General features: G+C 72.3%; 53 protein-coding genes, 1 pseudogene and 1 riboswitch. Of the genes and pseudogenes, 24 read left to right on the plus strand and 30 right to left on the minus strand.

The features are described from left to right. The 3 genes from WDV06_RS06935 to WDV06_RS06945 all read right to left on the minus strand — a co-directional run. A partial coding sequence (locus WDV06_RS06935; RefSeq protein WP_395508760.1) for an SAV_2336 N-terminal domain-related protein occupies nucleotides 1-2249 on the minus strand: 2249 nt, incomplete at its 3' end. Nucleotides 2250-2255: 6 nt separating this feature from the next. After that, nucleotides 2256-3266 (minus strand): AAA family ATPase, encoded by a 1011-nt coding sequence (locus WDV06_RS06940; protein ID WP_395508761.1) that lies wholly within the window; start codon nucleotides 3264-3266, stop codon nucleotides 2256-2258. 46 nt (nucleotides 3267-3312) lie between these two features. Next, complete coding sequence (locus WDV06_RS06945; protein ID WP_395508762.1) at nucleotides 3313-5379, minus strand: VMAP-C domain-containing protein; 2067 nt, start codon at nucleotides 5377-5379, stop codon at nucleotides 3313-3315. Between the two features lie 150 nt (nucleotides 5380-5529). Here WDV06_RS06945 and WDV06_RS06950 point away from each other — a divergent pair, with 150 nt between their 5' ends. Then, the gene (locus tag WDV06_RS06950) at nucleotides 5530-5715 is read left to right on the plus strand and encodes a DUF6104 family protein (RefSeq protein ID WP_018102711.1); all 186 of its coding nucleotides are present in this window, start codon (nucleotides 5530-5532) and stop codon (nucleotides 5713-5715) included. A gap of 134 nt (nucleotides 5716-5849) precedes the next feature. Here the strand turns inward: WDV06_RS06950 and sodN are convergent, their stop codons facing one another. Then, on the minus strand, nucleotides 5850-6245 hold the full coding sequence (gene sodN / locus WDV06_RS06955) for a superoxide dismutase, Ni (RefSeq protein WP_007266490.1): 396 nt from the start codon (nucleotides 6243-6245) through the stop codon (nucleotides 5850-5852). A gap of 173 nt (nucleotides 6246-6418) precedes the next feature. On the opposite strand from sodN, the gene sodX reads away from it, so the two are divergent. Next, nucleotides 6419-6838 (plus strand): nickel-type superoxide dismutase maturation protease, encoded by a 420-nt coding sequence (gene sodX / locus WDV06_RS06960; protein ID WP_395508763.1) that lies wholly within the window; start codon nucleotides 6419-6421, stop codon nucleotides 6836-6838. Here sodX and WDV06_RS06965 read toward each other — a convergent pair. Continuing rightward, nucleotides 6742-7371, minus strand: a complete 630-nt coding sequence (locus tag WDV06_RS06965) for a CGNR zinc finger domain-containing protein (protein ID WP_395508764.1) — start codon at nucleotides 7369-7371, stop codon at nucleotides 6742-6744. The two genes, sodX and WDV06_RS06965, sit on opposite strands and share 97 nt — an antisense overlap. A gap of 92 nt (nucleotides 7372-7463) precedes the next feature. Here WDV06_RS06965 and WDV06_RS06970 point away from each other — a divergent pair, with 92 nt between their 5' ends. Further along, nucleotides 7464-8237: a class I SAM-dependent methyltransferase gene (locus WDV06_RS06970; protein WP_395508765.1), complete on the plus strand. Its 774-nt coding sequence runs from the start codon at nucleotides 7464-7466 to the stop codon at nucleotides 8235-8237. Nucleotides 8238-8315: 78 nt separating this feature from the next. Here the strand turns inward: WDV06_RS06970 and WDV06_RS06975 are convergent, their stop codons facing one another. From WDV06_RS06975 to WDV06_RS06985, 3 genes are read right to left on the minus strand one after another with little or no spacing between them, the layout of a single operon-like run. Then, entirely contained in the window at nucleotides 8316-9068 is a 753-nt protein-coding gene (locus WDV06_RS06975; protein ID WP_045946348.1) for an amino acid ABC transporter ATP-binding protein, read from the minus strand. A 20-nt stretch (nucleotides 9069-9088) separates the two neighbouring features. Beyond that, nucleotides 9089-10045 carry an amino acid ABC transporter permease gene (locus WDV06_RS06980; protein ID WP_045946340.1) on the minus strand — a complete coding sequence of 319 codons (957 nt, stop codon included), beginning with the start codon at nucleotides 10043-10045 and terminating at the stop codon, nucleotides 9089-9091. 31 nt (nucleotides 10046-10076) lie between these two features. Further along, nucleotides 10077-11024, minus strand: coding sequence for an ABC transporter substrate-binding protein (locus tag WDV06_RS06985; protein ID WP_045946339.1), 948 nt, complete (start codon nucleotides 11022-11024; stop codon nucleotides 10077-10079). A gap of 526 nt (nucleotides 11025-11550) precedes the next feature. On the opposite strand from WDV06_RS06985, the gene WDV06_RS06990 reads away from it, so the two are divergent. From WDV06_RS06990 to WDV06_RS07005, 4 genes are all read left to right on the plus strand, one after another. Beyond that, nucleotides 11551-12753 carry an NAD(P)-dependent malic enzyme gene (locus tag WDV06_RS06990; protein ID WP_395508766.1) on the plus strand — a complete coding sequence of 401 codons (1203 nt, stop codon included), beginning with the start codon at nucleotides 11551-11553 and terminating at the stop codon, nucleotides 12751-12753. Between the two features lie 465 nt (nucleotides 12754-13218). Continuing rightward, entirely contained in the window at nucleotides 13219-14181 is a 963-nt protein-coding gene (locus WDV06_RS06995) for a zinc-binding dehydrogenase (RefSeq protein WP_395508767.1), read from the plus strand. Nucleotides 14182-14237: 56 nt separating this feature from the next. Next, entirely contained in the window at nucleotides 14238-14447 is a 210-nt protein-coding gene (locus WDV06_RS07000) for a helix-turn-helix domain-containing protein (protein ID WP_042818984.1), read from the plus strand. Then, a complete protein-coding gene (locus tag WDV06_RS07005; protein ID WP_395508768.1) occupies nucleotides 14447-15007 on the plus strand; it encodes a Clp protease N-terminal domain-containing protein in 561 nt (186 codons plus the stop codon). The genes WDV06_RS07000 and WDV06_RS07005 overlap by 1 nt, the downstream gene beginning before the upstream one ends. Nucleotides 15008-15031: 24 nt before the next feature. Here the strand turns inward: WDV06_RS07005 and WDV06_RS07010 are convergent, their stop codons facing one another. The 3 genes from WDV06_RS07010 to WDV06_RS07020 form a co-directional block, all read right to left on the minus strand. Further along, nucleotides 15032-15919 (minus strand): PadR family transcriptional regulator, encoded by an 888-nt coding sequence (locus WDV06_RS07010; RefSeq protein ID WP_395508769.1) that lies wholly within the window; start codon nucleotides 15917-15919, stop codon nucleotides 15032-15034. A gap of 1 nt (nucleotide 15920) precedes the next feature. Next, the gene (locus WDV06_RS07015) at nucleotides 15921-16844 is read right to left on the minus strand and encodes a DUF4097 family beta strand repeat-containing protein (RefSeq protein WP_395508770.1); all 924 of its coding nucleotides are present in this window, start codon (nucleotides 16842-16844) and stop codon (nucleotides 15921-15923) included. Between the two features lie 292 nt (nucleotides 16845-17136). Then, nucleotides 17137-18069: a LysR family transcriptional regulator gene (locus WDV06_RS07020; protein ID WP_395508771.1), complete on the minus strand. Its 933-nt coding sequence runs from the start codon at nucleotides 18067-18069 to the stop codon at nucleotides 17137-17139. A gap of 224 nt (nucleotides 18070-18293) precedes the next feature. Between WDV06_RS07020 and snpA the strand changes: the two genes are divergently transcribed. Beyond that, nucleotides 18294-18959: a snapalysin gene (gene snpA, locus WDV06_RS07025; protein ID WP_395508772.1), complete on the plus strand. Its 666-nt coding sequence runs from the start codon at nucleotides 18294-18296 to the stop codon at nucleotides 18957-18959. Between the two features lie 271 nt (nucleotides 18960-19230). On the opposite strand, the gene WDV06_RS07030 is transcribed toward snpA, so the two are convergent. From WDV06_RS07030 to WDV06_RS07045, 4 genes are all read right to left on the minus strand, one after another. Continuing rightward, nucleotides 19231-19815, minus strand: a complete 585-nt coding sequence (locus WDV06_RS07030) for a dihydrofolate reductase family protein (RefSeq protein ID WP_395508773.1) — start codon at nucleotides 19813-19815, stop codon at nucleotides 19231-19233. 72 nt (nucleotides 19816-19887) lie between these two features. Beyond that, nucleotides 19888-20496 (minus strand): GNAT family N-acetyltransferase, encoded by a 609-nt coding sequence (locus WDV06_RS07035; RefSeq protein WP_395508774.1) that lies wholly within the window; start codon nucleotides 20494-20496, stop codon nucleotides 19888-19890. Nucleotides 20497-20616: 120 nt separating this feature from the next. Then, nucleotides 20617-21666, minus strand: coding sequence for a family 2 encapsulin nanocompartment cargo protein polyprenyl transferase (locus tag WDV06_RS07040; protein WP_395508775.1), 1050 nt, complete (start codon nucleotides 21664-21666; stop codon nucleotides 20617-20619). Beyond that, nucleotides 21666-23072 (minus strand): family 2B encapsulin nanocompartment shell protein, encoded by a 1407-nt coding sequence (locus WDV06_RS07045; protein ID WP_395508776.1) that lies wholly within the window; start codon nucleotides 23070-23072, stop codon nucleotides 21666-21668. Before WDV06_RS07045 ends, WDV06_RS07040 begins: the two co-directional genes overlap by 1 nt. Before the next feature lie 187 nt (nucleotides 23073-23259). On the opposite strand from WDV06_RS07045, the gene WDV06_RS07050 reads away from it, so the two are divergent. From WDV06_RS07050 to WDV06_RS07065, 4 genes are all read left to right on the plus strand, one after another. Beyond that, a complete protein-coding gene (locus WDV06_RS07050) occupies nucleotides 23260-23721 on the plus strand; it encodes an RrF2 family transcriptional regulator (RefSeq protein ID WP_395508777.1) in 462 nt (153 codons plus the stop codon). A gap of 99 nt (nucleotides 23722-23820) precedes the next feature. Then, the gene (locus WDV06_RS07055; RefSeq protein WP_395508778.1) at nucleotides 23821-25011 is read left to right on the plus strand and encodes a globin domain-containing protein; all 1191 of its coding nucleotides are present in this window, start codon (nucleotides 23821-23823) and stop codon (nucleotides 25009-25011) included. Between the two features lie 91 nt (nucleotides 25012-25102). Continuing rightward, nucleotides 25103-25693 (plus strand): N-acetylmuramoyl-L-alanine amidase, encoded by a 591-nt coding sequence (locus tag WDV06_RS07060; protein WP_395508779.1) that lies wholly within the window; start codon nucleotides 25103-25105, stop codon nucleotides 25691-25693. 27 nt (nucleotides 25694-25720) lie between these two features. Beyond that, complete coding sequence (locus tag WDV06_RS07065; protein ID WP_395508780.1) at nucleotides 25721-26614, plus strand: 1-aminocyclopropane-1-carboxylate deaminase/D-cysteine desulfhydrase; 894 nt, start codon at nucleotides 25721-25723, stop codon at nucleotides 26612-26614. A 47-nt stretch (nucleotides 26615-26661) separates the two neighbouring features. Here WDV06_RS07065 and WDV06_RS07070 read toward each other — a convergent pair whose 3' ends face one another. Further along, nucleotides 26662-28245: a Na+/H+ antiporter gene (locus WDV06_RS07070; protein WP_395508781.1), complete on the minus strand. Its 1584-nt coding sequence runs from the start codon at nucleotides 28243-28245 to the stop codon at nucleotides 26662-26664. A gap of 65 nt (nucleotides 28246-28310) precedes the next feature. Between WDV06_RS07070 and WDV06_RS07075 the strand changes: the two genes are divergently transcribed. The 3 genes from WDV06_RS07075 to WDV06_RS07085 all read left to right on the plus strand — a co-directional run bounded on the left by WDV06_RS07075 (nucleotide 28311) and on the right by WDV06_RS07085 (nucleotide 30207). Next, the gene (locus tag WDV06_RS07075) at nucleotides 28311-28571 is read left to right on the plus strand and encodes a UBP-type zinc finger domain-containing protein (RefSeq protein WP_395508782.1); all 261 of its coding nucleotides are present in this window, start codon (nucleotides 28311-28313) and stop codon (nucleotides 28569-28571) included. A gap of 224 nt (nucleotides 28572-28795) precedes the next feature. Then, complete coding sequence (locus tag WDV06_RS07080; protein ID WP_362064397.1) at nucleotides 28796-29209, plus strand: ATP-binding protein; 414 nt, start codon at nucleotides 28796-28798, stop codon at nucleotides 29207-29209. 11 nt (nucleotides 29210-29220) lie between these two features. After that, entirely contained in the window at nucleotides 29221-30207 is a 987-nt protein-coding gene (locus tag WDV06_RS07085; protein WP_395508831.1) for an RNA polymerase sigma factor SigF, read from the plus strand. A gap of 39 nt (nucleotides 30208-30246) precedes the next feature. Here WDV06_RS07085 and WDV06_RS07090 read toward each other — a convergent pair whose 3' ends face one another. Beyond that, nucleotides 30247-30729 carry a hypothetical protein gene (locus tag WDV06_RS07090; RefSeq protein WP_395508783.1) on the minus strand — a complete coding sequence of 161 codons (483 nt, stop codon included), beginning with the start codon at nucleotides 30727-30729 and terminating at the stop codon, nucleotides 30247-30249. Nucleotides 30730-30814: 85 nt separating this feature from the next. Here WDV06_RS07090 and WDV06_RS07095 point away from each other — a divergent pair. Together WDV06_RS07095 and WDV06_RS07100 are read left to right on the plus strand one after the other, a co-directional pair. Beyond that, a pseudogene (locus tag WDV06_RS07095) lies at nucleotides 30815-31108 on the plus strand (acylglycerol kinase family protein); the annotation flags it as partial. A gap of 992 nt (nucleotides 31109-32100) precedes the next feature. Beyond that, a complete protein-coding gene (locus tag WDV06_RS07100; RefSeq protein WP_003953983.1) occupies nucleotides 32101-32358 on the plus strand; it encodes a WhiB family transcriptional regulator in 258 nt (85 codons plus the stop codon). Nucleotides 32359-32506: 148 nt separating this feature from the next. Here the strand turns inward: WDV06_RS07100 and WDV06_RS07105 are convergent, their stop codons facing one another. Then, nucleotides 32507-33976: a sensor histidine kinase gene (locus WDV06_RS07105; RefSeq protein ID WP_395508784.1), complete on the minus strand. Its 1470-nt coding sequence runs from the start codon at nucleotides 33974-33976 to the stop codon at nucleotides 32507-32509. Between the two features lie 396 nt (nucleotides 33977-34372). Next, entirely contained in the window at nucleotides 34373-34966 is a 594-nt protein-coding gene (locus WDV06_RS07110; RefSeq protein WP_395508785.1) for a TetR/AcrR family transcriptional regulator, read from the minus strand. An 81-nt stretch (nucleotides 34967-35047) separates the two neighbouring features. Here WDV06_RS07110 and WDV06_RS07115 point away from each other — a divergent pair, with 81 nt between their 5' ends. Together WDV06_RS07115 and nagB are read left to right on the plus strand one after the other, a co-directional pair. Beyond that, nucleotides 35048-35809, plus strand: a complete 762-nt coding sequence (locus WDV06_RS07115; protein ID WP_395508786.1) for an SDR family oxidoreductase — start codon at nucleotides 35048-35050, stop codon at nucleotides 35807-35809. 165 nt (nucleotides 35810-35974) lie between these two features. Then, entirely contained in the window at nucleotides 35975-36760 is a 786-nt protein-coding gene (nagB, locus tag WDV06_RS07120) for a glucosamine-6-phosphate deaminase (protein ID WP_395508787.1), read from the plus strand. A 62-nt stretch (nucleotides 36761-36822) separates the two neighbouring features. On the opposite strand, the gene WDV06_RS07125 is transcribed toward nagB, so the two are convergent. The 4 genes from WDV06_RS07125 to WDV06_RS07140 form a co-directional block, all read right to left on the minus strand. After that, complete coding sequence (locus tag WDV06_RS07125) at nucleotides 36823-38325, minus strand: glycoside hydrolase family 3 protein (RefSeq protein WP_395508788.1); 1503 nt, start codon at nucleotides 38323-38325, stop codon at nucleotides 36823-36825. A gap of 5 nt (nucleotides 38326-38330) precedes the next feature. Beyond that, nucleotides 38331-39167 (minus strand): carbohydrate ABC transporter permease, encoded by an 837-nt coding sequence (locus tag WDV06_RS07130; protein ID WP_395508832.1) that lies wholly within the window; start codon nucleotides 39165-39167, stop codon nucleotides 38331-38333. Between the two features lie 35 nt (nucleotides 39168-39202). After that, nucleotides 39203-40222, minus strand: coding sequence for a carbohydrate ABC transporter permease (locus WDV06_RS07135; protein ID WP_395508789.1), 1020 nt, complete (start codon nucleotides 40220-40222; stop codon nucleotides 39203-39205). 129 nt (nucleotides 40223-40351) lie between these two features. After that, nucleotides 40352-41638: an extracellular solute-binding protein gene (locus WDV06_RS07140; RefSeq protein ID WP_395508790.1), complete on the minus strand. Its 1287-nt coding sequence runs from the start codon at nucleotides 41636-41638 to the stop codon at nucleotides 40352-40354. A gap of 297 nt (nucleotides 41639-41935) precedes the next feature. Here WDV06_RS07140 and WDV06_RS07145 point away from each other — a divergent pair, with 297 nt between their 5' ends. From WDV06_RS07145 to WDV06_RS07165, 5 genes are all read left to right on the plus strand, one after another. Further along, the gene (locus WDV06_RS07145) at nucleotides 41936-42700 is read left to right on the plus strand and encodes a GntR family transcriptional regulator (RefSeq protein ID WP_045945891.1); all 765 of its coding nucleotides are present in this window, start codon (nucleotides 41936-41938) and stop codon (nucleotides 42698-42700) included. Nucleotides 42701-42829: 129 nt separating this feature from the next. After that, nucleotides 42830-45031, plus strand: coding sequence for a carbon starvation CstA family protein (locus WDV06_RS07150; protein ID WP_395508833.1), 2202 nt, complete (start codon nucleotides 42830-42832; stop codon nucleotides 45029-45031). Beyond that, complete coding sequence (locus WDV06_RS07155) at nucleotides 45028-45228, plus strand: CstA-like transporter-associated (seleno)protein (RefSeq protein WP_395508791.1); 201 nt, start codon at nucleotides 45028-45030, stop codon at nucleotides 45226-45228. The genes WDV06_RS07150 and WDV06_RS07155 overlap by 4 nt, the downstream gene beginning before the upstream one ends. 216 nt (nucleotides 45229-45444) lie before the next feature. Beyond that, nucleotides 45445-45568: riboswitch (cobalamin riboswitch) on the plus strand. A 147-nt stretch (nucleotides 45569-45715) separates the two neighbouring features. Then, entirely contained in the window at nucleotides 45716-48106 is a 2391-nt protein-coding gene (locus WDV06_RS07160; RefSeq protein ID WP_395508792.1) for a ribonucleoside-diphosphate reductase subunit alpha, read from the plus strand. Continuing rightward, a complete protein-coding gene (locus tag WDV06_RS07165; RefSeq protein WP_395508793.1) occupies nucleotides 48106-49122 on the plus strand; it encodes a ribonucleotide-diphosphate reductase subunit beta in 1017 nt (338 codons plus the stop codon). Before WDV06_RS07160 ends, WDV06_RS07165 begins: the two co-directional genes overlap by 1 nt. A 231-nt stretch (nucleotides 49123-49353) precedes the next feature. On the opposite strand, the gene def is transcribed toward WDV06_RS07165, so the two are convergent. The 7 genes from def to WDV06_RS07200 form a co-directional block, all read right to left on the minus strand. Continuing rightward, nucleotides 49354-49989, minus strand: coding sequence for a peptide deformylase (gene def, locus WDV06_RS07170; protein ID WP_395508794.1), 636 nt, complete (start codon nucleotides 49987-49989; stop codon nucleotides 49354-49356). A 58-nt stretch (nucleotides 49990-50047) separates the two neighbouring features. Beyond that, nucleotides 50048-51043, minus strand: a complete 996-nt coding sequence (locus WDV06_RS07175; RefSeq protein ID WP_395508795.1) for a tetratricopeptide repeat protein — start codon at nucleotides 51041-51043, stop codon at nucleotides 50048-50050. Between the two features lie 105 nt (nucleotides 51044-51148). After that, complete coding sequence (locus WDV06_RS07180; RefSeq protein WP_395508796.1) at nucleotides 51149-52405, minus strand: HD-GYP domain-containing protein; 1257 nt, start codon at nucleotides 52403-52405, stop codon at nucleotides 51149-51151. Next, a complete protein-coding gene (locus WDV06_RS07185) occupies nucleotides 52402-53838 on the minus strand; it encodes an HD-GYP domain-containing protein (RefSeq protein ID WP_395508797.1) in 1437 nt (478 codons plus the stop codon). The genes WDV06_RS07180 and WDV06_RS07185 overlap by 4 nt, the downstream gene beginning before the upstream one ends. A 201-nt stretch (nucleotides 53839-54039) precedes the next feature. After that, nucleotides 54040-54342 (minus strand): mycothiol system anti-sigma-R factor, encoded by a 303-nt coding sequence (gene rsrA, locus WDV06_RS07190; RefSeq protein WP_395508798.1) that lies wholly within the window; start codon nucleotides 54340-54342, stop codon nucleotides 54040-54042. Beyond that, nucleotides 54339-54983, minus strand: coding sequence for a sigma-70 family RNA polymerase sigma factor (locus WDV06_RS07195; protein ID WP_007266438.1), 645 nt, complete (start codon nucleotides 54981-54983; stop codon nucleotides 54339-54341). The genes rsrA and WDV06_RS07195 overlap by 4 nt, the downstream gene beginning before the upstream one ends. A 345-nt stretch (nucleotides 54984-55328) precedes the next feature. Next, nucleotides 55329-55967: an alpha/beta hydrolase family protein gene (locus WDV06_RS07200; protein WP_395508799.1), complete on the minus strand. Its 639-nt coding sequence runs from the start codon at nucleotides 55965-55967 to the stop codon at nucleotides 55329-55331. Nucleotide 55968 lies beyond the last annotated feature (1 nt).

The raw sequence follows: 55968 nt of genomic DNA on the forward strand, positions 1-55968 counted from the left end.
TTTTCATGAGAGGCCGCCGACGTATAAGTACTCATGCGTATAGACGTCGGAAGCGTCAGTTGTGAATAAGAGAGAGGCTCGCCGACCACCCCCCGGGCGGCCGCGCGCGCGGCGAACTCCCGGGCGGCGGCGGCCAGCGGCGGCTCCGCGTCGCGGCCCGACGCCAGGGCCCGCTCGTACAGGACCCGGCCCAGCGCCGCCCACCCCCGGGCGGTGCGCAGCCCGGTGACGGCCCGCTCGGCCTCGTCGAGGAGGTCAGGGTCCCGTTGCTCGGCCCACAGCCGCAGCAGGACCCCGGCCAGTTCGGCCTCGGCCTCCTCCGGCGGGTCCTCGGGCCCGGGCGGGAGCGCCACCGCCCGCCGCAGGAGCGCGGCGGCGTCGTGCAGGTGGCGGGCGTCCGCGTCGGCGTCGCCGAGCAGGAGGCGTTCGCGGGCCGCCCGCACGGAGGCGGCGCGGCCGGCCGGCAGGGGCGCGGGCGCGGGCTCCGGTCCGTCCTCCGGGGGCCCCGGCAGGTAGCGGCGCACGACCTTCGCCGAGACCTGCGCGAAGGCCTGCGGCAGCGGCCCCGCAGGCACCGGCTCCTCCCGCTCCCCGGGCTCCCCGGCCGCCGGGATCCCGGTCAGCTGGGAGACGGCGAGCGCGGGGAAGTTGCGCACGCCCCGGCCGAAGTGCGCCAGGACGTACTCCGAGCAGTGTTTGAGCACCAGCGCGGCCTCGTCCCGCCCCAGCGGCCCCAGCAGCACGTCCTGCACCCCGGGTACGAACTCGTACCACGGTCCGGCCGAGCTGCCGCTGCGCCGCAGCAGCCCGCTGAGCAGCACCTCGGCCAGGTCGGACGGCTCCGAGTCGGGCAGCATCGTGCGCTGCACCAGCCGCATCACGGGCAGGGTCAGCGGCGCCGCCGACAGGTACACGGCGAGCTGTACGGCACCGGGCGCGGCGGAGGAGCGGAAGCGGCGCACCAGCTCACGCGGGGGCCGGGCGGTCCGGGGCAGCGGTACGGGGGCGGCCGGGTGGCGGGGCAGAACCCGGCCCACCTCGGCCGGGACGGGCCCCGAGCCGAGACCGGCGACGAGCCGGGCCCAGGCGCCGAGGGCGGTGGCGTTGGGGGGCAGGACGGGCACGGTGAGCCCACCGGTGGGCCTGCCGGGCCGGACCGGCCGGTCCGGGCGGAACCGCAGCCCGGGGCCGCCGCCGGTGCCGCTCGTGCCGGGCCCGCCGCCCGCGGCCCGTTCCAGCACCCCGCGCTCGGTCGGCAGCCAGCTGCGGCCCCACAGCCGTTGCGGCAGCGGCTGGACCACCACGCAGGGGGCGCACTCGGTCCAGCGGTGCAGCAGCCGCTGCGCCTCGCCCTCCCGCCAGACCGGCCCGGCGCAGTCGGAGACCACCATGGTCAGGGCCCGCCCGGTGGGGTCGCGCAGCTGGTCCCCGGAGCGGACCCCGGCGGCGGCCGACGGGCCGCGGCCGACGGCGGCGGAGCCGTCGGGAAGGCGGTGCAGGTAGTGGACCTGGACGTCGCGGAAGGCGCCCAGCCGTTCGCACACCGTCCGGAGTTCTTCGAACATGTCCTGCCACACGGCCATGGCGGGCGAGGCGTCCATGACCAGCCGTACGGTCGCCTCGCGCCGGCTCTCCGGCCGGAAGACGGGCAGGACCAGTCCGAGGGCGCGGGCGCTGGCCTCGGCGGTGGCGGGCTCGTCGAGGACGGTACGGGTGGGCGGGCCGGGCGGCCGGTGGCGCTGGAGGGCGCGCAGGGCCCGCTGGATCTCCAGGATCCGGGGCAGTGCGGCCGCGCCGGGCACCCGGACGGGGACCCCGGCCGCGACCGGGACCTCGGCGTCGGGCTCGGCGTCGGCCGCCAGCGCTCCGGCGGGGTAGAGCCGGACGGGGTCCTCGGCCCCGTCGTCCTCCCGCACCCGCTCGTGCGGCGGCTCCCCGGTGTCGCCCGGGGTGCTTCCGCCGGCGGGCCGCCGCGCGGGCGGGCCGGTCCTGGTGCGGGGCGGCGCGGCTTCGGGGCGGGCGGCGCCGTCGGGAGCGGCCGCGCGGGCCGCCTGCCGGGTGCGGGCGGCCAGCCAGAGGGCGTCGGCGAGCTCCTCGGGGGACGGGTCGAGCCCGGCGGCCCGGAGCAGCCCGGCCAGGGTGCGCAGCCCGGGGCCGGCGGGGTCCCGGCCCGCGCCGGGGGGACCTGCCTCGGGGGGACCCGCGCCGGGCGGTCCCGCGTCGTCGAACGGCGCGTGTTCTCGGGGCACCGGGCCTCACCTCGGGCGGTCGAGGCGCTGGATGAGCAGGTCCGCGAGGTCCTCGCGGCTGGGCGGGGAGGCGTAGTGGGTGAGGTAGATGGCGTTGAGCAGCTGGTCGGCGGCGACGAGTTCGGAGCGCGAGCGGCTGAGGAACTCCCGGATGAGGTCGGCCCCGAGCTGGGCGGCCTCCTCGCCGAGGTGGGCGCGGACCATGGTGGCCAGGCGTTTCTCGCCGGGCTGGCCCAGCTTGAGCTGGATGCAGCGGCGCAGCAGGGCGGCGGGGAAGTCCCGTTCGCCGTTGCTGGTGAGGATGATGAACGGGAAGGCCCGGCAGCGGATCCGGCCGTCGCGGACGGTGGCCTTGGTGCCGTCGTCGGTGAGGACCTCGACCTCGGGTTCGGAGTCGGCGACGCGTTCGAGCTCGGGCAGGGTGAACTCGCCCTCCTCCAGTACGTTCAGCAGGTCGTTGGGCAGGTCGATGTCGCTCTTGTCGAGTTCGTCGACGAGCAGGACGCGGGGCCGGGCGGTGGGCAGCAGGGCGGTGCCGAGCGGTCCGAGCCGGACGTACCTGCCGATGCCCGGGGCCGCGGCCGTCGCTCCCGTGCTCGCGGCGATCTGCACGTCCTGGAGCCGGGCGAGGGCGTCGTAGCGGTAGAGCCCTTCCTGGAGGACGGTCCGCGACACCACGGGCCAGCGCAGTACGCGGCCGAGTTTCAGCTCGTGGGCGACGGCGTGCGCGAGGGTGGACTTGCCGGTGCCGGGGTAGCCGGTGACCAGCAGCGGCCGGCGCAGGTAGAGCGCGGCGTTGATGGCCTCCAGTTCCTCGGGCTCGGGCCGGTGCAGTTCGGCGGCCTGCCGGTGGGCGCCGAGACGGCGCGCCACGTTCCCGTCGGCGGCCGCGGCGGCCGCGCCGGGTTCGGCGACGGGGCCTCCGTCGAAGTCCCGCCAGGGCGGCGGGTCGGGCAGGGCCTCGATCCCGTCGTGGGGTTCGCCGATCCCCCGGTAGATGAGCCATTCCTCGTTCACTGCCGCTCCCTCCCACACCACAGCCGTCCTCCCCCGGGTCGCCGCCTCACAGGTCCCCCTGGAGCGGCTCCTCCTCCGGCAGGGCCCGGGCCGGGTCCTCCCAGACGAGGGCCAGCCCGGCCGCCCAGTACGCGTCGGGGTCCGCCCCGTGGGCCCGGCGGCGCAGGGCCTGGAGGCGTTGCGGCAAGGCCGCGCCCCGCCCCGCCTCGGCGAGTTCCTCCCGCAGCCCCCGGTGGAAGGGCGCGCACGAAGCCCCCGGATCGGCCGGGGGGCGCCGGCACAGGGCCACCCCGTAGCCGGTGTCCCGTACGGAGTGCAGCGCGCCCAGGGCCGGTTCGGCGGCCGGGTCCCGGCAGAGCACGGGGACGGTGGTGTCGGGCAGCCCCTCCAGCCATTGCGGGGAGGGGCTGCGCGGCCGTCCGCGCGAGCAGTCGGCGCGCTGGTCCAGCAGGGGCCCCTCCTGCACCCGCGCCCACCGTGCGCCGGCGGCCGGGCCGCCACCGCCGCCGTCGGGGTGGCGCAGCACCACCGGCCGCTGCACCCCGACCGGGATCCCGCCGGAGACGGCCCACTCGTCCACGGCGAGCCCGAACAGCTCGGGGGCGACGGCCACTTCGAGCAGGGCGGCGGTCTCGTGCGTGTCGCAGCGGCGGAACCCCTCGGCGAGCGGTGCGCGCAGCACCTCGGGCAGGGCGGCGAGGGTGGCCCGTACCCCGGCGGCCACGGGGGTGACCCGGCCGGGGCGGGCGGGGCCGGCCAGGACCGACACCCGCCAGTCGTAGACGTCCTCCCAGCCGTGCGCCCACGCTTCCAGCAACACCGAGGGCCCGGTCGGCGGGCCCGCGGCCCACCGGGTGCGGCCGAGCGCCGCCTGTCCGGCGGCCAGGCGGCGGCGCCGGTCGCGCTCGGCCAGGCCCCGTTCGCGGCGTTCGGCGAGCTCGCGGCGCAGGGGCCGCCAGAGGCGTTCCGCGGTGGCCCGTACCCAGTCCCACAGCTCCTCGTCGGCGCCGGGCGCGGGCGGCTCGCGGTGGTCGGCGACGCTGACGCCGGTGGCGTAGCGGAGCATCGCGGCGGCCTCGCCGCCGGCGCCGGGCGGGTCGTGGAGCAGTCCGAGGCCGTCGCGCCAGGTGAGGGGGGCGGGGAGGGCGGTGTCGGGTTCCTCTCCCCTGGCCTGTTCGGCGAGCTCCCGGACGGCTTCGGAGGAGCCGGGCGGCGGGAGTTCGGCGAGCAGCCCGCACAGGGTGGTCCGCTCGCCGGGGGTGAGCCGGCCGCGCCCGCCGTAGGGGTCCGTCTCCCCGAGGAGCAGTGCGTCGTGGACGTCGGTCCAGGTGCGGCGGCTGTCGAGGTCGCTGAGGTGGCGGTCGTAGTGGTAGAGGTCGTGGGCCTGCATGACGCGGCGGTAGAGGCCGGTCTGTCCGCTCGCCGCCATGGGCAGGGTCCGCAGCTGCGACACGTTCACGGCGAGTCCGCCGCCGCCGGAGTGCCGCCGGGCCTTGACCACCCCGACGACCTCGCCGCGGGCCAGGTCGACGACGGGCCCGCCGGACATCCCGGCCTCGATCTCGTCGTCGTCGCCGAGGCGGATGGCGGCGCCGCCGCCGGCGGTGCCGCGCAGCCGGGTGGTGCGGCCGGTGATCTCGCGGATGCCGAGTTCCTCGGTGCAGCCGAAGTAGGCGGCCTCGTCGAGCCGGGGCCCGGCCCGGTCGGTGAGCCACACGCAGGCGTGGGTGACGGGGGACAGGACGCGGACCAGCGCGAGGTCGGGGAGGTCCCACAGGGCCCGCCGTCCGGGCCGGCGCTCTTCCAGCCGTTCGGGCAGGACGCATTCCACCCGTCCGGAGACGGTCCCGGTGGTGGTGGTGTCCCCTCCGGGGAAGAAGCTGATGCCGACCTCACGTCCCGCCAGACGCACCCCGGCACCCCCTTCACCGACGACGTGCGCACACGTGAGGACCCAGCCGGGGGCGATGAAGAAGCCGCTGCCCCAGGTGGGTCCGGTCCCAGCGCTGTCATACCCGCCGGGGGCGGCGTGGACGCGTACCGTGGCGGCCCGGACCAGGGGCTCCAGGAGCTCGTAGGCGCGCGCGGTCGCGGCCGTGCGCCCGTCCGGCATCCCGAGACCCCCCTCTCCCGTACGCCCCAGCGGCTCCGTCCACGCTAGCGCCGGGGGCGGGGAGGCGGGAGGTGTCACCGGGGACCCGGATTATCCTGGCGGGAAACACCCCTTCACACCACCGACCCCCTACATGGCACGGAGTCCGACTTGTACTTCACCGATCGCGGCATCGAGGAGCTGGAGAAGCGGCGCGGCGAGGAGGAGGTCACCTTCGAGTGGCTCGCCGAGCAGCTGCGCACCTTCGTGGACCTCAACCCCGACTTCGAGGTCCCGGTGGAACGCCTGGCCACGTGGCTGGCCCGGCTGGACGACGACGAGGACGAGGACGAGTAGGCCGCCCGGCGGCCGCGCTGACCGGCGCCTGCGCCGCGGGGCGCGTACGACCGAGGGGCCCGACCGCGTACGACCGAGGGGCCCGACCGCGTGCGGTCGGGCCCCTCGGTGGTTCTGCCGGGGGAAGGCCTGGATCAGGCGGCCTTCGTCTCCCAGAAGATGCGGTCGATCTCGGCGATGAGCTCCAGGGCCTTGGCGCCGGTCGCCGGGTCGTTCGACGCCTTGGCGGCCGAGAGGGCCTTCAGGGTGTCGTTGACCAGGGTGTGCAGCTGCGGGTACTTCTCGAAGTGCGGGGGCTTGAAGTAGTCGCTCCACAGCACCGACACGTGGTGCTTCGCGAGCTCGGCGCGCTGCTCCTTGATGGTGATGGCGCGCGCGCGGAAGTCCGCGTCCTCGTTGGCCTGGTACTTCTCCTGGACGGCCTTGACGGACTCGGCCTCGATGCGGGCCTGGGCCGGGTCGTACACGCCGCAGGGCAGGTCGCAGTGGGCGGAGACCTTCACCTTGGGGGCGAAGAAGCGGGAAAGCATGGAGTGGGTCCTCCTCGTGATCGTCTTCTCAAGGGTGGAGATTACTCGCTGAGAAGACGGAAATCGCGGGCGCCCCCATGGGCTTAGGACAAAAGTCCAGCCTCCGCCGAGGCCGGGTGAGCGAACCTACGGGGCCGTGCGGCAGCATGCGGGCAGGGACGAGGAGGCCGGGGATGGCGGAGAGCGGGCGGGCGCGGGTGCGCATCGGGATCACTGAGGTGTCGGGGCCGTCGATGGTGCCGACGCTGCTGCACGGGGACCGGATGGTGGTCCGGTACGGGGCGCTGGTCCGGCCGGGTGACGTGGTGGTGTTCCGCCATCCGCTCCAGCAGGACCTGCTGGTGGTCAAGCGTGCGGCCGAGCGCCGGCCGGGCGGCTGGTGGATGCTCGGGGACAACCCGTTCAACGAGACCGGGGACAGCACCGACTACGGCGCCGTCCCCGACGAGCTGGTCCTGGCGACGGCGGTGCTGCGGCTGCGGCCCCGTCGGCCGGATCAGAGTTCGCTGAGGGCCCGGCTGTCCTGGGCGGTGTCGGCGGTGCGGCCGCTGCGCGCGGACTCCTCGGCCTCCAGGCGCTTGCGGGCGCGGTAGGCGGCGACGTTGGCGCGGGTGGCGCAGCGGTCGGAGCAGTAGCGGCGGGAGCGGTTGGTGGAGGTGTCGAGGTAGGCGTTGCGGCAGGGCGGGGCCTGGCAGAGGCCGAGCCGGTCGGGGCCGTGCTCGGTGAGGTGGAAGGCCAGCCCGAAGGAGGCGATCGCGGCGTAGCCGGCGGAGGCGTTGGACGGGTGGTCGGCGAGGTGGATGTGCCAATCGGGGCGGCCGTCGGGGCCGACGAGGTCGTGGCCGGAGACCTGGGGGCTGACGGGGAACTCCATGAGCAGGGAGTTCAGCAGGTCGACGGCGAGGACGTGGTCGCCGCCGTCGGCGGCCTCGAAGACGGCGCGCAGCCTGCCCCGTACGTTGCGGAAGCGGGTGACGTCGGTGTCGGTGACCCGGCGTGCCATCTGGGTGCTGGTGCCGAAGAGGGCACGGACGTCGTCCGCCGAGGTCAGGGCGTCCTTGTTGCGGGCCGGCTCCTCGGTGTTGACCAGGCGCACGGCATAGTCCGAGTAATGGGCCAGTTCCACTTGTAGTCCTTACGGCTGCGGGTTAGGGTCGGTCACGGCCGCCAGTAACGGCTGCCCTCGGTTCGAGGGTATTACGTATGGAGGGGTTCGGGATGACGGATACGGTGACTGGCTCGTTCGGTACGGACTGGCAGGCCTGGCAGGACAGCTGGGACCGCCAGCAGGAGTGGTACATGCCCGACCGCGAGGAGCGGTTCCGGGTGATGCTGGACATGGTCGAGGCGCTGACCGGCCGCGCGCCCCGGGTCCTGGACCTCGCGTGCGGTACGGGAAGTATCACGGACCGTCTCCTCAAACGGTTCCCGGAAGCGGTCAGCACGGGGCTGGACCTCGACCCCGCCCTGCTGACGATCGCCCGCGGCCACTTCGCCGGGGACGGCCGGGCCGACTTCGTCACCGCCGACCTCAAGGACCCCGACTGGCGCGCCGCGCTCCCGTACGACTCCTACGACGCCGTCCTGACCGCGACCGCCCTGCACTGGCTGCACAGCGAGGAGCTCGCGGTCCTCTACGGGCAGATCGCGCCGCTGGTCCGCCCGGGCGGGGTCTTCATGAACGCCGACCACATGCCCGACCCCTCCACCCCGCTCGTCAACGCCGCCGACCGCGCCCAGCGGCACGCGGCGATGGACCGGGCGAAGGCCGACGGGGTCCTGGACTGGCGCGACTGGTGGGCCCTGGCCGCGGCCGACCCGGTCCTGGCCGAGCCGACCCGGGCCCGCTTCGCGATCTACGGGGAGCACGCCGACGGGGACACCCCCGACGAGGCCTGGCACGTCCGCACGCTGCGCGCCGCGGGGTTCGCGGAGGCCCGTACGGTCTGGCGCTCCCCCTCGGACGCGCTGGTCCTGGGCCTGAAGGCGTAACTTCCGGGCCGGTCCGCCGGCGGCAGCGCGGAGGGGCGGTACGGACACCCGTACCGCCCCTCCGTCACGCGTCCGCGGCTACAGGACCTTGGACAGGAACGCCTTCGTGCGGTCGTGCTGCGGGTTGCCGAGCACGTCGCGCGGGTGGCCGGACTCGACCACGACGCCGCCGTCCATGAAGACGAGGTTGTCGCCGACCTCGCGGGCGAAGCCCATCTCGTGGGTCACCACGATCATGGTCATGCCCGACTCGGCCAGGTCGCGCATGACGTCGAGGACGTCGCCGACCAGCTCCGGGTCGAGGGCCGAGGTGGGCTCGTCGAAGAGCATCAGCTTCGGCTCCATGGCCAGCGCGCGGGCGATCGCCACGCGCTGCTGCTGGCCGCCGGAGAGCTGGGTCGGGTAGTTCCCGCCCTTGTCGCCGAGGCCGACGCGGTCCAGGAGCTTGACGGCGCGCTCGCGGGCCACCGCCTTGGACTCGCCCTTGACCATGACCGGGGCTTCCATGACGTTCTCGATGGCCGTCATGTGCGGGAAGAGGTTGAAGCGCTGGAAGACCATGCCGATGTCCCGGCGCTGGGCCGCGACCTCGCTGTCCTTCAGCTCGTAGAGCTTGTCGCCCTTCTGCTTGTAGCCCACCAACTGGCCGTCGACCGAGAGCCGGCCGGCGTTGATGCGCTCCAGGTGGTTGATGCAGCGCAGGAAGGTGGACTTGCCGGAGCCGGACGGGCCGACCAGGCAGAACACCTCGCGGGGGGCGACCTCCAGGTCGATGCCCCGCAGGATGTGGGCGGCGCCGTACGACTTGTGGACGCCTTCGGCCTTGACCATCGGCTGAGCGGTCTTGGCGGTCATCGCGAGACCTCCGTACGGCGGAACATGTTCAGGTTGGCCTTCAGCCGCTCGAACGGCGTGGGCGGCAGGGTGCGCTGCGCGCCGCGGGCGTAGCGGCGCTCCAGGTAGTACTGGCCGACGCTGAAGACGCTGGTCAGGGCCAGGTACCAGATGGAGGCGACGAAGAACATCTCCATGACCGCGCCGGCGGTGCTGCCGATGTTGGAGCTGGCCCGCAGGAGTTCGGTGTACTGGACCGCCGAGACCAGGGAGGAGGTCTTCAGCATGTTGATGAACTCGTTGCCGGTCGGCGGGATGATCACGCGCATGGCCTGCGGGAGCACGACGCGGCGCATGGTCTGCGTCTGGGTCATGCCCAGCGCGTGCGAGGCCTCGGTCTGGCCCTCGTCGACGGACTGGATGCCCGCTCGGACGATCTCCGCCATGTAGGCGCCCTCGTTCAGGCCCAGGCCCAGGAGGGCGACCATGAACGGGGTCATGACGTCGACGGTCTCGTTCTTGTAGATCGGACCGAGGTTGATGTACTCGAAGATCAGCGGGAGGCTGAACCAGACCAGCAGCTGCACGTAGACCGGGGTGCCGCGGAAGAACCAGATGTAGAGCCAGGACACGAAGCTGGTGACCGGGTTCTTCGACAGGCGCATCACCGCGAAGAGGATGCCGAGGACGAGGCCCAGCGCCATCGAGGTGATGCTGATGATGACGGTGTTGCCGAGGCCCGCGAGGACCGAGGGGTCGAACAGCTTGTCGCCGACCGTCGCCCAGATGATCTTGCCCTGGGAGAAGGCGTAGACGAGCCACCCCAGGAGTACGGCGACGACCACGGCGCTGATCCAGCGGCCGTAGTGCCGTACGGGGATTGCCTTGATGGCCTCGTAGGGAGTGGTGCCCGAGGCGCCGGGCCCGGCCGGCGGAGTGGCGTCTGCCGGACCCTTGTCGATCTTGTCAGTCACAATGACTGCCCTTCAGTGGAGCGCTTCGGTGTTACTTGCCGGCGTTGATCGTGGCGGACTGCACGGCGCCGTCCTTCACGTTCCACTTCTCCAGGACCTTGGCGTAGGAGCCGTCCTTGATGATGGCGTCGACGGCTTCCTTGAGGGCGTCGCGGAGCTGGGTGTTGTCCTTGGAGACCGCGATGCCGAAGAGGCCGACGTCGGACTGCTGGCCGCCGACCTCGAAGTCGTTGCCGCCGCCCGAGGTCTTCGCGATGTACGAGGTGACCGGGAAGTCGTTCAGGTCGGCGACGGCGCCGCCGGCCTTGACGCGGGTCTGGGCCTCGGCGTCGGTGTCGAAGGCCTCGATGGTGAGCTTCTTGTCACCGCACTTCTCGGCCTGGGCCTTGAAGGTGTCCTCGTAGATGGTGCCGCGCTGGACGGCGACCGTCTTGCCGCAGAGGTCGTCGAGGGACTTGATGTTGTCCGGGTTGCCCTTCTTGACGAGGAGCGAGACGCCGGAGGACATGTAGTCGACGAAGTCGACGCCCTTGCCGATCTTCTGGCCCTTGTCGTCGAGGCCTTCCTGGCGCTTCTTGTTGTCGGTGATCGAGGAGATCGCAACGTCCTGGCGGCCGGTCTCCAGGGAGGTGATCAGACCGTCGAAGGTGCCGGAGGTGAACTGGAGCTTCACGCCGAGCTGCTTGCCGAGCGCCTCCGCGATGTCCGGGTCGACGCCGACGATCTTGCCGTTGTCGACGTACTCCATCGGGGCGTAGGCGGTGTCCGAACCGACCTTGATGACACCCGCGTCCTGGATCTTCTTCGGGAGCTTGGAGAACAGCGGGGCGCTGCTGTCACCCGCACCCGTACCCGAGGAGGACTTGTTCGTCTGGTCGCCACAGCCGGTGAGGATCAGGGCGCCGGCGACCGCGATCGCGCCGACCGCGGCGATCCGGGACCGGGCGGCGGTCGTACGACGGGTGGTGCTTGCGGTCATGAGCTGGTTCCTCCGACAGGGGTGGAAAAGCATCCGAGAACGGGTCGCGCACGCACCATCGAGTGCCGCGACCTTGTGTGATTACGGCATCTTGCCATTCGGACTGGCGCATTCAGGGTGCCCGTGAGGTCAAAATCAGATAACGGGCGCCCCCGACTACCCAACATCACTGCGGGCAAGGCCCCTCGGAGCCGCACAAACCGCCGTGACCTGGCATTTTGGCCTCACTATTTGCGGCGCGTCTCGCCTGGTGGACACCAACCTTTGGACTTTTAGCCAAAACCGGGACAAGGACCCTACGATCAGTCCGGAATCGACTCGTCTGGGCGCGTGCTCTTCGGGTAGAACAGATCCTTACACCCCTCATCCGGGGCTCAGGGCGCGCGTGCGGCGCGCCCGCGCGTACGAACCTCCCCTCCGCGGAGACGGGCCAACCGTCGAAGCGGAGTACGAACGCGGTGCCCGCCCACCCCTTAACCAGGAGTGGCCACCCTCAATGATCAAAGGACTTAAGGGGTCACACGAAGTGGCAGCCGAGATCGTCAACCCTCGCAGCGACAGTGCGACGGACAACAACCCCGATGCGGTCTTCGCACTGCACCGGGGCGGCAAGATGGCCATCCAGGCCACCGTGCCCGTCAAGGACAAGGATGACCTGTCCCTGGCCTACACCCCCGGCGTGGCGAAGGTGTGCACCGCCATCGCCGAGCAGCCGGAACTCGTGAACGAGTACACCTGGAAGTCGAACGTGGTCGCCGTCGTCACCGACGGCACGGCCGTGCTCGGGCTCGGTGACATCGGTCCCGAGGCCTCCCTCCCCGTCATGGAGGGCAAGGCGATCCTGTTCAAGCAGTTCGGCGGCGTGGACGCGGTGCCGATCGCGCTCGCGACCAAGGACACGGACGAGATCGTCGAGACGGTCATCCGTCTGGCGCCGTCCTTCGGCGGCGTGAACCTGGAGGACATCTCCGCTCCCCGCTGCTTTGAGATCGAGCGGCGCCTCCAGGAGGCGCTGGACATCCCGATCTTCCACGACGACCAGCACGGCACGGCCATCGTGACGCTGGCCGCCCTGCGCAACGCTGCCAAGCTCACCGGCCGCACCCTCGGCGACCTGCGCGCCGTGATCGCGGGCGCGGGCGCGGCGGGCATCGCCATCGCCAAGATCCTCGTGGACGCGGGCATCGGCGACGTCTGCGTCACCGACCGCAAGGGCGTCGTCTCGGCGGACCGCACCGACCTGACGGACGTCAAGGCGGAGATCGCGGGCCTGACCAACACGTCGGGCCTCAACGGCACGCTGGAGGAGGCCCTCGCGGGCGCGGACGTCTTCATCGGCGTCTCCGGCGGCACGGTCGGCGAGGAGGCCGTGGCCACGATGGCGCAGAACTCCTTCGTCTTCGCCATGGCCAACCCGAACCCGGAGGTCCACCCCGACGTCGCGCACAAGTACGCGGCGGTCGTGGCCACGGGCCGTTCGGACTTCCCGAACCAGATCAACAACGTGCTGGCCTTCCCGGGCATCTTCGCGGGCGCCCTGAAGGTGCGCGCGACCCGGATCACCGAGGGCATGAAGATCGCCGCCGCCGACGCCATCGCCGGTGTCGTGGGTGACGAGCTCGCCGCGGACTACGTGATCCCCTCGCCGTTCGACGAGCGCGTCGCCGAGGCCGTCACGGCCGCGGTCGCCGCGGCGGCGAAGGCCGACGGGGTGGCCCGCCTCGTCTGAGCGGCGGGCGGGGCCCCGCGGGGCTGAACGGGTGAGGCCCGGCCGGAGTGATCCGGTCGGGCCTCTTCGTGCACGGAGGGCCGCCGCGCAGGGGAACGCACCCTCCCCGCCCCCGAACGGGGAGGGGACGTCCCGGGTCCTTCGCCGCGGCCGGCCGTGGGCCTCCTCACCGGCTCGACCAGGCACGACCAGGTACGACCGGGCGCGCGGAAAGAGCGCGCGAAGGGCGCCCCGGGAACGCAGAAGGAGTGTGCGGAGCCCGTGAAACGCTCATGACGAGCCACCGCATGGCCTGAATCCTACCTTCCTCCAGAGGGTTCACGATCTATTCCGGTTAGGCCTATCAAGAGCTCAAAACTCTTGGTACGGACGGTAGTTGAGAGACCTCACTCCGCTTCCACTCCGACCCATCTCCACCCCCTCACCCCTGGCCATGGGCCCTACCGACCGGTAGCCTCTGGCGCCATGTTCGCTGCCTATGCCGCCCGAATCGACCGAGACCAGCCGCTGAGCGGCCTTGAGCTGGGCGAACGCCCGGCCCCCGAGGCACGCCCCGGCTGGGTGACCGTCAACGTCAAAGCCGCCTCGCTCAACCACCACGACCTGTGGTCCCTGCGCGGGGTGGGCCTCGACGCGGACAAACTGCCCATGATCCTCGGCTGCGACGCCGCCGGCACCGACCAGGACGGCAACGAGGTCGTCCTGCACTCCGTCATCGGCCAGAGCGGCCACGGCGTCGGCCCGGACGAGCCGCGCTCCATCCTGACCGAGCGCTACCAGGGCACCTTCGCCGAACAGGTCACCGTCCCCGCCTGGAACGTGCTGCGCAAGCCCGCGGGCCTCTCCTTCGCGGAGGCCGCCTGCATGCCGACCGCCTGGCTGACGGCGTACCGGATGCTCTTCACCAACGCCGGGGTCCGCCCCGGTGACTCCGTCCTCGTCCAGGGGGCGGGCGGCGGCGTCGCCACCGCCGCGATCGTCCTGGGCAAGGCGGCGGGCCTGCGGGTCTTCGCCACCAGCCGGGACGAGGCCAAGCGCAAGCGCGCGGTGGAACTGGGTGCGGTGGAGGCGTTCCCGCCGGGCGCCCGGCTCCCGCAGCGGGTGGACGCGGTGATCGAGACGGTCGGCGCGGCCACCTGGTCCCACTCGGTCAAGTCCCTGCGCCCCGGCGGCACCCTGGTCATCTCGGGCGCCACCAGCGGCGACCGGCCGGCCCACGCCGAGCTGACCCGGATCTTCTTCCTGGAGCTCAAGGTGGTCGGGTCGACGATGGGCTCCAAGGACGAGCTGGAGGACCTGCTGTCGTTCTGCGCGACCACCGGCGTCCGCCCGGTCATCGAGGACGTGCTCCCGCTGGACCGGGCCCGCGAGGGCTTCGAACGCCTCGCGTCCGGCGACCTGTTCGGCAAGATCGTCCTTACGGTCTGAGCCCGCCGCGTCAATCAGGGTTGACAGCCCTCCCTTGTCAACCTAGATTGACGTGCATGACCGAAGCCACCGATCTCGCCGAACGGGCCGGAGACCGGGACCCCCGCGTGGGCCTGCGTGCCGTGGCCGCCCTCCGCAGGCTGCTGGAGCAGCTGGAGGCCGTCCAGGTACGCAGCGCCCGCGCCCAGGGCTGGTCCTGGCAGGAGATCGCGGCCGAACTCGGCGTCAGCCGGCAGGCCGTGCACAAGAAGCATGGGAGGCTCTGATGTTCGAACGCTTCACGTCGGACGCCCGCGCGGCGGTGACCGGAGCCGTCGCCCGGGCCGCATCCGCCGGCGCCGGCACGGTGACCGAGGAACACCTGCTGCTGTCCCTGCTGGACGGGGGCGCGCTCGACGCCCTGGGCGTCGATGCCGCCGCCCTCGCCGCCGACCTGGAGGCCGCCCGCCGACGGGGCGGGATGTCCCGGGCGGACGAGGAGGCCTTGGCCGGCCTGGGCATCGACCTCTCGGAGATCGTCTCCCGCGTCGAGGAGACCCACGGCGAGGGCGCCCTCACCGCCCCGGCACCCCGCAGGCGGGGCCTGGGCGCCTCCCTCCGCGAGGCCCTGGGCCGCCCCGAACCGGAGCGGCGCCACGTCCCCTTCACCCAGGGCGCCAGGAAGACCCTGGAACAGGCGCTGCGCATCGCCCTGGGCCGCAAGGACCGCCACATCGGCACCCCGCACCTGCTCCTGGCCCTGATCACCCGCCCGGGCACGGTCGCGGAGTCCCTCGCGGACCACGGCGTCACCTACGCCCGAGTGGAAACCACCCTCGCGGCCTGACCCCCGCACCAGGGGCCGGGCCGGTCAGGCGCCGGGGCGCAGACCCGCCTCGATGCGGGCCGCCGCGGCCGCCAGGTGGGCACGGGCCTCGGACAGCTGTGCCGGGGTGACCCCGTGGTCGCGGGCCGCGTCGCGGACCTCGTCGCGGAAGCGGTCCAGCAGCCGGTCCAGGTCGCGGGCCGGGTCGGAGGTGGGCTCCAGGTCCTCGGCCCAGGCCGAACCCGACGGTCCCGGGGCGGTGGGCGTCTCGGGCGCCGTGGGGGCGCCGTTGCCCAGCCACGCCCCGGCGAGGCTGCCGAGCACCCCGCCCGTCCGGCTGAACTGCTCCTGGAGCTGCGCGGCGATCCGCTGGACCTCCTCGCGGGCCCGCTCCTGCGCCTCCTTGGCCTGACGGCGGGCCTGCTGGGCCTCCTCGCGGGCCCGGCGGCTCTCGTCCTTGGCCCGGCGGGCCTGCTCCTTCCACTCCTGCCTGGCCTTGCGGAGCTCCTCCTTGGCGGCCTTCCAGGACTCGTCCTCGACCCGCGTCGCCGAGGCGTTGGCGGCGGCCAGCATCTCGCGCCGCAGGTCGCCGGCGGCGCCCCGGACGTCGTCACGGATCTCGGCGGCCAGCTCGGAGACCGAGTCGCGGATCTCCAGCTCCAGGTCGGCCAGCTCCCCGCCCCGGTCGGCCAGCTCGGCGCGGCCCGCCTCGGTGATCGAGTACACCTTGCGCCCGCCCTCGGTGGCGTACGTGACGAGGCCCTCGGCCTCCAGCTTCGCCAGCCGCGGGTACACCGTGCCCGCGGAGGGCGCGTACAGCCCCTGGAAGCGCTCCTCCAGCAGGCGGATCACCTCGTACCCGTGGCGGGGCGCCTCGTCCAGCAGCTTGAGGAGGTACAGGCGGAGGCGGCCGTGGGCGAAGACGGGCGGCATGTCAGAGCACCTTCTTGTCGAGCTGGAGGGGGGCGGCGGCCTCGGCGTCGGCCTGCGGGCGGCGCAGTACGGCGATGGACCCGGAGACGGTGGTGGCCCGCAGGGTTCCGGAGCCCCTGCCGAGCGTGCCGGTGATCCGCTTGGCGCCCAGCTGCCCGGTGACGCGCAGGTCCTCGAAGCCGTTGGAGACGCTGCCGGTGGCGGTATTGGCCTCGACCTTCGCGTCGGCGGGGTGCGGGAGGCGGATCGCCACCTGTCCGGAAACGGAGTTGAGGAGGATGTCCACCGGCTTCGGCGCGGCCCCGTCGAGGGCCAGGTCGATGAGCATGTCCCCGCTGACGGAGTCGGCCCGTACGCTGCCGCCCGCGCCGTCGACGACGGTCAGGCCGCCGGAGACCGAGTGGAAGCCGAGTTCACCGGTGACGGACTGCACCTCGACGCTGCCGGAGACGGTGTGCGCCTTGACCCGCCCGGAGAGCCCCACCAGGGTGGCGTCACCCGAGACCCCGTTGACCTCGGTGGCACCCGAGATGCCGGAGACGAACGCGGTCGCGCTGACGGTGGCGAGCTGCACGGCGGTGGCGGCGGGCACGGTCAGCGTGACGGTCACACTGCGCTCCCAGGCCTTGCGGCCGTCCGGGGAGGAGCCGGACCAGGCCTTCCAGGGCTTGCCCTCGAACCACTTCTTGAACCCCTGGGAACCGTTCCAGGGAAGGTCCTCGTAGGACACCGTGAGGGTGCCGCCCTCCTGGACCACGTGCAGCGGGGGCCCGTCGACCTCGGTGACCTCCAGCCGTGCGGGCCCGTCCTCGGCGGCGACGACGTTGACGGTCCCGCCGACCACGCGGACACGGAGCTCCGTGACGGGCTGCTCGAAGGCGAGCCGCTGGGGGGCGGGGACGGACCAGGTCATCTGCTCAGGCATGGTGCTGCTCCTCCTCGTGGACTGACGGTGACGCAACATATCGCGTCTCCTGCTGAACACGATATATCGCGGCACGGCGAAGTCAAGCACGACACCGCCCCACCGGGGGGCGCGCGGAAGCGGACGGCCCCACGTCGGGGCCGGGCACACGGAGGGGCGAAGCAGGTGGCGGACCCGGCCGCCACACAGGGGGCAACAGGCCCTGGGGCCTGTCGTCGACCTCCCGTCTGCCCCGCGACGCCTGGCACGCGCGGCCGCCCTCCGGGCGACGACGGGAGCTTGACGACAGGCCCTAGGCCACCAGCAGGGAGCTCCCCTGTCGCGAGAGCCACGCGCGGTACGGCGGGGCGCCCAGGGCCGCCTCGCGATAGGCGGCGCGGAGGTCCTCGTAGGCCTCCGCGTGTTCGCCCGGGCGGGTGGCCAGCAGCAGGCGCACCGCCAGGGGGTCGCCGAGCAGCGGGCGGATCGCCATGTCGTCCCTGGGGCCCGACGTCGGCTGGCACGGGGCCACCGCCTCGCCGGAGACGATCAGGGACGTCGCCGTGTGGTAATCGGCGTGCAGGACCTGCGGGGTGAGTCCGGCCCGGGCGAACACCCGTCGCAGGCCGTCCCATTCACCGTCGACCGAGGGGTCCACCGTCCAGCGGTCCCCGGCCAGGTCCTGTAACTCCACCACCGGCGAGCTCGCGGCGGGGTGGTCCAGGGACATGGACACGAACTGCGGCTCGCGCTCCATCAGCACCCGCAGCTCCAGCCCGTCCGGCACCCGGAGGGGGCTCCCCTCCACCTCGTGCACGAACGCCACGTCCAGCTGCCCGGCGGCGGTCATCCGCAGCAGGGCGTTCGCCGAGACGTCCACCACCAGGGTGGTCTCCGTCTCCGGCGCGCGCCGGTGCAGCCGGCGCAACCAGCCCGGCAGGGCCCGGCTCGCGGTCGAGCCGATCCTCAGCCGGGGCCCGTGCGCGGCGGCCCGCGCCTCGGCGACCAGGGCGGCCATCTCGGCGAGGAGCGGCCGCGCCCGGCCGAGTACCGTGCGCCCGAAGGGAGTCGGCCGGCAGCCGGTCCGCTCCCGGAGGAACAGCTCCCCCTCCAGGGCGCGTTCGATCCGGCGCAGCTGCGTGGTGAGGGAGGGCTGGCTCACGCCGAGCTGCCGGGCGGCCTTGTGCAGGCTTCCGGCGTCGGCGATGGCGCACAGTGCGCGCAGGTGCCTCACCTCAAGCTCCATGACCCGAGGGTAGGCGGGGCCCGGGGCGGCGCACCAGCCGCCGATAGCCCCCCGAATCCCGCCATTCTGACGCTAGTTGACCAAGGTAAATCTCTCCGAAACCCCCCGATAGGGCGGTGTTATCGGGCTCTGACATCATCCGCAGGCCCCTACGGCTCCCGCAGACTCCGGTACCGGATGACCCATCCACCCCCCACTGCACCTGATGAGTAGGAGCCCCCCACATGCGCCACTCCCGCAGGACCATGCTGTCCGTCGCCTCCGTCGGCCTCGGCGTCGCCGCCGCCCTCGGCGGCGTCGTCCCCACCGCGACGGCCGCGACCCCGGCGGGCGGCAGCCCCGCGAGCTACGCCGCCTACGAGCGCTCGGCGGAGAACCAGGCGGCGAACAAGGCGTTCTTCGAGGCCGTGCAGCGCGCGGTCGCCGAGCAGCGTGCCGCGAACCCGAGCGCCACGGCCACCGTCACGGTCACCTACAACACCCGCAACGCGCCCAGCTTCCGTACGCAGATAGCCAACTCGACCCGCATCTGGAACGGCTCGGTCTCCAACGTGAAGCTGCAGGAGGTGTCCTCGGGCGGGAACTTCTCCTACTACGAGGGCAACGACTCGCGCGGCTCGTACGCGAGCACCGACGGGCACGGCCGGGGCTACATCTTCCTCGACTACGCGCAGAACCAGCAGTACAACTCCACCCGCGTGACGGCCCACGAGACCGGTCACGTGCTGGGCCTGCCGGACCACTACTCGGGTCCGTGCAGCGAGCTGATGTCGGGCGGCGGGCCGGGCACCTCGTGCACCAACGCCTACCCGAACAGCACCGAGCGCTCGCGCGTCAACCAGCTGTGGGCCAACGGCCTGGTCGCCTCGGGCCTCGACAGCAAGGGCTGAGCCCCGCCGGCGACCGCGGGCGGCCGCGGGGGGGTCATCCCCCCGCGGGCCGGTACTGCGGGCATTCCGGGTTCCGGCAGGGGCCCGGGCCCCACTCCGGTACGAAGATCCCGAGGGACTTGCGGCGCCGGACCACCGTGTCCACGGGGTTCCCGCAGGCCGGGCACGTCCGCTGGGCGTGCCCGGCTTGCGGGGCGACCGTCGCGTGTGCGCGTTGCTGCTGTTCACCGGCCATACCTCCACGGTAGGCCGGTTCCGCGCATCCGCGCGGTCAGCGCTTGACGCCGTACGAGGTGACGACCTGCCCGCCGCCGAAGGCGGTGCAGCCGGTCAGCTCCAGCTCGCGCACCCCGAAGCCCGTGCGGGACATCGGCATGCCGGTGCCGACCACGACCGGGTAGGTCTTGACGACGTACTCGTCGATCTCGTCCGCCAGCTGCGCCGCGAGGTCGGCGCCGCCGCAGAGCCAGATGCCGAGCCCGTCGCGCGCCTTGAGCTCGCGGACATGGGCGGCGATGTCCCCGCTGATCAGGCGCACATCGGGGGCGGGTGCCGCGGTGAGGGAGCGGGAGACGACGTACTGCTCCCGGAAGTGGCCGTAGGGGCTGGTCATACCCGCCTTGAGGCCCGGTTCGTAGGTGCGCCGGCCCATGATCACCGCGTCGAAGCGCCTGGGCGCCGCGTCGGTGAGGCCGAGGTGGGCGCGGCCGGCGGAGGCGATCGTCTCGGGGTACTCGGCGATCAGGTGCCCGAGGAACTCCTGGTCGGCGTAGGCGTACATGAAATCGGCATCTCCGTCCGGGGCCCCGATGAAGCCGTCGACGGTGGTGGCGATGAAGTACGTGAGCTTGCGCAAGCGGGGTCTCTTCCGTTCGGGAGCGCCGCGGTCATCCGGGGCACGGCAAACAAAGTACTCCACCTGAAGTGGTCACACAAGATCCCCGTCACCCCGCGGCTTGCGCCACATGGGCCACATCGGCGGCCCCTCCGGCAGCCGGACCGCCTCGCCGGTGAACTCCCAGCCCAGCCGCTCGTAGAGCCGCGCGCTCCGCTCGCTGCTCGCCTCCAGGTACGCCGGGACCCCCTCCCGGTCGCAGCGTTCCAGGACCGGCCGGATCAGCTCCGTGCCGAGTCCCTCGCCCTGCCGGCCCGGCGCGACGGCGATCATCAGCAGGTACTCGTGCTCCTCGGCGGTGGGGTGCACAGCCCCCGTCAGCCGCCCGACCAGCTCGCACCGCTCGTTGCCGGGGTCGGCCGCCGCGCGCATCCTCGCCGGGACCTCGTCCCCCCCCTCCGGTTCGCCGGCCGGGATCCGCAGCCACAGCGCGGCCGCCGAGCCGTCCGCGGCGTAGTCGATCCGGCCCTCGGCCAGCGCGACGTCCACGAACACCCCGAGGAACCTGCCGTGGACCGCGGCGCGGTGGGCGGGATCGGGGAAGACCCAGGAGCTGACCGGGTCGCTGCGGAAGGCCTCGTCCAGCAGGCGCGCGACGGCGTCCCGGTCCGACTGATCCGCTTGGCGTATCTCCAGCACCACAGGTCACACCCTTCACTCACGCGTCAACTACCGTGAGTGATCCTAGAGTTGGCGACCGCATGCGAAAAGGCCGGTTCCGGCACCCCGCGGCACCGGAACCGGCCTCCCCCCGTCCGCCCCCTACCGGGTGCGGCGCGTCACGAACTCCGCGAGCGCCAGCAGCCCGCCCGCCGCGGCCACGTCCGGCACCGCGCGGGACAGCTCCTGCACCGCGCGGCCCATCCGGTCTCCGGCGTGGGCCTGCGCCCAGTCGCGGCCGCCGGCCCGCTCCACGGCCCGGGCGGCCCGCCGTACGTCGTCGTCCCCGGTCATGGGACCGGCGTACAGGGCGGCGAGTTCCTCCCCGGCCTCGGTTCCGGAGCTGAGGGCCGCCACGACCGGGAGGGACTTCTTGCGGGCCAGCAGGTCGGCCCCGGCGGGCTTGCCGGTGTGCCCGGGGTCTCCCCAGATGCCGATCAGGTCGTCGATCAGCTGGAAGGCCAGGCCCGCCTCCCGCCCGAAGCCGTCCATCGCCTCGACCTCCTCCGGACCGGCCCCCGCGTACAGGGCGCCGACCGCGCAGGCGCAGCCGAGGAGGGCGCCGGTCTTGGCCGTGGCCATGGCCAGGCACTCCTCCAGCGAGACGGACGCGCGCCGCTCGAACGCGCAGTCCGCCTGCTGTCCGGCGCACAGCTCGACGATGCACGCCGCGAGGCGGGCGGAGGCCGGCGCCGAGGCCGGGTGCGGGTCCTCGGCGAGCAGGCGAAGGGCGAGGGCCATCATGGCGTCGCCCGCGAGGAGGGCGTCGGGGATCCCGAAGACCGTCCACGCCGTGGGGCGTCCGCGGCGGCGGACGTCGTTGTCGATGACGTCGTCGTGCAGCAGCGTGAAGTTGTGCGCCAGTTCCACGGCTGCCGCCGCGCGCACCGCAGCCCGCTCGTCGCCCCGCGGGCCGCCGAGGGCCCGCACGGAGGCGAGGACGAGGGCCGGGCGGATGGCCTTCCCGGCGCTGACGGAGGCCGGGCCGCCGGCCTCGTCCGCCCAGCCGAAGTGGTACATCGCCACCCGCCGCGTGAGGGCGGGCAGGCTTTCGACGGCCCGGCGGAGCTCCGGGTCGACCGTCTCCCTCGTGCTGTCCAGGAGGGCGGCCGCCTCCTGCCCCTCGCCCGGGGCGATGACGTTCGCGGTCATCAGCGCCAGCGGCCGATCTCGACGTTCTCCAGTACGCCGAGCGCGTCGGGGACGAGCACGGCGGCGGAGAAGTAGGCGGTGACCAGGTAGGAGATGATCGCCTGCTCGCTGATGCCCATGAAGCGCACGGACAGGCTCGGCTCGATCTCGTCGGGGATGCCGGGCTGGTGGAGCCCGATCACGCCCTGGTCCTCCTCGCCGGTGCGCATGCAGAGGATGGACGTCGTACGGGCGTCGCTGACGGGGATCTTGTCGGACGGGAAGATGGGCACGCCCCGCCAGGCCGGCACCCGCGTCCCGGCGACGTCGACCGTCTCGGGGTAGAGGCCGCGCTTGTTGCACTCGCGGCCGAAGGCGGCGATGGCCTTGGGGTGGGCGAGGAAGAGGCGGGAGTCGCGGCGCATGCTGAGCAGGGCGTCGAAGTCGTCGGGGGTGGGCGCGCCGTCGTGGGGCTGGATGCGCTGGTCGTAGTCGGCGTTGTGGAGCAGGCCGAAGTCGGGGTTGTTGAGCATCTCGTGCTCCTGGCGCTCCCGCAGCGCCTCGACCGTGAGCCGCAGCTGCTGCTCGGTCTGGTTCATCGGGTGGTTGTAGAGGTCGGCGACGCGGGTGTGGACGCGCAGGACCGTTTGTGCAATGGAGAGCTCGTACTCGCGGGGGCGGGCCTCGTAGTCGACGAAGGTCCCGGGGAGGACGGCCTCGCCGTGGTGGCCGGCCGAGAGGTCGATGGCGGCCTCGCCGTACGGGTTGGCGTGCCGCTCGGGCCGTGCGCGCACACCGTCCAGGTGCGCGCGCAGCGAGGGGACGCGGTCGGCGAGGAGCTGGAAGTCCCGGCGGGTCAGGACGAGCGCGGTGCCGGGGGTGGCGGCGCGGGCCGTGTACTCCCAGATGGCCTCGTCGTCGGTGAGGGCGTCCTCGCCGAAGTAGGCGCCGTCGGCGACGGTGCGCAGGACGGCGTCCTCCCCGTAGGGACCCGGCCCGATCTGGTCGATGCGGCCGTGGGCGAGGAGGAAGACCTGGTCGGAGGGGCTGCCGAAGGAGGTGAGCTCCTGGCCGGCCTCGAAGTCGAGCTGGCGGCAGCGCGCGGCGAGTTCGGTGAGGGCTTCCTCGTCGGCGTAGTCGCGCAGCAGGGGCAGTTCGCCGAGTTCGGCGGGGATGACCTGGACCTGGCTGCCCGTCTTGACGAACTCGACGATGCCGTTGCCGACGGAGTAGCTGAGGCGGCGGTTGAGGCGGTAGGTGCCGCCCTGGACGGAGACCCACGGGAGCATCTTCAGCAGCCACCGCGAGGTGATCTCCTGCATCTGCGGGGCGGACTTGGTCGTACTGGCCAAGTTCCGCGCGGCCGCGGTGCCGAGACTGCGCTGCGGTGTCTGGGCTTCGGATTCGGAGCCCGCCTGGACCGACATGTCTTCGCCTTTCGATCACTCCATGGTGTGCGGTAGAGAAGCCTTTCAGCACGCCATGCGGTCGGACCATTACACAAAAGGGTGGGACTACTCTCCGCCCCGCTGGGCAACTACCGGGGTTGGCGGTTCACCGGCCCGGCCGCCTCGTAATTTGCATCTTCGATGCCAGTTTTTCTACGCTGCCGCCATGCGGCTCACCCGATTCACCGACCTGGCGCTGCGCGTGCTGATGCGCCTGGCGGTCGAGGACGCGGAACTCCCCACCACCCGCGAGGTGGCGGCCACGATGGAGGTTCCGTACACCCACACCGCCAAGGTGGTCGCCCGGCTCCAGCACCTGGGCCTGGTCGAGGCGCGGCGCGGCCGCGGCGGCGGGCTGACGCTCACCGCGGCCGGACGCGCCGCCTCGGTGGGCGGCGTGGTGCGGGAACTGGAGGGCGAGGGCGACGTCGTGGACTGCGACGGCGCCACCCCCTGCCCGCTGCGCGGCGCCTGCGTCCTGCGCGGCGCGCTGCGACGGGCCCAGGAGGCCTTCTTCGCCGCACTGGACCCGCTCACGGTGGACCAGTTGGTGGCGCCCCCCACGGGCCCCCTCCTGCTCGGCCTCTCGGGGACCGCCCGCGGGCCGGCCGGTCCGCCGGCCGACTAGGCGGCGCCCCCCACCACCACCGGCCTCCGCGCCCGCGGAGGACTCCGCCGCACTTTTAAATACGAACCCCACATGCAAATTAACCCGCGAGGAGCCCCCATGCTGTCCGAGAAGTCGGCCGCGACCGTACGCGCCACCCTGCCCGCCGTCGGGGCGGCCATCGGCGACATCACGGAGCTGTTCTACGAGAAGCTGTTCGCGGCCCACCCGGCACTCCTGCGCGACCTCTTCAACCGCGGCAACCAGAACGCCGGTCTCCAGAAGCAGGCCCTCGCCGGCTCGATCGCGGCCTTCGCCGCCCACCTGCTGGAGCAGCCGGGCACCCGCCCGGACGTCATGCTCGGCCGCATCGCCCACAAGCACGCCTCCCTCGGCGTCACCCGCGATCAGTACGCCGTCGTCCACCGCCACCTCTTCGAGGCCATCGCCGAGATCCTCGGCGAAGCCGTCACCCCCGAGGTCGCCGAGGCCTGGGACGAGGTCTACTGGCTGATGGCCAACGCCCTCATCACCATCGAGGAGCGCCTCTACGCCGAACACCGGATCCTGGCCGGCGACGTCTGGCGCGAGTGGACCGTGGCCGCACGGATCGAGGAGACCGCGGACTGCACCACCTTCCACCTCGTCCCCGCCGACGGCGCCCCGGTCCCCGCCTTCAAGCCCGGCCAGTACGTCTCCGTCCGGACGGAACTCCCCGACGGGGCCCGCCAGATCCGCCAGTACAGCCTCATCCACTCCCCCGGCTCCCCCGTCCGCGCCATCACCGTCAAGCGGGTCCACGGCACCGGCGGCCCCGACGGCGAGGTCTCCGCCCACCTCCACGCGCACGTCCGCACCGGCGACACCCTGCACGTCTCGGCCCCGTACGGCGACCTGGTCCTGCGGGACTCCGCCGCACCGGTCCTGCTCGCCTCCGCCGGCATCGGCTGCACCCCGATGCTCTCGATGCTGGAGCACCTGGCCGAAACCGGGCACCGGGCGCCCGTCACCGTCGTGCACGCCGACCGCTCCCCGGCCGACCACGCCCTGCGCGCCGACCACCGCGCCCTGACGCTCAAGCTCCCCGACGCCTCCGCCCGCTTCTGGTACGAGTCCGGCGCCGAGGCGGGCGACGAGACCGGCCTCGTCGACCTCACCGGCACCTCCGTCGCCCCCGGGACGCAGGCCTACCTCTGCGGCCCGCTCCCGTTCATGCGGGAGGTGCGCGCGCAGCTGATCGCCAAGGGGGTGCCGGCGGCCGACATCCACTACGAGGTCTTCGGCCCCGACCTGTGGCTCGCCACGGCGTGACGAGTGGCCGAAATACGCCCTAGTCGCGGAAGGGCTGCCTCCACTACACCGGTACGTAACGAACCGAGCACGTACCGTAAGGGAGGCGGCCATGTCCGCACCCATGTCCGCGGACCGCTTCATCAACGCCCTGCGCGCCGAAGGCCTGACCGTCGTCGAGGTCGGCCACTGGCGCACGCACAACCGCAACCACAGGGGCCCCTGGGGGCCCGTGCACGGAGTGATGATCCACCACACCGTCACCCACGGCGCCGCCTACACCGTCGAGCTCTGCCGCGACGGCGACAGCGACCTGCCCGGCCCGCTCTGCCACGGGGTCATCACCAAGGACGGCCGCGTCCACCTCGTCGGCTACGGCCGCGCCAACCACGCCGGGGCCGGCGACTCCGACGTCCTGGCGGCCGTCATCGCGGAACGCCGCCTCCCCCCGGCCCACCGCGCGGACACCGACGGCAACCGCCACTTCTACGGCTTCGAGTGCGAGAACCTCGGCGACGGCCAGGACCCCTGGCCACCCGCGCAGCTCGACGCCATGACCCGCGCGGCGGCGGCCCTCTGCCGCGTCCACGGCTGGGGCGCCCGCTCGGTCATCGGCCACCTCGAATGGCAGCCGGGCAAGATCGACCCCAGGGGCTTCATCATGGACCGGCTCCGCGACCGGATCGCCGACCGCCTGAAGTGACCGGCCGCGGGACGTGACAATGGCCTGGTGACCCACCCCGAGCTGCGCCCCCGCCCGCCGTCCCCCCTCGTCGAGGCGGCCGACGAACGCTTCGCCGCGCACGGGGTACGGCTCCTCCTCAAGCGGGACGACCTCGTCCACCCGGAGCTGCCCGGCAACAAGTGGCGCAAGCTCGCGCCCAACCTCCGGGCGGCCCTGGAGGCGGGCCACGACCGGCTCGTCACCTTCGGCGGCGCCTACTCCAACCACCTCCGGGCCACGGCGGCCGCCGGGCGGCTGCTCGGCCTGGAGACGGTCGGCGTCGTCCGGGGCGACGAGCTCGCGGCGCGCCCCCTCAACGACTCCCTGGCCCGCTGCGCGGCGGACGGGATGCGGCTGCACTTCGTGACCCGCTCGGAGTACCGGCGCAAGACGGAGCCGGAGGTCCTGGCGCGCCTGCTGGCCGCCGCCGGGGCCCCGGACGCGTACGTGGTCCCGGAGGGCGGAAGCAACGCCGCCGCCCTCACGGGCTGCGCGGAACTGGGCCGGGAGCTGCGGGACGTCTGCGACGTGGCTGCGGTGGCCTGCGGCACGGGCGGCACCCTGGCCGGTCTGGCGGCGGGCCTGTCGCCGGCCCAGCGGGCCCTGGGCGTCCCGGTCCTGGCCGGAGGCTTCCTCGGGGCGGAGATACGTTCCCTCCAGGCACAGGCCTTCGGCGGTCCGGCCGGAACCTGGACCCTGGCCGAGGGGTACGACCACGGGGGCTACGCCCGCGTCCCTGCGCCGCTGGACGCCTTCGCGGCGGACTTCGAGTCCCGCCACGGCCTCCCGGTGGAGCGCATCTACGTGGCGAAGCTCCTCTGGGCCCTGACCGGCCTGACGCGGGCGGGCGCCTTCCCCCGGGGCACGACGGTGGCGGCGGTGGTGACGGGGGCGCCGTAGGAGGTGCCGTCCGGGGGGCCGGCACCCGGCTCGCGGCGGGGGCGGCCTCACGGCGCCTCCTCCCGGTACGCCGCCGCCTCCTCCAGGTCGAGCCTGCGCAGCAGGACCCGCAGCATCTCGTCGTCGATGCGGCGGCGGTCGCGGAGGGACACGAAGACCTCGCGTTCCGCTTCGATCATCTCCCCCGCCAGCCGCCGGTAGATGTCGTCCGCCGACTCGCCCGTCACCGGGTTGACCTCCCCCAGCCGCTCCCAGACCGCGTTGCGCCGGCGTTCCATGACCGTGCGCAGCCGGTCCGCCAGGGGTGGCGGGAGGGTGCTGTTGGCCGGGTCCTCCAGGAGTTCCGCCAGGCGCTCCTCCGCCGCGCGCGAGGCCTCGCTCTGGGCCTGGGCCTCCGCGAGGGTCTCCGCCCGGGCGTCGCGCGGCGGCAGCCGCAGGGCCCGGATGAGCGGCGGGAGGGTCAGGCCCTGCACCACCAGCGTTCCGATCACCGTGGTGAAGGTGAGGAACAGGATCAGGTTCCGGTGCGGCACGCTCATCGGCACGGAGAAGGCGATGGCCAGCGAGACCACCCCCCGCATACCGGCCCATCCCACGATCACCGGGGACTTCCAGTCGGTGTCCGGCTCCCGCGCGCGGATCCGCTCCGAGACCCACCTCGGCACGAAGGTCGCCGGGAAGACCCACATGAAGCGCGCCACGACCACCGCGAGGAACACCGCGACCGCGTACCAGGCGGCCGCGAGGCCCTCGTACTCGCTCAGCCCCTTCAGGACCACCGGCAGCTGGAGGCCGATCAGGGCGAAGGCCACCGACTCCAGGACGAACGCGACGACCTTCCACACCGCCTCCTCCTGGAGCCGGGTCGCGAAGTCCACCTGCCAGTTCCGGTGCCCCAGGTAGAGCGCGACCACGACCACCGCCAGGACGCCCGACGCGTGCACGCGCTCGGCCGCCGCGTACGCCACGAAGGGGATCAGCAGGGACAGCGTGTTCTGGAGCAGGGGCTCCCGCAGCCGCTTGCGCAGCTGGTGGATCGGGACCATCAGCAGCAGACCCACCCCCACCCCGCCCACCGAGGCCAGCAGGAACTCGGTGACCCCGCCCGCCCAGCCCGCACTGGCGCCGACGGCGGCGGCGAGGGCCACCTTGTAGGCGGTGATGGCGGTGGCGTCGTTCACCAGGGACTCGCCCTGCAGGATGGTCGTCACCCGGCTGGGCAGCCCCAGCCGCCGGGCGATGGCGGTCGCCGCGACCGCGTCCGGCGGGGCCACGACGGCGCCCAGCACCAGCGCCACCGGCAGCGCGACCCCGGGTACGACCAGGTACGTCACCCAGCCCACCGCGAGCGTCGCGAACAGCACGTACCCCACCGACAGCAGCGCGATGGGGCGGATGTTGGCCCGCAGGTCCAGGTACGAGCTGTCCACGGCGGCCGTGTGCAGCAGCGGCGGGAGCAGCAGGGGCAGCACGATGTGCGGGTCGAGGGCGTACGACGGCACCCCCGGCACGTACGCCGCGACGAGTCCCACGGCCACCAGCAGCAGCGGCGCCGGCACGGGGGTGCGCCGGGCCGCCCCCGCCACGGCGGCGCTCACCGCCACCAGCGACACCAGCGGCAATACCTCCATCGAAGATCCATCCCCATCCGTCGTCGCCGGTGCCGCCCCCCGGCCCTGGCCGTAACCTGGCCATCATGAGCGAGTGCACCCACCTTGCCGAACTGCCGCGCCCCGAGCCCGTCCCGCATGCGCTGACCTGCCCCGAATGTCAGGTCCTGGGAAGCCACCCGGTGCAGCTGCGGATGTGCCTCGGGTGCGGGTACGTGGGCTGTTGTGACAGCTCTCCCCACCGGCACGCCACGGCGCACCACCAGGAGACGGGGCATCCGGTGATGCGCAGCTTCGAACCGGGCGAGACCTGGCGCTGGTGCTTCGTCGACGGTTCGATCGTCTGAAGCGGGGTAGTTCAACCCTCCGCCGGTTCCCCCGAATTGGGCCCGCAGACCCCTAGCCACTGTGCGTACTCATGGATTTACCATCAGTCACTGCACGGAGGTGGGGTCGGCCCGGCCGCTCCACGGCGGGCGCCATGAGGCGTCATGAGGGGTGCCGCGACACGATCGCCCGGATCGCGATAGCGTCACCGGCGAACAGAGCTCGTACCACCTTGGAGGTGAGGGTGTCCCAGATCGCAGGCGAGCCCGCGACCCAGGACTTCGTGGAAGTCCGGCTGCCGGCTGCGGGTGCCTACCTGTCGGTGCTGCGAACGGCCACGGCCGGTCTCGCGGCACGGTTGGACTTCACCCTCGACGAGATCGAGGACCTCCGCATCGCGGTGGACGAGGCCTGCGCGATCCTGCTCCAGCAGGCCGTGCCGGGCTCCGTCCTCAGCTGCGTCTTCCGGTTGATCGACGATTCGCTGGAAGTGACCGTCTCCGCGCCCACCACCGACGGGCGCGCGCCGGAGCGGGACACGTTCGCGTGGACCGTGCTGTCGGCGCTGGCCGGCAAGGTCGAGGCGACGGTCGAGGACAACCGGACGGTGAGCATCAGCCTCTACAAACAGCGCGGCGCGGGACCAGGCCCGGCGTGAGCGGCGGGGAGATCCCGGTGCGGGGCGGGGATCGGCCCCGAGTACGGCACGAGGTCGACGGCGGCATCCCGGAGCAGCACCACGCCCGGCCGCACCCGGCTGACGCGGATGCGGAAGACGGCTTTTTGGACTCGGCGGAGCGACGGGCGGGCCCTATGAGCGACAACCAGCACGACCAACCACAGCCACCGCACGCCCCGGCCCCGGAGCCGCCGGACGAGGCGCACGCGGCCCTGCCGGATCCGCGGGACCGCAGTGGCGCGCGGGCCCTCTTCTTCGAGCTGCGCGAGCTGCCGGAGGGGTCGCCGGAGCGGGCGGAGCTGCGCAACCGGCTGGTGCGGATGCACCTGCCGCTGGTCGAGCACCTGGCGCGGCGGTTCCGCAACCGCGGCGAGCCGCTGGACGACCTGACGCAGGTGGCGACGATCGGCCTGATCAAGTCGGTGGACCGGTTCGATCCGGACCGGGGGGTGGAGTTCTCGACGTACGCCACTCCCACCGTGGTCGGGGAGATCAAGCGGCACTTCCGCGACAAGGGCTGGGCGGTGCGGGTGCCCCGGCGCCTTCAGGAGCTGCGGCTCTCACTGACCACGGCCACGGCGGAGCTGTCCCAGCAGCACGGCCGCTCCCCGACGGTGCACGAGCTGGCCGAGCGGCTGGGGATCTCCGAGGAGGAGGTGCTGGAGGGGCTGGAATCGGCCAACGCCTACAGCACCCTGTCCCTGGACGTGCCGGACACCGACGACGAGTCGCCGGCGGTGGCGGACACCCTGGGCTCGGAGGACGAGGCGCTGGAGGGCGTCGAGTACCGCGAGTCGCTGAAGCCGCTGCTGGAGGGGCTGCCGCCACGGGAGAAGCGGATCCTGCTGCTGCGTTTCTTCGGGAACATGACGCAGTCGCAGATCGCCCAGGAGGTGGGCATCTCGCAGATGCACGTCTCCCGGCTGCTGGCGCGCACGCTGGCGCAGCTGCGCGACAAGCTCCTCGTGGAGGAGTGAGCGCGGGCGGCGGAGGCGTGCCGGAGAAGGGGCGGAGGGTTATCGGGCCTGGTCCGCGGGTCCGATGCCCAGCGCCTCGGTCGCGGTCGGGTTGACCAGGAGCGCCGCGACGGCCACCGCCGCCAGGGCCAGGGCCGCGGCGGCGACGGTCATCGCCCCGCCGGTGGTCCACAGGGTCCACGCGACGGGGAGGGCCATCAGCTGGGTGATCAGCGCGGGGCCCCGGCTCCAGCGGCGGCCGAGGCGCAGCCCGCGCGCCGCGATCAGCGGGAGTGCGGCGAGGGCGAGGAGGGTCACTCCGCCGGTCTCCGCCTGCTGCGGCGAGTCGGGGTGGCCGGCGATGCCGACGAACAGCATGTAGACGCCGAGCCCGGCGAGGGCGAGGCCCTCCAGCGCGGTCAGCGCGGCGGCCGCGGTCAGCCGGCCGGGCAGCGCCTTCGGCTCCGCGGCGGCGGAGCCGGCGGTGGGCTCGGGACCGGTGGTGGAGGCGGCGGGGGTGCGGGGGCTCGGCTTCTTGCTCACCCCAGCAGGGTAGCCGCGCGGGCCCCGGACCGGACGGGGACGGTCGGTAGGGGGCGGGTGCGCGGGGGTGGGTAGTCTGGCGACCATGCGTGCACTTCTCGTGGCCAACCCAGCAGCGACGACCACCAGTGCGCGCACGCGCGACGTCCTGACCCACGCCCTGGCCAGCGAGATGAAGCTGGAGGCGGTGACCACGGAGTACCGGGGTCACGCCCGGGACCTGGGGCGCCGGGCCGCGCACGAGGGGCTGGACCTCGTGGTGGCGCTGGGCGGTGACGGCACCGTCAACGAGGTGGTCAACGGGCTCCTGCACGACGGGCCGGATCCGGAGCGGCTGCCGCGGCTGGCGGTGGTGCCGGGCGGTTCCACCAACGTGTTCGCCCGGGCGCTGGGGCTGCCGAACGATTCGGTCGAGGCGACCGGTGCCCTGCTGGACGCGCTGCGGGAGCGGCGCGAGCGGACGGTGGGCCTGGGCCTGGCCGCGGGGGTGCCCGGGACGGAGGACGAGGGGGTCCCCTCGCGCTGGTTCACGTTCTGCGCGGGCTTCGGTTTCGACGCGGGCGTGGTGGGGCGGGTCGAGCAGCAGCGGGAGCGGGGCAAGCGTTCGACGCACGCCCTGTATGTACGACAGCTGATGCGGCAGTTCTGGGAAGAGCCCAACCGCCGGCACGGGACGATCACACTGGAGCAGCCGGGCGCGGATCCGGTGACGGATCTGGTGCTGTCGATAGTCTGCAACACCTCTCCGTGGACGTACCTGGGAAATCGCCCCCTGTACGCCTCTCCGGAGGCGTCGTTCGATACCGCGCTTGACGTATTGGCGCTGGACCGTTTGTCAACTCCGGCGGTCGCGCGGTACGCGACACAGCTCCTGACCTCGACTCCTGAGCGCGGTCCGCACGGCAAGCATGCGGTGTCTCTGCACGATCTGACCGACTTCACCTTGCATTCGAAGGTTCCGCTCCCTTTCCAGATGGACGGCGATCATCTCGGAGTGCGCACCAGCGTTCGGTTCACAGGCGTTCGCCGTGCACTGCGTGTGATTGTGTGAGTAGAAGAGCCCAAAGTCCTTTCAGTCGAACGTTTACACGCCGGTCCACCCCCAGGAACTAGGGCTGTGACCTAGTCGACACCGACGAATCCAAAAAAACTTTCCGGAAGGGGTTGTATCCCCGTCCGAGGTTTGCGAATCTCTACATGGCGATCGGGACAGCCCGCAGAACCCGGCACCCACACAGAGCGCCAGAACCCCACCACGAATCTTCGGACCGCACCAGGCGACTGGGCGTCGGCCCTTCCCTCACGGGGGGATTCGTGAAAGCGTTCACATTCACAAGCAACCTGCCCGCAATACAAGGAGATGGAGCAGCCATGGACTGGCGTCACAACGCCGTTTGCCGCGAGGAAGACCCCGAGCTCTTCTTCCCCATCGGCAACACCGGTCCTGCGCTGCTGCAGATCGAGGAAGCCAAGGCCGTCTGCCGCCGTTGCCCCGTCATGGAGCAGTGCCTGCAGTGGGCGCTTGAGTCCGGCCAGGACTCCGGTGTCTGGGGCGGTCTGAGCGAGGACGAGCGCCGCGCCATGAAGCGCCGCGCCGCTCGCAACCGGGCGCGCAACGCCAGCGCCTGATATCGACTTTCGAGCCTCGACGCGCAGCGCGTAGTACCCGTATAGCGCTCAGCAACGTGCTCTTGAGCCCCGGACCGATCACCCTTCGGTCCGGGGCTCAGTGCTTTCCCCGCACCCGTCCGTCACCCTGAGTGAGGGGCGGGTAGGCCTACTTCTGCGAGCTGACCGGGACGTCCAGGACGACCTTGGTGCCCTGCGGTTCGGCGCGGACCATGTCGAAGGTGCCGCCGAGCTCCCCCTCGACCAGGGTCCGGACGATCTGCAGCCCGAGGTTGCCGGCCTTCTGCGGGTCGAAGCCCTCGGGCAGGCCGCTGCCGTCGTCGAGGACCGTGATCAGCAGGCGGCCGTCGCTGCGCCCCGATCCGCTGCGGGCGGCGGTCACCTCCACGGTGCCGCCCTCGCCCTGGGTGAAGGCGTGCTCCAGGGCGTTCTGGAGGATCTCGGTCAGCACCATCGACAGCGGGGTGGCCACCTCCGCGTCCAGGATCCCGAACCGTCCGACGCGCCGGCACCGCACCTTGCCCGGCGAGATCTCGGCGACCATCGCGATCACGCGGTCGGCGATCTCGTCGAACTCGACCCGCTCGTCCAGGTTCTGGGAGAGGGTCTCGTGCACGATCGCGATCGAACCGACGCGCCGCACCGCCTCGTTGAGCGCCTCGCGCCCGCTCTCCGAATCCATCCGGCGGGCCTGGAGGCGCAGGAGCGCGGCCACCGTCTGGAGGTTGTTCTTCACCCGGTGGTGGATCTCCCGGATGGTCGCGTCCTTGGTGATCAGTTCCCGTTCGCGACGGCGCAGTTCGGTGACGTCGCGGCACAGGACCAGCGAGCCGATCCGGGTCCCCTTCGGCTTCAGCGGGATCGCGCGGAGCTGGATGACCCCGCCGTTGCCCTCGACCTCGGTCTCGCGCGGGGCCCAGCCGCTGGCGAGCTTGACGAGCGCCTCGTCCACCGGGCCCCGGGAGGGGGCGAGTTCGGCGGTGGTGGTGCCGAGGTGCTGGCCGACCAGGTCGGCGGCGAGGCCGAGCCGGTGGTAGGCGGAGAGCGCGTTGGGGGACGCGTACGTCACCACGCCGTCGGCGTCGAGCCGCATCAGGCCGTCGCCGACCCGCGGGGAGGCGTCCATGTCCACCTGCTGGCCGGGGAACGGGAAGGAGCCCGCGGCGATCATCTGCGCGAGGTCGGAGGCGGACTGGAGGTAGGTGAGCTCCAGCCGGCTCGGTGTACGCACGGTGAGCAGGTTGGTGTTGCGCGCGATCACGCCCAGGACCCGGCCCTCGCGGCGGACGGGGATCGACTCGACGCGGACCGGCACCTCCTCGCGCCATTCCGGGTCGCCCTCGCGGACGATCCTGCCCTCGTCGAGGGCGGCGTCGAGCAGCGGGCGCCGGCCGCGCGGCACGAGGTGGCCGACCATGTCGTCCTGGTAGGAGGTGGGCCCGGTGTTCGGCCGCATCTGTGCGACGGAGACGTAGCGGCTGCCGTCGAGGGTGGGAACCCACAGAACGAGGTCGGCGAAGGAGAGGTCGGAGAGCAGCTGCCATTCCGAGACCAGCAGGTGGAGCCACTCCAGGTCGGTTTCACCGAGAGCGGTGTGCTGGCGTACGAGATCGTTCATGGAGGGCACCTTGCGAGCGTACCCCGGGTACGAGGATGACTTTCCCCACCACATGTACTCGGGAGTATCCAGGAAGGGCCCACTCCGCGTACTGTTGGAGGAAGTGACGGGCCAGTAGGCCCCCGCTTTGGATGGACAGGACAGATTGGTCTAGTCCACAATTGCCTCATGCTTCCGTCCTCCCCGCACAGGAGGACGGAGCGAGGTGGCCGCGCGTTCTGCCCTGACCGCGCGAGGCGCCTCCGACCGGCCGCCGGGAACCGCACACCTGACGGCCGTGAGTACTCCGGGCTACGGTGCCGGACGGGTTGAGGGTCCCGTCCTGCACCGTGGCCCAGAGGAAATGCGGCGCGGGCGCGGAATTCCCCCGCAGCCGTCACCCGGGGGCGTTCCGGATCACTTCGGCCAGGCCAGCAGCGCCCGTTCCGCCACCGCTTCCAGTTCCTCCCGGGTCGCCCCGTCGCGCGATTGCTGGCTCATTCCCTGGAGCACCGCGCCCGCATAACGGGCCAGCGCCCGGGCGTCCGTGTCCGCGGGCAGCACGCCGGTCGCGATGTCGGCCGTGATCCGGCTCTCGAACAGCGCCAGGTTGGCGTTGCGGCGCTCGCGCAGGGCCTCGGCCACCTCCTGCGAGGTGGTGTTGACGGCCGCGCTGATCACCATGCAGCCCGGGGGGTGGGCGGGGTCGGTGTAGATCTCGGCCGCCTCGCGCAGGATCCGGGCCATGGCCGCCCCGGCGCTGGGCTCCTCGCGCAGCGCGACGGAGGCGAAGTCCCCGTAGCGGCTGCCGTAGACCACCACGACCTCGTCGAAGAGCTTGCGCTTGTCACCGAAGGCCGCGTAGAGGCTGGGCGCGCCGATACCCAGGGTGCGGGTCAGGTCGGCGATGGACGTGGCCTCGTAGCCGTGCTCCCAGAAGGCCAGCATCGCCTTGTCGAGGGCGGCGTCCCGGTCGAAGGAGCGGGGCCTGCCGCGCTGTCCTGTCACCATGCGGACCATTCTATAGCGCTCACTAGGGAATCTGATACGGTTCTTTCTGTAGCGACCACTATCGAATAAGGGGGGTGCGCCATGGGCGTGCTCAAGGGGAAGACGGCGCTGGTCACGGGCGGCAGCAGGGGCATCGGGCGGGCCGTGGCCGAGCGGCTGGCGCGCGACGGGGCGCTGGTCGCCGTGCACTACGGGCACAACGAGGCGGCGGCGAAGGAGACCGTCACCGCGATCGAGGCGGCGGGCGGGCGGGCCTTCGCCATCGGGGCGGAGCTCGGGGTGCCGGGGGACGCCGAGGCGCTCTGGGCGGCGTACGAGGCCCACCCGGCGCACACCGGGCGGGTGGACGTGCTGGTGAACAACGCCGGGGCGGCGACCTTCGCGGGCATCGGCGAGACGGACGAGGAGACCTTCGAGCGGGTGCAGGCGCTCAACGCCCGGGCACCCTTCTTCGTGATCAAGCACGGGCTGGAGCGGCTCGCGGACGGGGGCCGGATCGTCAACGTCACCGGCACCCCCGGCATCGCGCTGCCGGCGATCCTCGCCACGATCATGGCGAAGGGCGCGGTGAACGCCCTGACCGTCTCCCTGGCCGCCGCACTCGCGCCGCGCGGGATCACGGTGAACTCGGTGGGCCCCGGCATCACGGAGACGGAACTGAACGCGGCCTGGCTGGCCGACCCCGCAGCCCGGGCCCACGCCGCCTCGCGGTCCGTCTTCAACCGGGTCGGCACGGCGGAGGAGGTGGCCGACGTGGTGGCCTTCCTGGCCTCGCCGGACTCCCGCTGGGTCACGGGCCAGCACCTGGACGCCACCGGGGGCTTGCAGCTGGCCCTGATGTGACGGGGTCGGGCAGGGGGCCGCCCCCTGCCCGGCGGCGGTCCCCGCACGACCGGCGGCCCGGGTCGAACGGCGGGACGATGGATGTGGCGGAGGGGCCGCCGCGCACGGGGCCGCTCTGCTAGATTGGTCTATACCACACACCACTCTCAGATCGGCAGGCCCCGCGTGGAAGTTGTCATCGTCCCGGACGCCAAGGCAGGCGGCGAGCTCATCGCGGAGGCCATGGCCGCCCTGGTCCGCCGCAAGCCCGACGCCCTGCTGGGCGTGGCGACCGGCTCTACCCCGCTGCCCGTCTACGAGGCCCTCGCCGCCAAGGTGCGGGCCGGCGAGGTCGACGCCTCCCGGGCCCGGATCTGCCAGCTCGACGAGTACGTCGGCCTGCCGGCCGGGCACCCGGAGTCCTACCGCGCGGTCGTCCTGCGGGAGGTCGTCGCCCCCCTCGGCCTGAGCGAGGACTCCTTCATGGGCCCCGACGGCTCCGCCGAGGACGTCCAGGCGGCCTGCGAGGCGTACGACCAGGCCCTCGCCGACGCCGGCGGGGTGGACCTCCAGCTGCTGGGCATCGGCACCGACGGGCACATCGGCTTCAACGAGCCGTGCTCCTCGCTGGCGTCCCGCACCCGCATCAAGACGCTGACCGAGCAGACCCGCGTGGACAACGCGCGGTTCTTCGAGGACGACCTGGACCAGGTGCCGCACCACGTCATCACCCAGGGCATAGGCACCATCCTCGACGCCCGCCACCTGGTCCTGCTGGCCACCGGCGAGGGCAAGGCCGAGGCGGTCGCCCAGACCGTCGAGGGCCCGCTGTCCGCGCTGGTCCCGGCCTCCGCGCTCCAGTTGCACCGGCACGCGACCGTCGTCGTGGACGAGGCGGCCGCCTCCAAGCTGAAGCTGGCCGACTACTTCCGCCACGCCTACGCCGAAAAGCCCTCCTGGCAGGGCCTGTAGGAGCGACGGAAAGGGCCGGGCCCCCCTCCTCGGGGGCCCGGCCCTCTTCCGTACCCGGCGGCCTACCGGGTCCCGGCGATCACCTCGGCGGCGGCCCTCCCGCAGACCCGGGAGGCGCCGTGCGTGGCGAGGTACAGCGACCCGCGCGGCTCGGCGCGGGGCAGGCCCATCTCCACGACCACGGTGTCCGGCCGCGCGGCGACCAGGGCGTCCAGCGCCTCGGCCATCCACGGGTGGCGGTGTGCGTCACGGACCACCGCGACGATGGTGCGCTCCCCCGCGGCCGCCAGCACGTCCCCGGCGGCCGAACCCTCGGGGTAGACGCCCGAGACGGTCCCCGGGACGAGGGCGGCCAGTTCGGCGGCCACCCCCCAGGGGGTCTCGTCGCCGACCGCGATGTTCGCGACGGGTGCGAGCGTGGCGACGTACGGGGCGGCCACGGGGGCCGGGGTGCCCGACACGGCGAGCGCGCGGCGGGCAGCCTCCAGGCCGATGCCGGACGCGCGGCTCCCCTCCGGCTGCGCGTCCGGCCGGGCCCGGAGGGTCCATCCGGCGAGGGCGCGCACCCGGTCGGCGGCGTCGGCGAGCCGCTCCTCGGGCAGCGTGCCCTCGCGGACGGCGGCGACCAGCGCGTCGCGCAGACGCAGCACGGTCGCCTCGTCGGCGAGGCCCCCGCCGACGCAGATGGCGTCGGCGCCGGCCGCGATGGCCAGCACCGAGCCGCGTTCGATGCCGTACGTCCCGGCGATGGCGTTCATCTCCATGCCGTCGGTGACGATGAGGCCCTCGTAGCCGAGTTCCTTGCGCAGCAGACCGGTGAGGATCTGCGGGCTGAGGGTGGCGGGGCGGGTCGGGTCCAGGACGGGCACCATGATGTGGGCGCTCATCACGGCCTTGGTGCCGGCCTCGATCGCCGCCTTGAACGGGACCAGTTCGCGGGCCTGGAGGGTCTGCGGGTCCACGTCGATGCGGGGCAGGGCGTGGTGGGAGTCGACGTTGGTGTCGCCGTGGCCCGGGAAGTGCTTGGTGCAGGCGGCGACTCCGGCGGCCTGGAGGCCCTCGACGTACGCGGCCGTGTGGCGGGCGGCGAGGTGGGTGTCGGCGCCGAAGGAACGCACCCCGATGACCGGGTTGTCCGGGTTGGAGTTGACGTCCGCGGACGGGGCCCAGTTGAGGTTGACCCCGCACTCGGCGAGGCGGCGGCCCAGCTCGCGGGCGACCTCGCGGGTGAGCTCCGTGTCGTCGACGGCGCCCAGTGCGAGGTTGCCGGGGAAGGACGAACCGCCGTGGACCTCCAGGCGGGTGACGTCGCCCCCCTCCTCGTCGATGGCGACGAGGACGTCGTCGCGCTCGCGGCGCAGCTGCGCGGTGAGTGCGGCGAGCTGCTCGGGCGAGGCGATGTTGCGCCCGAAGAGGCCGACGGCGGTGAGGCCCTCGCCCAGCCGGCGCAGCAGCCAGGAGGGGGCGGTGGTGCCCTCGAAACCGGGCTGGAGCACCGCGAGGGCGTCACGGGTCAGCCGGCCGTTCTCGTCGGAGGCAGCGGTCCGGTGCGCAAGGATCGTCACGGCCGTTATCCCTTCACGGCGCCGGCGGTCATGCCGCCGACGGCCTTGCGCTGGAGGAAGATGAAGATCACCAGGACGGGGAGCGCGAAGATCGAGGACGCGGCCATGGTGGCGCCCCAGTCGTTGCCGAAGGCGGTCTTGAACTGGGTCAGCCACAGCGGCAGGGTCTGGGCGGCCTTGTCCTTGTTGAGGATCAGGACCATCGCGAACTCGTTCCAGGCGGTGATGAAGCCGAAGAGCGAGGTGGACATCAGGCCGGGGGCCAGCAGCGGGAAGATCACCTTGCGGAAGGCCTGGCCGCGGGTGCAGCCGTCGATCTGGGCGGCCTCCTCCAGCGTCACCGGGACGGCGGCGATGAAGCCGCGCAGGGTCCAGATGGTGAAGGGGAGGACCATCACGAAGTAGACGGCGGTGAGCACGCCGATGCTGTTCAGCATCTCGGCGTCACGGACGATCATGTACATCGCGATGACCATGACCTCCCAGGGGGCCATCTGGGCCATCATCACGCCGAGCACGAGGCCCTTGCGGCCCTTGAACTTCATGCGGGCGATCGCGAAGCTCGCGGCGAGGGCCACCAGCAGGGCGAGCAGGACGGCGCCGACGGTGACGACGAGGCTGTTGGTGACGTAGGTCCAGAAGTTCTCGACGCCGGTGGCCTTGGTGAAGTTGTCCAGCGTCGGGGTGAAGACGAAGACCGGGTCCTTGGTGAGGATCTCGCTGTTCGGCTTGAGGGCCGAGGAGAACATCCAGTAGACCGGGAAGACGAAGACCAGGGCCAGGAGCAGGGCGCCGAGGTTCTTGGCGACGGTCGCGGGCCGCAGCGGCCGGCGGGTGCGCAGCTGCTGCGCGGGCTTGTCCGGGGCGGTGGTGGTGCTCACTGCTCCTCCTCCTGCTTCAGGATCAGGCGGAAGTAGAAGGACATGACGACCAGCAGGATCAGGATCGTCAGGACGGAGATGGCCGCGGCGAGGCCGTAGTGGAACTGGCTCTGGCCCTCGACGTAGGCGAAGACCGGGAGGATCTCGGAGGCGCGGTCCGGGCCGCCCTTGTTCATCGCGTAGACCTGGGTGAAGGCCTTGAAGACCCAGATCACCTCAAGGAAGGTGGTGACCAGGAAGAAGGGCTTCAGGTTGGGGAAGACGACCTTCCAGAAGGTCTGCCAGCCGTTGGCGCCGTCCATGCGGGCGGCCTCGTACAGCTCCGCGCCGACGGTGGTGAGGCCTGCGTACATGTTGAGGGCGACGAAGGGGATGGAGCCCCAGACCACCAGCAGCGTGACGATCGTCAGGGTGGACAGGCCGGTCTCGAACCAGTTGTGCTGCTCGTAGCCGGAGAAGCCGAGGGTGCGCATGACCCAGTTCATGACGCCGAACTGCTCGTCGAACAGCCAGGAGAAGACCTGGACGGAGGCGACGATCGGCATGGCCCAGGCCATCACCAGCGCCATCGAGAGGACCAGGCGCATCCACGTGCCGAGCCGGTTCAGCAGGATGCCGATGAGACTGCCGATCACCATGATCAGCACGACGTTGGCGAAGGTGAAGAGGAAGCTGCGGACGACGACGGTCCAGAAGGCGGAGTCGCCGAGCAGCTGGGTGTAGTTGGCGAATCCCGCGAAGGGGTACTTCCGCTGGATGAACTCGATCTTGTTGATGTCCTGGAAGGACAGGATCACGTTCTTGATCAGCGGGTACAGCAGCAGGAGGGCCATGCCGGCCACGGCCGGCAGCACCAGCAGGTACGGCAGCCACCCCGAGGGGAGCCGCTTTCTGCCCCCGCGAGGAGGGGCGGGACGGGGGTCGGCTGCGGGGCTGTGCGCCTTTCGCCGTCCGGCGGACTGGTGTGGTGCGTCCTGTGGAGCGCTGGTCGTCGCTCCCTGGGAGTGCACGGTCATGGCTTGGCTTCCTCGCGGTTGACTGTGGAGTCAAATGCGCGACCGGGGGCGCGGCAGGCGGCCGGGGCCTGCCGCACCCCCCGGTGCGTTCACACGGCTGGGTGGAGCGGGTGCTGCGGGGCGGGGCTGTTACTTGTTGATGCGGTTCGCGATTTCCTTGTCCGCGTCCGCGCCCGCCTTGCCGGCGTCCTCACCCTTCAGGACCTTGGTCATGAACTCCTTGATGGGGTTCGGCTCGGTCTCGACGTTCGCCCAGCCCGCGGTCACCGGGGTGATCTTGCCGTTGAGGCCGGCCTTGGCCATGGCCTCGGCGAAGGAGCCGGGCGCCGGGGTGAAGTTGGCGCCGACCTGGTTGGGCAGCAGGGCGCCCTTGACCTCGGCGGCGTACTTGGTCATCTGGTCCTTGCCGGTGGCGAGGGCCAGCCACTCCTTGGCGAGCTCCTTGTTCTTGGAGCGCTCGGCCACGGCGAGGTTGGAGCCGCCGAGGAAGACGGTGCCGGACTTGTCGGCCGTCTTGCCCGGGATCGGGAAGTAGCCGAAGTCGGCGTCCTTGCCCGCGTCCTTCAGGGCCTTCTCGGCGCCGCCGGCCTCCCAGCCGAGACCGATCCAGGAGGCGACGCCGCCCTTGGGGACGATGTCGGTGGACTGCTGCGGGGTGGCCTCGTCCTTGTCCTTGGGGGCGGTGGAGTAGGACTGGAGCTTCTTGTAGAAGTCCATGGCGGCGGCGGCCTGCGGGGTGGAGAGCTGGCCCTTCCACTTGCCGCCGTCCTTGACGGCGAGGTCGCCGCCCTCGTCCCAGATGAAGCCGGCGAGGACGTACCAGCTCTGGCCGGGGAGGTAGATCGGCTGCGCGGACGGGTCGGCGGCCTTGAGCTTCTCCAGGCCGGCGATCCACTCGTCGCGGGTCTTGGGCGGGGTGACGCCGGCCTTCTCGTAGGCCTTCTTGTCGTAGACGACGACGCGGTTGGCGGCGTACCAGGGGGCGGAGTACAGCTTGCCGTCGACCTCGGCGGAGGCGAGCATGCTCTTCTGCCAGGCGTCGGCGCCGAGCTGGGCCTTGTCCTTGGTGAGGTCCGCGAGGCCGCCGGTGACCGCGTAACCCGCGGTCTGCGTGTTGCCGAGCTCCAGGACGTCCGGCGGGGTGTTCTCGGAGAGGGCCGTGGTGACCTTCTCCTGGATACCCGTCCACTTCTGCTCCTCGACCTTCACCGTCACACCGGGGTGCTTGGCCGAGAACTCCTTGTTGACCTGCTCGATCCAGGCCTTCGGGGCGGATCCGTCCATCACCCAGACGGTGATCTCCTTGGCGCCACCCGACGCGTCGGACTTCGGCTTGTCGTCGCCGCCGTTGCCGCATGCGGCGACACCGACCATCATGCCCACGACACCGACCGCCGCAATGAGCTTGCGCTTCACGCCACCCTCCTCAGGGATGCTGCTGCTGTGCACCTTCCCTCGCCCGCCGCGGTGACGTACGTACCAAGTACTGCCCGTGGGGCCGGGATCTGATCCATATTGGTGTAGACCAGTACCGGGAGCTTGGCCTAGACCTTTAGGGGTGTCAAGGGTCTAATGAGCGGGTGCTCGGTCCGTTATCGGACCGACACCTGGGGGAGGGAGGAGGCCTGCCCTCCCGCCCGTGTCACCATGTGACCGCACATATCGGAGGAGCCGGTGACGGCAGCGAAACTGGAGTCGGGAAGGCGGGCGGCGATGTCCACCGAAGGGGCGACCACGGAGCCGGAGGGCGGGCCAGCCACTCGAACGGCGCGTGTACCCAAGTACTACCGACTCAAGCGGCACTTGCTCGACATGACCGAAACACTGCCCCCCGGCACCCCGGTGCCGCCGGAGCGGACGCTCGCGGCCGAGTTCGACACCTCCCGGACCACCGTCCGGCAGGCCCTCCAGGAGCTCGTGGTCGAGGGCCGCCTGGAACGCATCCAGGGCAAGGGCACCTTCGTCGCCAAGCCCAAGGTCTCCCAGCCGCTGCAACTCTCCTCCTACACCGAGGACATGCGCGCCCAGGGCCTGGAGCCGACCTCGCAACTGCTCGACATCGGCTACGTGACCGCCGACGACACCCTCGCCGGCCTGCTCAAGATCGCCACGGGCGGCCGCGTCCTGCGCATCGAGCGGCTGCGCCTGGCCAGCGGCGAGCCGATGGCCATCGAGACCACGCACCTGTCGGCCAAGCGCTTCCCCGCACTGCGCCGTTCGCTCGCCAAGTACACCTCCCTCTACACGGCCCTCGCCGAGGTCTACGACGTCCGGCTCGCGGAGGCCGAGGAGACCATCGAGACCTCCCTGGCCACCCCGCGCGAGGCCGGGCTGCTGGGCACGGACGTGGGCCTGCCGATGCTGATGCTCTCCCGGCACTCGCTGGACGCCGACGGCGAACCGGTCGAATGGGTGCGATCGGTATATCGGGGCGACCGTTATAAGTTCGTTGCCCGCCTCCAGCGACCTGCTGTGTGATCACCTGTTGACGACCCTCCGAACCCCGGTGGACGCTCGTACCGCTATACGGACGGGGGCTTACGTCCACCGGTAACCCCCCGTAGATTCCGTGCGCTTACGCAGATGATCAACGAGGGGACGAGGATCATGTCGGAACCGGGAGCAACAGGGACACAGCGGACGCCCACGGCGAGAACCACCCCGCAGTCCATCGCCCTATGGGTGCTCGTGGCCCTCGTCGGGGCCGTCGGCTGGGGCGTGCTGGCGCTCTCACGGGGTGAGGAGATCTCGGCCGCCTGGCTGCTCGCCGCCGCGCTCGGCTCGTACGCCATCGGCTACCGCTTCTACGCGCGGTTCATCGCGAACCGCGTGCTGAAGCTGGACAGGACCCGGGCCACCCCCGCCGAACGCCTCGACAACGGTGTCGACTTCCACCCCACCGACCGGCGCGTGCTCTTCGGCCACCACTTCGCCGCCGTCGCCGGCGCCGGCCCGCTCGTCGGCCCGGTGCTCGCCGCGCAGATGGGCTACCTGCCGGGCACCATCTGGATCGTCGCGGGCGTCATCTTCGCCGGCGCCGTCCAGGACATGGTGACGCTGTTCTTCTCCACCCGGCGCGACGGCCGTTCGCTCGGCCAGATGGCCCGGGACGAGATCGGTCCGGTCGGCGGCGGCGCCGCCCTGCTCGCCGTGTTCACCATCATGATCATCCTGCTGGCGGTGCTCGGCCTGGTCATCGTCAACGCCCTGGGGCACTCCCCCTGGGGCGTCTTCTCCATCGGCATGACCATCCCGATCGCCCTCTTCATGGGCGTCTACCTGCGCTGGCTGCGGCCGGGCCGGGTCACCGAGGTCTCCGTCATCGGCGTCGCGCTGCTGCTCCTGGCGATCGTGGCGGGCGGCTGGGTCGCCGAGTCCTCCTGGGCCGACTTCTTCACCCTGGACAAGGAGACCCTGGTCCTCTGGATGATCGGGTACGGCTTCTTCGCCTCGGTCCTGCCGGTGTGGCTGCTGCTGGCCCCGCGCGACTACCTGTCCACCTTCATGAAGGTCGGCACCATCGCCCTGATGGCGGTCGGCGTGGTCGTGGCGATGCCGACGCTGAAGATGCCGTCGGTGACCGACTTCGCCACGCGCGGCGACGGCCCGGTCTTCGCCGGGTCCATGTTCCCCTTCGTCTTCATCACCATCGCCTGCGGCGCCCTGTCCGGCTTCCACTCCCTGGTCGCCTCGGGCACCACCCCGAAGATGATCCAGAAGGAGACCCAGATCCGGGTCATCGGCTACGGCGCGATGCTCACCGAGTCCTTCGTCGCCGTCATGGCCGTGATCGCCGCGTGCATCATCGAGCCCGGCCTGTTCTTCGGGGTCAACTCCCCCGCCGGGGTCATCGGCACCACCGTCCAGTCCGCCTCGGCGGCCGTCGGCCACTTCGGCTTCGCCATCTCCCCGGACGCCCTCGCGCAGGCCGCCAAGGACGTCGAGGAGACCACCCTGCTCTCCCGTACGGGCGGCGCGCCGACGTTCGCGCTCGGGATGTCGGAGATCTTCTCCGCCGTGGTCGGCGGGGCCGGGATGAAGGCGTTCTGGTACCACTTCGCCATCATGTTCGAGGCCCTGTTCATCCTGACGACGGTGGACGCGGGCACGCGCGTCGGCCGCTTCATGCTCCAGGACACCCTGGGCAACGTGCACAAGTCCTTCCGGAACGTCAGCTGGAAGCCGGGCGTCTGGCTGGCCAGCGCGGTCGTCGTCGGCGGCTGGGGCTACTTCCTGTGGGTCGGCGTCAAGGACCCGCTGGGCGGCATCAACCAGCTCTTCCCGCTGTTCGGCATCGCGAACCAGCTGCTCGCCGCGGTCGCGCTGGCCGTCTGCACCACCCTGCTGGTCAAGTCGGGCCGGCTCAAGTGGGCCTGGGTCACGGGCGTTCCGCTCGCGTGGGACGTGGCCGTCACCCTGACGGCGAGCTACCAGAAGGTCTTCTCCGACGACGTGAAGATCGGCTTCTTCGCGCAGCGCGACAAGTACCAGACCGGCATCGACGCCGGGAAGGTGCTGCCGCCCGCCAAGACCATGGACGAGATGCACACCGTGGTCACCAACGCCACGGTCGACGGGGTCCTCTCGGCCCTTTTCGCGGCCCTGATCATCGTCGTCCTGCTGGACGCGGCCCGCACCTGCCTCAAGGCCGTCTCCGACCCGGGGTCGGTCCGCCTCTCCGAGGTCCCGTGGACCGAGTCGAAGATCGTCGCCCCGGCGGGGCTGATCGCCACCGCCGCGGAGAAGGCCGAGCTCGCGGCGGCCGGCCTCGACGGGGGCGGCGGGCGCGTGAAGGACCCGGTCGCGTGAGCGGCGCGGTCCGGGGGGCGCTGGCCAAGGCCCGCCACTTCGTCCGGGAGTTCTCCGGCGAGGCCGCGTACGACCGCTACGTCGCCCACGCCCGCTCCCACGACCCCGAGGCCGAGGTCCTGACCCGCCGCGCCTTCGAACGCGCCCGCACCGACGCCCGCGAAGCGGACCCCCGCGAGGGCTTCCGCTGCTGCTGAACCCACGACGAGGGCCCCGCCGTCTCCGACCGGAGACGGCGGGGCCCTTCGCTCGCCCGGCGCACCCGGCCCTTCGAGGGGCGCGGGCACACAACCGGACCGGCCGCCGGCCCCCGCAGCGACCCCGCGCACGTACCGACTGGAGCTGTGAGGACACGCTCCGCATGCACCCGACACAACATGTGGGGGCTACCGCATCGGGTCGCCCCCACATGTATGCTCATGCCTGCTGCCGCCGCAGGGGAATCCGGTGGGAATCCGGAACTGTCCCGCAACGGTGTGACGTACGCCCAGCGGCGTATCCGCGAGTCCGAAGACCTGCCGGCAGTGCCCCCGGATCGACCGACCCGGGGAGTCGATTCGTCCGGGCCTCGCGGTTGGGCCGGCGGACGCCACGTGGTGCCGAACGCCTCTGCGCGCGCGCCCGCGTGCGCCCGCCCGCGCCCCGCTCCGCCGATGACCGGGCCGAGTGAGGGAGAGCTCCCCCGTGACCATCGCGCCCGCCGCACCGCGCGCCGAGTCCGACCACCCCGAAGCAGAAGGTCCCGGGGCCGCGCTGCTGCGCACCCTCACCGAGCTCACGGCCGACCTCCCCGACACCGACCCCGGCCGGGTCGCCGCCGCCGCCCTGCGCGGCCGCAGCGCGGCCGCCGACGAGGCCGAGCTGCGCGGGCTCGCCACCGAGGCCGCGGCCGGTCTGATCTCCGAGGACCCGGCGTACTCCCGCCTCGCCGCCCGCCTGCTCACCCTGGCCGTGGCCGACGAGGCGGCCGGCCAGGGCGCGACCTCCTTCGCCGAGTCCGTCGCCGTCGGCCACCGCGAGGGCCTGATCGCCGACCGCACCGCCGAGTTCGTCGCCGCCCACGCCGCCCGCCTGAACGCCCTGGTCGAGCACGCGCTCGCCGAGGGCGCGGACGACCGCTTCGGCTTCTTCGGCCTGCGCACCCTGCACAGCCGCTACCTGCTGCGCCACCCGATCACCCGCCAGGTCATCGAGACCCCGCAGTACTTCATGCTGCGCGTGGCCTGCGGCCTCGCCGAGGACGAGAGCGTCCGCGCGGTCGAGGAAGTGGCCTCGCTGTACGCCCTGATGAGCCGCCTGGACTACCTGCCGTCCTCGCCGACCCTCTTCAACTCGGGTACGCGCCACCCGCAGATGTCCTCCTGCTACCTCCTCGACTCCCCGCTGGACGAGCTGGACTCCATCTACGACCGCTACCACCAGGTCGCGCGCCTCTCCAAGCACGCCGGCGGCATCGGCCTGTCCTACTCCCGCATCCGCGCCCGCGGTTCGCTGATCCGCGGCACCAACGGCCACTCCAACGGCATCGTCCCGTTCCTGAAGACCCTCGACGCCTCCGTGGCCGCCGTGAACCAGGGCGGCCGCCGCAAGGGCGCCGCCGCCGTCTACCTGGAGACCTGGCACGCGGACATCGAGGAGTTCCTGGAGCTCCGCGACAACACCGGCGAGGACCAGCGCCGCACGCACAACCTGAACCTCGCCCACTGGATCCCGGACGAGTTCATGCGCCGCGTCAACGCCGACGCCGAGTGGTCGCTGTTCTCCCCCGCCGACGTCCCCGAACTGGTGGACCTCTACGGCGACGAGTTCGACGCCGCCTACGTCAAGGCGGAGGCCGCCGGGCTCGCCAAGAAGACCATGCCGGCCCGCGACCTGTACGGCCGCATGATGCGCACCCTCGCGCAGACCGGCCAGGGCTGGATGACCTTCAAGGACGCCTCCAACCGCACGGCCAACCAGACCGCGCTCCCGGGCACGGTGGTCCACTCCTCCAACCTCTGCACCGAGATCATCGAGGTCACCAACGACGGCGAGACGGCCGTCTGCAACCTCGGCTCCGTCAACCTCGGCGCGTTCGTCGCCGACGGGGAGATGGACTGGGAGCGCCTGGACGAGACCGTCCGCACGGCCGTGACCTTCCTCGACCGCGTCGTGGACATCAACTTCTACCCGACCGAGCAGGCAGGCCGCTCCAACGCCAAGTGGCGTCCGGTGGGCCTGGGCGCGATGGGCCTCCAGGACGTCTTCTTCAAGCTGCGCCTGCCCTTCGACTCCGCCGAGGCGAAGGCCCTGTCCACGAAGATCTCCGAGCGCATCATGCTCGCCGCGTACGAGGCCTCCTGCGACCTCGCCGAGCGCAGCGGCCCGCTCCCGGCCTGGGCCGAGACCCGTACCGCCCAGGGCGTCCTGCACCCGGACCACTACGAGACCGAGCGCAACTGGCCCGAGCGCTGGGAAGCCCTGCGCGCCCGCGTCGCGAAGTCCGGCATGCGCAACTCCCTGCTCCTCGCCATCGCCCCGACGGCGACGATCGCCTCGATCGCGGGCGTGTACGAGTGCATCGAGCCGCAGGTGTCCAACCTCTTCAAGCGCGAGACCCTCAGCGGTGAGTTCCTCCAGGTCAACGGCTACCTGGTGGAGGACCTCAAGAAGCTGGGCGTGTGGGACGCGCAGACCCGCGAGGCGCTGCGCGACTCCTCCGGCTCCGTCCAGGGCTTCGGCTGGATCCCGGCGGAGGTCCGCGAGCTGTACCGCACGGCGTGGGAGATCCCGCAGCGCGGCCTGATCGACATGGCGGCGGCCCGTACGCCGTACCTGGACCAGAGCCAGTCGCTGAACCTGTTCATGGAGACGCCCACCATCGGCAAGCTCAGCTCGATGTACGCGTACGCCTGGAAGCAGGGCCTGAAGACCACGTACTACCTGCGCTCGCGCCCCGCGACGAAGATCGCCCGCGCGGCCTCCGGCACCGCCGTCCCGGCCGCCGCCACCCCCACCCAGCTGCCGCAGGCCCTCGACGCCGAGGCGCTGGCCTGCTCCCTTGAGAACCCCGAGTCCTGCGAGGCCTGCCAGTAATGAGCTCCACCGAGAAGAAGAACCTCCTCGACCCGGGCTTCGAGCTCACGCTCCGCCCCATGCGCTACCCGGACTTCTACGAGCGCTACCGGGACGCGATCAAGAACACCTGGACGGTGGAGGAGGTCGACCTCCACTCCGACGTCGCCGACCTCGCGAAGCTGACGCCGGCCGAGCAGCACATGATCGGCCGCCTGGTCGCGTTCTTCGCGACGGGCGACTCGATCGTGGCGAACAACCTGGTCCTGACGCTGTACAAGCACATCAACTCCCCGGAGGCGCGCCTGTACCTGTCGCGCCAGCTGTTCGAGGAGGCCGTGCACGTCCAGTTCTACCTGACGCTGCTCGACACCTACCTGCCCGACCCGGACGACCGCGCGGCGGCCTTCGACGCGGTGGAGAACATCCCGTCGATCCGCGAGAAGGCGCAGTTCTGCTTCAAGTGGATGGACTCGGTCGAGAAGATCGAGAAGCTGGAGACGGCGGCCGACCGCCGCCGCTTCCTGCTGAACCTGATCTGCTTCGCCGCGTGCATCGAGGGCCTGTTCTTCTACGGCGCCTTCGCGTACGTGTACTGGTTCCGCTCGCGCGGCCTGCTGCACGGCCTGGCGACGGGCACCAACTGGGTCTTCCGCGACGAGACCATGCACATGAACTTCGCCTTCGAGGTCGTGGACACGGTCCGCAAGGAGGAGCCGGAGCTCTTCGACGACGCCCTCCAGCAGCAGGTCACCGACATGCTGAAGGAGGCCGTGGAGGCGGAGCTGCAGTTCGGCCGCGACCTGTGCGGCGAGGGCCTGCCGGGCATGAACACCGACTCGATGCGCGAGTACCTGGAGTGCGTCGCCGACCAGCGCCTGGTGCGCCTCGGCTTCCCGCCGGTGTACGGCTCGCAGAACCCGTTCTCGTTCATGGAGCTCCAGGGCGTCCAGGAACTGACGAACTTCTTCGAGCGCCGCCCGTCGGCCTACCAGGTGGCCGTGGAGGGCACGGTCGACCTGGACGAGGACTTCTAGTCCGTCGGTCCGAGGGCCGGAGACCGGAGCGAGCAGCGGCAGCAACGGCCGGTATTCGACCCCTGACTTGACATGCGGGGCGGGCGGGTCTGGCCGCAGTGCCGCGGCGGTGGTCTGATCCGGATACGCCGCACCGCGCGACCCACGCGGAACACCCCCCACAGGCGAAGGCCCCGTTCCGGAGCGTTTCCGGAGCGGGGCCTTCGTGCGTCCGCGGCGCGCGGGGCCGGGTCAGTCGTTCGGGACGACCGGGTAGCGCGGGGTGTTCTCCGCCATCTGGCGCAGCGCGTCCTTGCGGTCGCGCTTGGAGAGGCGGTCGATGTACAGGTAGCCGTACAGGTGGTCGGTCTCGTGCTGGAGGCAGCGCGCGAAGTAACCGGTGCCGCGGACCTTGATCGGGTTGCCCTGCGCGTCCTGGCCGGTGACCTCGGCGTAGTCGGGGCGGGCCAGGGAAGCGTAGGCGGTGGGGACGGAGAGGCAGCCCTCGTTGGAGTCGTCCAGCACGCGGGAGCCGGCCGGCAGCTCGACGAGCTTGGGGTTGACCACCACGCCGGTGTGGCGCACGCCCTCGTCGTCGGGGCAGTCGTAGACGAAGACCTTGGCGTCGACGCCGATCTGGTTGGCGGCCAGGCCCACGCCCTCGGCGGTCTTCTGGCTGGCGAACATGTCGTCGATCAGCTGGGCCAGCTCGTCGCCGAACTCGGTGACGTCCTTGCACTCGCGGTGCAGGACCGGGTTGCCGACGACCGTGATCGGGCGGGACGTACCGCGCTCGCGGTGGGCGAGCTCGCGCGCCTCACAGTCCTCGGTGTCCACGACCCAGCCCTCGTCGTCGATCGGGGTCACCTGGTTCTCCTGCTGCGCCATGTCCGCCGTACGCCTTCCCTCAAGTCCGTGGTGTGCCCGTACAGCCTACGGCCCGGGGTCAGCAGACTTCTTCGAGATCCCGCCACTCCCGGCTGTCGGGGCTGTCCGCGACCCAGCCGTCGAGCAGTCCGCGCACCAGGCCGGCCGGGGCCGCGATGCCGCATTCGCGCTCGGGCACCCACAGGGAACCGGATCCGGCCGTGCGGTGGCCCAGCGGGCCGGGGTGGCCGGGCTCGCTGTGGTCGTGCGGGTCGAGGTGGTCGCCGTTGCCCTCGCCGCTGGGCATCGAGCTCTCCGAACAGGTCCGGCAGAGCAGACGCACCGACGAGGACCAGTCCTCGGCGGCGAAGCCCGCGTCCGAGGCCAGCTGCTCCAGGGCGTCGCGGTCCTCCTCGGTGGCCGCCTCCAGCAGCACCACCCAGGTCGGCACCGGTGAGGGCGCCCACAGCTCGATCTCGTCGAAGACCGGGTACGAGGGCCCGGCCGCGGTCACCCGCTCGCCGTGCGGCACCCCGTCGTGCAGGACGACCTCGCCCCAGCGCCGCCCCGAGGAGGGCAGCGGGATCGACAGGACCTCCATACGGGCTGGATCGAGCCTGCGGCCCCACACCACCTCGGCCTCGCCCTCGGGCGAGAGCCGCACCGCCGCGCTGCCGAGCTCCATGCCCACCGGCTCGCCCGACCCGGCCGTGCTGTGCGGGTCGCCGGGCACCTTCAGCCCGTACGCCTGCCAGGCCCGGCGGGCCAGCGGCCAGTCCTGGAGGGCGGTCGCGGCGATGCCGACGTTCCACCAGTCCGGGGCGCCGGTCTCGCGGTCCAGCAGGGCGACGGCGCGCAGGCCGGCGGCCCGCGCCTGCTCCCAGTCGTGCCGGAACTTGTGCAGGAGGGCCAGGTTGAACCAGGACTCGGACAGCCAGGGCTCCAGGTCCGCAGCCCTGGTCAGCAGCGCACCGGCGTCCTCGTACCGACCGTCGCCGATCAGCGTGAACGCGCGGTCGGTGGCCTGCCGCCACGAGGCGGAGGGCCGATGCCGTACCTTTCCGAAGATCCTCACGATTCCCGCCTGCCGCTCCAACGGTTCAGCCTTGCGGACACCCTCACGGACACCCCTTACTGCATCCAACCATGCCCGCTCGGACGACCGCTCATTACCCATGGGTTACCCCGGCGGAACGGGTACGACTCTGCCCCGCCCGCCCCTGGCCAGAACCCTCGCCAAGCACTCCACGACCTCCGGCTGGTAGTCGTGCCCGGTGCCCAGGCGCAGCCGTTCCAGGGCGGCCAGTGGGCCACCCGGGTGACGGCCCGCTCCGGCCAGGTCGTCGTACGCGTTCACCGCGCGCACGATCCGGGCGGCGACGGGCTGCTCCCGGTACGGGTCCGCCTGGCGTTCGACGATCACCGCGACCTCCGCCGGCACCCCGGTCTGCCGGGCCACCTCGCCGCCGAGTCCGGCGATCCGGCGGGCCTCGTCCGGCGGCAGCTCGGCGGTGGCCCCGCCGGGGACGGGGTCGACGAGCGAGAGCTGCCCGATGTCGTGCATCAGGGCGGCGTACTCCAGCACCGTGAGCTCCCGCTCCGAGAGCCCCAGCTCGCGGCCGACGGCGCAGCTGAGGGCGGCGACCCGGCGGGCGTGCCCGGGGGCGGTGCACCCGGCGATCTCGGTGGCCCGGGCCAGGGAGGTGATGGTCTGGCGGTACGTGGTGCGGACGGCGTCGACGCGGTGGAAGGACAGCTGGGTGAGCAGCAGCGGCACGCTGAAGACCGGCAGGGCCCACAGGCCCGCCACGGCCACGCCCAGCGCCATCACGACCCCGGTGGCGCAGATGGCCGGGCCGATGCCGAGCTGGGCGCGCAGCTCGTCGCGCAGCAGCGGCCCGTACGGCCAGCCGGTGCGCGCGCCGGCCAGCGCGGCCGCGAGGACGGCGTCGCACAGGGCGGTGAGGCCGAGCAGGAGCACCAGGAACAGGACGAGGTACGGGCCCTGTCCGATCCGGTGGGTGAGCCGGCCGGAGCCGTGGAGGGGCTGGAAGCAGGCGGCGGCGAAGGCGACGGCGAGGACCCGGCGGGCCACGTGGTCGAGGGCGGGGCCGTGGCCGCGGGCGATGTGCGGGACGGTTCCGGCGAGGGCGGCCGCGACGACGACGGCGACGACCTGGAGCACGCCGTGGTGGGTGGGCTCCCCCGCGTCCCGGCCGAGCAGGGCGTAGGCGAGGGCCCCGGCGGATCCGAGCGGTGCGGGGCGGCGGTCCTGGTCGGGGTGGTCGCGTCGGGCGAGTTCGCCGACGGTGACCAGGGCGGCGAAGGCCAGGGCGGTACCGGGTTCGGTGATCCCGGTCCACAGGGTGTGGCCCAGCCCGCCCGCGGTGAGCAGTGCGGCGGCCCCGCGCACGGCCCACCCGGCGCACGCCCTCACGGGCCGGCCCTGCCCGGTCCGGGCGGACCGGCCTGGGCGGCGTCCCGGCCCTGGGCCGGCATCCCGGACAGCCCCTCCCGTCCCTTTCCGGGGTCCGCCTCCCGCTCCGGCTGCGCGGCCGCCCGGAGGTCCTCGTCGGAGGTGACCACCGGGTGCCAGCCGTGCCGGCCGACCGCGGTGGTCAGGGCCCGCACCATCGCCGGGTCGAACTGGGAGCCCGCGCAGCGTTCGAGTTCCGCCAGGGCCGCCTCCACCGGCCTGGCCCGGCTGTACGAGCGGGTCGAGGTCATCGCGTCGAAGGAGTCGGCGACCGCCACCACCCGGGCCGGAACCGGGATCTGTTCCCCGCTCAGCCCGTACGGGTAGCCGGAGCCGTCGACCCGTTCGTGGTGGTGCAGGATCGCCGACCGGGCCTCCCCGAGGAAGCCGATGCCGCGCACCATCTCGTGCCCGTACTCGGGGTGCAGTTCGATGACGCGGCGTTCCTCGGGCGTCAGCGGCCCGTCCTTGCGCAGCAGCCGCGTGGGGACGCCGAGCTTGCCGACGTCGTGCAGGATCCCGGCGATGCGGACGACTTCGAGGCGGTCGTCGGACATGCCCAGCTCGCGGGCGATCATGGCGGAGGCCTGGCCCACGCGTTCGCTGTGCCCGCGCGTGTAGCGGTCCTTGATGTCGACGGCCTGGACGAGGGCGCGGATGGTGGCCTGGTGTGCGGCGTGCTCGCGCTGGTACTGGGCGAAGACCCAGCACGAGATGTACATCGGCAGCAGGACCAGCAGTGCGGCCGGGGGCCCGTAGGGGCTGTGCCACATGACGGCCATCATCAGGCCGACGAGGCCGTGCAGGCAGTAGGGGGCGAAGGCCGGCCCGCGCCGGGCGGCGACCGCCGTCCTGGCCGCGGTCGTGGCCGTCGTCGCGGGACGGCCTTCCGCGGCGGCCAGGACGGCCGCGTCGAGTGCGGTGAGCACCAGGCAGAAGACGGCGGCGGCGACGGCCGCCGGGAGCAGTGCGCAGGGGAGGGCGGCGGCTCCGGTGAGGGCCGCCCGGCCGCCGAGGAGACCGTAGGCCAGCCCCGCGGCCCAGGCGGCCACCGCCTGCTGGGCCGCGTGCCAGACCCGGCGTACGGCGACGGGGCGCCGGGCGGCGGGCTGGGCCAGTCCGCCGGGCAGGGCCGCCAGCGCGGCGGCGGACGGCGGGAGCAGGAAGACGGCGGCCAGGACCACCGGGAGGTGGGAGCCGAGCCCCTCGGGCGCCGCGCGGCCCCGGAACGGGAGGACGCGGACCGCCTCGCAGCCGAGGCAGAGGGCGGCCGGCAGCCCCACGGCCGGCCAGTCCACGGCCGATCCGGGGCGCAGGGCGGGGAGGACGCAGGCGACGGCCGCGAGCACGGCGGCCAGGACGCAGGCGCGCGCCGCCGGCGGAAGGACCCGCATGGCGCTCTCCTCCCCTCGGGCGTCGACCCGGGTACCGCATCGGAAGGGGTACCGCGAGGGGAGAATAAATCGGCCCCCGCGCGAAGCGGGGGACATTTTCGTATTGCCCCGTACGGGCGCCTCCGGATTAGCACCTTCGAGTGAATGGGCGGTGCTTCCGGAGGCGATGGCCGGCCGTACGGGTGGAAGGGCTCCGGCGGATCAGCCGCCGGTGGGGCCCGCCGTGATGTCGTGGTCCGGAACGGCCTGGCCCGAGCGGATCAGCTCGATCCGGCCCATGACCTTGGAACGCAGGTCGGTCGGTACGTCGTCCGAGCCGCAGCAGCGCTTCACCAGCTTCTTCACGGCCTGCTCCAGGCCGTACTTCTCCAGACAGGGATTGCATTCGCCGAAGTGCGTCTCGAACTTCGTGCAGTCGCTGTCGGGCATCTCGTGGTCCAGGAACTCGTACAGATGGTCCAGGACCTCGGAGCACTCCGTCTCGTGCGGCTCTCCGCAGCTCATGAGCCCGAGCCTTTCAGGTCGTTCGACTCTCCCGCGCCGGCGGGGACCAGCCCGCGCTCGCGGGCGTAGTCCTCCAGCATTCCGCGGAGTTGACGGCGGCCACGGTGCAGCCGGGACATGACCGTACCGATGGGTGTACCCATGATGTCCGCGATCTCCTTGTACGCAAAGCCCTCTACGTCGGCAAGATAGACCGCGATGCGGAACTCCTCGGGAATGGCCTGGAGGGCCTCCTTCACGTCGGAATCCGGCAGGTGGTCGAGCGCCTGCGATTCGGCCGAACGCAAACCGGTCGACATGTGCGACTCGGCGCGCGCCAGCTGCCAGTCCTCGATCTCCTCCGCGGCGCTGCGCTGCGGCTCGCGCTGCTTCTTGCGGTAGGAGTTGATGAAGGTGTTGGTCAGAATGCGGTAAAGCCACGCCTTGAGGTTGGTGCCCTCGCGGAACTGGTGGAAGGACGCGTACGCCTTGGCGTACGTCTCCTGGACCAGGTCCTCGGCGTCGGCCGGGTTGCGCGTCATGCGCAGGGCGGCGGAGTACATCTGGTCGAGGTAGCCGAGGGCGTCCCGCTCGAACCGCGCATTGCGCTCGGCGGTCGTCTCCTGCGCCTGGCCTTCGTCGGTCCCAGCGACAGGACCCACCTCCTCCGACAGCGTGGCGGCTCCGAAAGCGGATCCGCTCGAATCGGAGAATAGTCGACCATCCCGGCCCTCCGCCGCTCGAACCGAGCCGCGCTTGGGCGCCGGGAGCACCGTCCAGTCCAGGTCAGCGGCCTGCCGACGGTTCTGGCTGATGACCTGGGTCATGCGCTCCCTCTCCTCCGACGTCTTTTCCCTGCGTACCGACACTCCGCTCAACAGGTGTCCCCGGCCGCGCATTCCCGGGCGGGGCAAGGGATCCGGCGCGTTCACGCGGGTCGGCGGGCGGCGGGTGAGCGGGATCACGCACCGGTCCGGCGGGAATCTGTCAGGTCGGCGCCGGCCCGGTCAGCCGAGGAGCCGGGCGAGCCAGGGGGCCACCGCGCCGGTGATCACCGCGAGGGCCTCCTCCTGGGTCGGGGCGGCCTTCCTGGGCACCGCGAAGCCGTGGTCGCCCCCGTCCACCCCGACCAGCTCGTACGCGCCCTCGGGGAACTCCTCCGGCCGCCCGAAGGGGTCCCGGCCGCCCTGGAGGACCAGCGCGGGCCGGCCCGTCCCGAGCAGCTCGTCCGCCCGGGACTTCTCGGGCCTGCCCGGCGGGTGCAGCGGGAAGGCGAGGGCGAGCACCCCGGCGGCCCCCAGCTCGGCGGCGGTCCGGCAGGCCACGCGGGCCCCGGCGCTGCGGCCGCCCGCGACGACGGGCAGCCCGGGCTCCTCCAGAGCCGGCCACAGGCCCCGCCAGCCCTCGTCGAGGACCTTGGGGGCGGCCGCGACCTTCTTCCCGGCCACCCGCCAGGGCTGCTCGACCAGGGCGACGGTGTACCCCCGCGCGGGCAGGTCGGCGGCCAGGGCCTGGAGGTCGCGGGCCTCGATGCCGCCGCCCGCACCGTGCCCGAGGGCGAGGACGGCCCTGGCCGCGCGGCCGGTGTGCCAGGTGATGCGGGCCTGCCCGGCGGGAGTGTCGACGGTCTCGCTGCGCGTGCTCATG

Origin of the sequence: Streptomyces racemochromogenes (assembly GCF_044129415.1) — a bacterium.
GTDB lineage: Bacteria > Actinomycetota > Actinomycetes > Streptomycetales > Streptomycetaceae > Streptomyces > Streptomyces racemochromogenes_A.

Excerpts from the sequence above, each read along its gene's own strand:
- WDV06_RS06945 (WP_395508762.1), bottom strand. The coding sequence starts at position 5,379 with ATGCCGGACGGGCGCACGGCCGCGACCGCGCGCGCCTACGAGCTCCTG.
- sodN (WP_007266490.1), bottom strand. The coding sequence starts at position 6,245 with ATGCTTTCCCGCTTCTTCGCCCCCAAGGTGAAGGTCTCCGCCCACTGC.
- sodX (WP_395508763.1), top strand. The coding sequence starts at position 6,419 with ATGGCGGAGAGCGGGCGGGCGCGGGTGCGCATCGGGATCACTGAGGTG.
- WDV06_RS06970 (WP_395508765.1), top strand. The coding sequence starts at position 7,464 with ATGACGGATACGGTGACTGGCTCGTTCGGTACGGACTGGCAGGCCTGG.
- WDV06_RS06975 (WP_045946348.1), bottom strand. The coding sequence starts at position 9,068 with ATGGTCAAGGCCGAAGGCGTCCACAAGTCGTACGGCGCCGCCCACATC.
- WDV06_RS06985 (WP_045946339.1), bottom strand. The coding sequence starts at position 11,024 with ATGACCGCAAGCACCACCCGTCGTACGACCGCCGCCCGGTCCCGGATC.
- WDV06_RS06995 (WP_395508767.1), top strand. The coding sequence starts at position 13,219 with ATGTTCGCTGCCTATGCCGCCCGAATCGACCGAGACCAGCCGCTGAGC.
- WDV06_RS07000 (WP_042818984.1), top strand. The coding sequence starts at position 14,238 with ATGACCGAAGCCACCGATCTCGCCGAACGGGCCGGAGACCGGGACCCC.
- WDV06_RS07005 (WP_395508768.1), top strand. The coding sequence starts at position 14,447 with ATGTTCGAACGCTTCACGTCGGACGCCCGCGCGGCGGTGACCGGAGCC.
- WDV06_RS07010 (WP_395508769.1), bottom strand. The coding sequence starts at position 15,919 with ATGCCGCCCGTCTTCGCCCACGGCCGCCTCCGCCTGTACCTCCTCAAG.
- WDV06_RS07015 (WP_395508770.1), bottom strand. The coding sequence starts at position 16,844 with ATGCCTGAGCAGATGACCTGGTCCGTCCCCGCCCCCCAGCGGCTCGCC.
- WDV06_RS07020 (WP_395508771.1), bottom strand. The coding sequence starts at position 18,069 with ATGGAGCTTGAGGTGAGGCACCTGCGCGCACTGTGCGCCATCGCCGAC.
- snpA (WP_395508772.1), top strand. The coding sequence starts at position 18,294 with ATGCGCCACTCCCGCAGGACCATGCTGTCCGTCGCCTCCGTCGGCCTC.
- WDV06_RS07040 (WP_395508775.1), bottom strand. The coding sequence starts at position 21,666 with ATGACCGCGAACGTCATCGCCCCGGGCGAGGGGCAGGAGGCGGCCGCC.
- WDV06_RS07045 (WP_395508776.1), bottom strand. The coding sequence starts at position 23,072 with ATGTCGGTCCAGGCGGGCTCCGAATCCGAAGCCCAGACACCGCAGCGC.
- WDV06_RS07050 (WP_395508777.1), top strand. The coding sequence starts at position 23,260 with ATGCGGCTCACCCGATTCACCGACCTGGCGCTGCGCGTGCTGATGCGC.
- WDV06_RS07055 (WP_395508778.1), top strand. The coding sequence starts at position 23,821 with ATGCTGTCCGAGAAGTCGGCCGCGACCGTACGCGCCACCCTGCCCGCC.
- WDV06_RS07060 (WP_395508779.1), top strand. The coding sequence starts at position 25,103 with ATGTCCGCACCCATGTCCGCGGACCGCTTCATCAACGCCCTGCGCGCC.
- WDV06_RS07070 (WP_395508781.1), bottom strand. The coding sequence starts at position 28,245 with ATGGAGGTATTGCCGCTGGTGTCGCTGGTGGCGGTGAGCGCCGCCGTG.
- WDV06_RS07075 (WP_395508782.1), top strand. The coding sequence starts at position 28,311 with ATGAGCGAGTGCACCCACCTTGCCGAACTGCCGCGCCCCGAGCCCGTC.
- WDV06_RS07100 (WP_003953983.1), top strand. The coding sequence starts at position 32,101 with ATGGACTGGCGTCACAACGCCGTTTGCCGCGAGGAAGACCCCGAGCTC.
- WDV06_RS07105 (WP_395508784.1), bottom strand. The coding sequence starts at position 33,976 with ATGAACGATCTCGTACGCCAGCACACCGCTCTCGGTGAAACCGACCTG.
- WDV06_RS07110 (WP_395508785.1), bottom strand. The coding sequence starts at position 34,966 with ATGGTGACAGGACAGCGCGGCAGGCCCCGCTCCTTCGACCGGGACGCC.
- WDV06_RS07115 (WP_395508786.1), top strand. The coding sequence starts at position 35,048 with ATGGGCGTGCTCAAGGGGAAGACGGCGCTGGTCACGGGCGGCAGCAGG.
- WDV06_RS07135 (WP_395508789.1), bottom strand. The coding sequence starts at position 40,222 with ATGACCGTGCACTCCCAGGGAGCGACGACCAGCGCTCCACAGGACGCA.
- WDV06_RS07145 (WP_045945891.1), top strand. The coding sequence starts at position 41,936 with ATGTCCACCGAAGGGGCGACCACGGAGCCGGAGGGCGGGCCAGCCACT.
- WDV06_RS07150 (WP_395508833.1), top strand. The coding sequence starts at position 42,830 with ATGTCGGAACCGGGAGCAACAGGGACACAGCGGACGCCCACGGCGAGA.
- WDV06_RS07165 (WP_395508793.1), top strand. The coding sequence starts at position 48,106 with ATGAGCTCCACCGAGAAGAAGAACCTCCTCGACCCGGGCTTCGAGCTC.
- def (WP_395508794.1), bottom strand. The coding sequence starts at position 49,989 with ATGGCGCAGCAGGAGAACCAGGTGACCCCGATCGACGACGAGGGCTGG.
- WDV06_RS07185 (WP_395508797.1), bottom strand. The coding sequence starts at position 53,838 with ATGCGGGTCCTTCCGCCGGCGGCGCGCGCCTGCGTCCTGGCCGCCGTG.
- rsrA (WP_395508798.1), bottom strand. The coding sequence starts at position 54,342 with ATGAGCTGCGGAGAGCCGCACGAGACGGAGTGCTCCGAGGTCCTGGAC.
- WDV06_RS07200 (WP_395508799.1), bottom strand. The coding sequence starts at position 55,967 with ATGAGCACGCGCAGCGAGACCGTCGACACTCCCGCCGGGCAGGCCCGC.